At 70.9% G+C, this 57,451-nt stretch carries 52 protein-coding genes (1 of these 52 cut by a window edge); 25 read left to right on the plus strand and 27 right to left on the minus strand.

The annotated features are described in order from the left end of the window. On the plus strand, window positions 1-1,980 hold a 1,980-nt coding region (locus ACIRL2_RS46170; protein WP_402240966.1), incomplete at its 5' end, for an OmpL47-type beta-barrel domain-containing protein. A gap of 313 nt (window positions 1,981-2,293) precedes the next feature. Beyond that, on the plus strand, window positions 2,294-3,481 hold the full coding sequence (locus tag ACIRL2_RS46175; protein WP_395872431.1) for an ROK family protein: 1,188 nt from the start codon (window positions 2,294-2,296) through the stop codon (window positions 3,479-3,481). 412 nt (window positions 3,482-3,893) lie between these two features. Here ACIRL2_RS46175 and ACIRL2_RS46180 read toward each other — a convergent pair whose 3' ends face one another. Further along, window positions 3,894-4,580 carry a hypothetical protein gene (locus tag ACIRL2_RS46180; protein WP_395872433.1) on the minus strand — a complete coding sequence of 229 codons (687 nt, stop codon included), beginning with the start codon at window positions 4,578-4,580 and terminating at the stop codon, window positions 3,894-3,896. Window positions 4,581-4,665: 85 nt separating this feature from the next. Continuing rightward, a complete protein-coding gene (locus tag ACIRL2_RS46185; protein ID WP_402240968.1) occupies window positions 4,666-5,559 on the minus strand; it encodes an amidohydrolase family protein in 894 nt (297 codons plus the stop codon). 331 nt (window positions 5,560-5,890) lie between these two features. Here ACIRL2_RS46185 and ACIRL2_RS46190 point away from each other — a divergent pair, with 331 nt between their 5' ends. Next, window positions 5,891-6,202 (plus strand): L-rhamnose mutarotase, encoded by a 312-nt coding sequence (locus ACIRL2_RS46190; protein WP_395872436.1) that lies wholly within the window; start codon window positions 5,891-5,893, stop codon window positions 6,200-6,202. 192 nt (window positions 6,203-6,394) lie between these two features. Here the strand turns inward: ACIRL2_RS46190 and ACIRL2_RS46195 are convergent, their stop codons facing one another. The 3 genes from ACIRL2_RS46195 to ACIRL2_RS46205 form a co-directional block, all read right to left on the minus strand. Beyond that, entirely contained in the window at window positions 6,395-7,339 is a 945-nt protein-coding gene (locus ACIRL2_RS46195) for an aldo/keto reductase (protein ID WP_402240971.1), read from the minus strand. 102 nt (window positions 7,340-7,441) lie between these two features. Then, complete coding sequence (locus ACIRL2_RS46200; RefSeq protein ID WP_395872440.1) at window positions 7,442-8,230, minus strand: SDR family NAD(P)-dependent oxidoreductase; 789 nt, start codon at window positions 8,228-8,230, stop codon at window positions 7,442-7,444. Further along, a complete protein-coding gene (locus ACIRL2_RS46205; RefSeq protein ID WP_395872442.1) occupies window positions 8,227-9,621 on the minus strand; it encodes an L-fuconate dehydratase in 1,395 nt (464 codons plus the stop codon). The genes ACIRL2_RS46200 and ACIRL2_RS46205 overlap by 4 nt, the downstream gene beginning before the upstream one ends. A 322-nt stretch (window positions 9,622-9,943) precedes the next feature. Here ACIRL2_RS46205 and ACIRL2_RS46210 point away from each other — a divergent pair, with 322 nt between their 5' ends. Next, the gene (locus tag ACIRL2_RS46210; protein WP_395872444.1) at window positions 9,944-10,786 is read left to right on the plus strand and encodes a fumarylacetoacetate hydrolase family protein; all 843 of its coding nucleotides are present in this window, start codon (window positions 9,944-9,946) and stop codon (window positions 10,784-10,786) included. 154 nt (window positions 10,787-10,940) lie between these two features. Here ACIRL2_RS46210 and ACIRL2_RS46215 read toward each other — a convergent pair whose 3' ends face one another. After that, a complete protein-coding gene (locus ACIRL2_RS46215; protein ID WP_395872446.1) occupies window positions 10,941-11,612 on the minus strand; it encodes a FadR/GntR family transcriptional regulator in 672 nt (223 codons plus the stop codon). Window positions 11,613-12,396: 784 nt separating this feature from the next. Between ACIRL2_RS46215 and ACIRL2_RS46220 the strand changes: the two genes are divergently transcribed. Next, window positions 12,397-12,726, plus strand: coding sequence for a hypothetical protein (locus ACIRL2_RS46220; RefSeq protein WP_402240974.1), 330 nt, complete (start codon window positions 12,397-12,399; stop codon window positions 12,724-12,726). Then, entirely contained in the window at window positions 12,723-13,376 is a 654-nt protein-coding gene (locus ACIRL2_RS46225) for a response regulator (protein WP_402240977.1), read from the plus strand. The genes ACIRL2_RS46220 and ACIRL2_RS46225 overlap by 4 nt, the downstream gene beginning before the upstream one ends. A gap of 199 nt (window positions 13,377-13,575) precedes the next feature. Here the strand turns inward: ACIRL2_RS46225 and ACIRL2_RS46230 are convergent, their stop codons facing one another. Further along, the gene (locus ACIRL2_RS46230; RefSeq protein ID WP_402240979.1) at window positions 13,576-15,846 is read right to left on the minus strand and encodes an MMPL family transporter; all 2,271 of its coding nucleotides are present in this window, start codon (window positions 15,844-15,846) and stop codon (window positions 13,576-13,578) included. A 175-nt stretch (window positions 15,847-16,021) separates the two neighbouring features. On the opposite strand from ACIRL2_RS46230, the gene ACIRL2_RS46235 reads away from it, so the two are divergent. Both ACIRL2_RS46235 and ACIRL2_RS46240 read left to right on the plus strand, forming a co-directional pair. After that, a complete protein-coding gene (locus ACIRL2_RS46235) occupies window positions 16,022-17,194 on the plus strand; it encodes a sensor histidine kinase (protein ID WP_402240981.1) in 1,173 nt (390 codons plus the stop codon). Then, complete coding sequence (locus ACIRL2_RS46240) at window positions 17,169-17,831, plus strand: response regulator (protein ID WP_402240983.1); 663 nt, start codon at window positions 17,169-17,171, stop codon at window positions 17,829-17,831. Before ACIRL2_RS46235 ends, ACIRL2_RS46240 begins: the two co-directional genes overlap by 26 nt. A 269-nt stretch (window positions 17,832-18,100) precedes the next feature. On the opposite strand, the gene ACIRL2_RS46245 is transcribed toward ACIRL2_RS46240, so the two are convergent. The 4 genes from ACIRL2_RS46245 to ACIRL2_RS46260 form a co-directional block, all read right to left on the minus strand. Further along, the gene (locus tag ACIRL2_RS46245; protein WP_395872458.1) at window positions 18,101-18,520 is read right to left on the minus strand and encodes a MerR family transcriptional regulator; all 420 of its coding nucleotides are present in this window, start codon (window positions 18,518-18,520) and stop codon (window positions 18,101-18,103) included. A 41-nt stretch (window positions 18,521-18,561) separates the two neighbouring features. Next, on the minus strand, window positions 18,562-19,629 hold the full coding sequence (locus ACIRL2_RS46250) for an MDR family NADP-dependent oxidoreductase (RefSeq protein ID WP_402240985.1): 1,068 nt from the start codon (window positions 19,627-19,629) through the stop codon (window positions 18,562-18,564). A gap of 514 nt (window positions 19,630-20,143) precedes the next feature. Next, window positions 20,144-20,821: a class I SAM-dependent methyltransferase gene (locus ACIRL2_RS46255; protein WP_395872461.1), complete on the minus strand. Its 678-nt coding sequence runs from the start codon at window positions 20,819-20,821 to the stop codon at window positions 20,144-20,146. A 511-nt stretch (window positions 20,822-21,332) separates the two neighbouring features. Further along, window positions 21,333-22,574, minus strand: coding sequence for a methyltransferase domain-containing protein (locus tag ACIRL2_RS46260; RefSeq protein ID WP_402240987.1), 1,242 nt, complete (start codon window positions 22,572-22,574; stop codon window positions 21,333-21,335). Between the two features lie 378 nt (window positions 22,575-22,952). Here ACIRL2_RS46260 and ACIRL2_RS46265 point away from each other — a divergent pair, with 378 nt between their 5' ends. The 3 genes from ACIRL2_RS46265 (at window position 22,953) to ACIRL2_RS46275 (ending at window position 25,975) form a co-directional block, all read left to right on the plus strand. Further along, window positions 22,953-23,285: an SH3 domain-containing protein gene (locus ACIRL2_RS46265; protein WP_402240989.1), complete on the plus strand. Its 333-nt coding sequence runs from the start codon at window positions 22,953-22,955 to the stop codon at window positions 23,283-23,285. A gap of 504 nt (window positions 23,286-23,789) precedes the next feature. After that, window positions 23,790-24,866 (plus strand): hypothetical protein, encoded by a 1,077-nt coding sequence (locus tag ACIRL2_RS46270; protein ID WP_402240991.1) that lies wholly within the window; start codon window positions 23,790-23,792, stop codon window positions 24,864-24,866. Window positions 24,867-24,868: 2 nt separating this feature from the next. Continuing rightward, window positions 24,869-25,975 carry a hypothetical protein gene (locus ACIRL2_RS46275; protein WP_402240992.1) on the plus strand — a complete coding sequence of 369 codons (1,107 nt, stop codon included), beginning with the start codon at window positions 24,869-24,871 and terminating at the stop codon, window positions 25,973-25,975. 221 nt (window positions 25,976-26,196) lie between these two features. Here the strand turns inward: ACIRL2_RS46275 and ACIRL2_RS46280 are convergent, their stop codons facing one another. The 3 genes from ACIRL2_RS46280 to ACIRL2_RS46290 form a co-directional block, all read right to left on the minus strand. Further along, a complete protein-coding gene (locus ACIRL2_RS46280; RefSeq protein ID WP_402240993.1) occupies window positions 26,197-26,931 on the minus strand; it encodes a DUF1365 domain-containing protein in 735 nt (244 codons plus the stop codon). A gap of 65 nt (window positions 26,932-26,996) precedes the next feature. Then, window positions 26,997-28,361 (minus strand): NAD(P)/FAD-dependent oxidoreductase, encoded by a 1,365-nt coding sequence (locus tag ACIRL2_RS46285; protein WP_395872473.1) that lies wholly within the window; start codon window positions 28,359-28,361, stop codon window positions 26,997-26,999. A 261-nt stretch (window positions 28,362-28,622) separates the two neighbouring features. Further along, a complete protein-coding gene (locus ACIRL2_RS46290) occupies window positions 28,623-29,846 on the minus strand; it encodes a trans-sulfuration enzyme family protein (protein WP_395872475.1) in 1,224 nt (407 codons plus the stop codon). Here ACIRL2_RS46290 and ACIRL2_RS46295 point away from each other — a divergent pair. The 3 genes from ACIRL2_RS46295 (at window position 29,762) to ACIRL2_RS46305 (ending at window position 33,233) form a co-directional block, all read left to right on the plus strand. Next, complete coding sequence (locus ACIRL2_RS46295) at window positions 29,762-30,658, plus strand: PLP-dependent aminotransferase family protein (RefSeq protein ID WP_402240995.1); 897 nt, start codon at window positions 29,762-29,764, stop codon at window positions 30,656-30,658. The genes ACIRL2_RS46290 and ACIRL2_RS46295 overlap by 85 nt on opposite strands. A gap of 493 nt (window positions 30,659-31,151) precedes the next feature. Next, complete coding sequence (locus ACIRL2_RS46300; RefSeq protein WP_402240997.1) at window positions 31,152-32,627, plus strand: MFS transporter; 1,476 nt, start codon at window positions 31,152-31,154, stop codon at window positions 32,625-32,627. A 264-nt stretch (window positions 32,628-32,891) separates the two neighbouring features. Continuing rightward, window positions 32,892-33,233, plus strand: coding sequence for a hypothetical protein (locus tag ACIRL2_RS46305; RefSeq protein ID WP_402241003.1), 342 nt, complete (start codon window positions 32,892-32,894; stop codon window positions 33,231-33,233). A gap of 298 nt (window positions 33,234-33,531) precedes the next feature. Here the strand turns inward: ACIRL2_RS46305 and ACIRL2_RS46310 are convergent, their stop codons facing one another. Beyond that, on the minus strand, window positions 33,532-33,966 hold the full coding sequence (locus tag ACIRL2_RS46310; RefSeq protein WP_395872483.1) for a VOC family protein: 435 nt from the start codon (window positions 33,964-33,966) through the stop codon (window positions 33,532-33,534). Window positions 33,967-34,068: 102 nt separating this feature from the next. Here ACIRL2_RS46310 and ACIRL2_RS46315 point away from each other — a divergent pair, with 102 nt between their 5' ends. Next, window positions 34,069-34,671 (plus strand): TetR/AcrR family transcriptional regulator, encoded by a 603-nt coding sequence (locus tag ACIRL2_RS46315; RefSeq protein WP_402241005.1) that lies wholly within the window; start codon window positions 34,069-34,071, stop codon window positions 34,669-34,671. Between the two features lie 394 nt (window positions 34,672-35,065). On the opposite strand, the gene ACIRL2_RS46320 is transcribed toward ACIRL2_RS46315, so the two are convergent. Both ACIRL2_RS46320 and ACIRL2_RS46325 read right to left on the minus strand, forming a co-directional pair. Continuing rightward, window positions 35,066-35,596, minus strand: a complete 531-nt coding sequence (locus ACIRL2_RS46320) for a hypothetical protein (protein ID WP_402241008.1) — start codon at window positions 35,594-35,596, stop codon at window positions 35,066-35,068. 405 nt (window positions 35,597-36,001) lie between these two features. Then, window positions 36,002-36,883: a hypothetical protein gene (locus tag ACIRL2_RS46325; protein WP_402241011.1), complete on the minus strand. Its 882-nt coding sequence runs from the start codon at window positions 36,881-36,883 to the stop codon at window positions 36,002-36,004. Window positions 36,884-37,605: 722 nt separating this feature from the next. Between ACIRL2_RS46325 and ACIRL2_RS46330 the strand changes: the two genes are divergently transcribed. Continuing rightward, the gene (locus tag ACIRL2_RS46330; RefSeq protein WP_402241014.1) at window positions 37,606-37,950 is read left to right on the plus strand and encodes a hypothetical protein; all 345 of its coding nucleotides are present in this window, start codon (window positions 37,606-37,608) and stop codon (window positions 37,948-37,950) included. Between the two features lie 439 nt (window positions 37,951-38,389). Here ACIRL2_RS46330 and ACIRL2_RS46335 read toward each other — a convergent pair whose 3' ends face one another. From ACIRL2_RS46335 to ACIRL2_RS46350, 4 genes are all read right to left on the minus strand, one after another. Continuing rightward, window positions 38,390-38,785: a PPOX class F420-dependent oxidoreductase gene (locus tag ACIRL2_RS46335; protein ID WP_395872493.1), complete on the minus strand. Its 396-nt coding sequence runs from the start codon at window positions 38,783-38,785 to the stop codon at window positions 38,390-38,392. A gap of 364 nt (window positions 38,786-39,149) precedes the next feature. Next, on the minus strand, window positions 39,150-39,506 hold the full coding sequence (locus tag ACIRL2_RS46340) for a VOC family protein (RefSeq protein WP_402241015.1): 357 nt from the start codon (window positions 39,504-39,506) through the stop codon (window positions 39,150-39,152). A 197-nt stretch (window positions 39,507-39,703) separates the two neighbouring features. Next, a complete protein-coding gene (locus ACIRL2_RS46345; protein ID WP_395872497.1) occupies window positions 39,704-41,005 on the minus strand; it encodes a phosphatase PAP2 family protein in 1,302 nt (433 codons plus the stop codon). A gap of 767 nt (window positions 41,006-41,772) precedes the next feature. Continuing rightward, a complete protein-coding gene (locus tag ACIRL2_RS46350; RefSeq protein WP_402241017.1) occupies window positions 41,773-43,239 on the minus strand; it encodes a carotenoid oxygenase family protein in 1,467 nt (488 codons plus the stop codon). On the opposite strand from ACIRL2_RS46350, the gene ACIRL2_RS46355 reads away from it, so the two are divergent. Further along, window positions 43,238-43,645, plus strand: coding sequence for an Lrp/AsnC ligand binding domain-containing protein (locus ACIRL2_RS46355; RefSeq protein ID WP_402241019.1), 408 nt, complete (start codon window positions 43,238-43,240; stop codon window positions 43,643-43,645). The genes ACIRL2_RS46350 and ACIRL2_RS46355 overlap by 2 nt on opposite strands. 224 nt (window positions 43,646-43,869) lie before the next feature. Next, a complete protein-coding gene (locus ACIRL2_RS46360) occupies window positions 43,870-44,742 on the plus strand; it encodes an aldo/keto reductase (RefSeq protein WP_402241021.1) in 873 nt (290 codons plus the stop codon). Window positions 44,743-44,800: 58 nt separating this feature from the next. On the opposite strand, the gene ACIRL2_RS46365 is transcribed toward ACIRL2_RS46360, so the two are convergent. Further along, window positions 44,801-45,535: a helix-turn-helix domain-containing protein gene (locus ACIRL2_RS46365; RefSeq protein WP_395872501.1), complete on the minus strand. Its 735-nt coding sequence runs from the start codon at window positions 45,533-45,535 to the stop codon at window positions 44,801-44,803. 242 nt (window positions 45,536-45,777) lie between these two features. On the opposite strand from ACIRL2_RS46365, the gene ACIRL2_RS46370 reads away from it, so the two are divergent. Then, complete coding sequence (locus ACIRL2_RS46370) at window positions 45,778-46,449, plus strand: DUF4097 family beta strand repeat-containing protein (protein ID WP_395872502.1); 672 nt, start codon at window positions 45,778-45,780, stop codon at window positions 46,447-46,449. A gap of 379 nt (window positions 46,450-46,828) precedes the next feature. On the opposite strand, the gene ACIRL2_RS46375 is transcribed toward ACIRL2_RS46370, so the two are convergent. Next, entirely contained in the window at window positions 46,829-47,269 is a 441-nt protein-coding gene (locus tag ACIRL2_RS46375; protein WP_395872504.1) for a VOC family protein, read from the minus strand. Between the two features lie 315 nt (window positions 47,270-47,584). Here ACIRL2_RS46375 and ACIRL2_RS46380 point away from each other — a divergent pair, with 315 nt between their 5' ends. From ACIRL2_RS46380 to ACIRL2_RS46400, 5 genes are all read left to right on the plus strand, one after another. Then, a complete protein-coding gene (locus ACIRL2_RS46380; RefSeq protein ID WP_395872506.1) occupies window positions 47,585-47,848 on the plus strand; it encodes a hypothetical protein in 264 nt (87 codons plus the stop codon). After that, complete coding sequence (locus ACIRL2_RS46385; RefSeq protein WP_395872508.1) at window positions 47,845-48,120, plus strand: DUF4873 domain-containing protein; 276 nt, start codon at window positions 47,845-47,847, stop codon at window positions 48,118-48,120. The genes ACIRL2_RS46380 and ACIRL2_RS46385 overlap by 4 nt, the downstream gene beginning before the upstream one ends. Before the next feature lie 755 nt (window positions 48,121-48,875). Next, window positions 48,876-49,799: a hypothetical protein gene (locus ACIRL2_RS46390; protein ID WP_402241026.1), complete on the plus strand. Its 924-nt coding sequence runs from the start codon at window positions 48,876-48,878 to the stop codon at window positions 49,797-49,799. A 593-nt stretch (window positions 49,800-50,392) separates the two neighbouring features. Further along, window positions 50,393-51,307: an alpha/beta fold hydrolase gene (locus ACIRL2_RS46395; RefSeq protein WP_402241029.1), complete on the plus strand. Its 915-nt coding sequence runs from the start codon at window positions 50,393-50,395 to the stop codon at window positions 51,305-51,307. Window positions 51,308-51,613: 306 nt separating this feature from the next. Then, window positions 51,614-51,865, plus strand: a complete 252-nt coding sequence (locus ACIRL2_RS46400; protein ID WP_402241031.1) for a hypothetical protein — start codon at window positions 51,614-51,616, stop codon at window positions 51,863-51,865. Between the two features lie 15 nt (window positions 51,866-51,880). Here ACIRL2_RS46400 and ACIRL2_RS46405 read toward each other — a convergent pair whose 3' ends face one another. After that, window positions 51,881-52,213, minus strand: a complete 333-nt coding sequence (locus ACIRL2_RS46405; RefSeq protein WP_402241034.1) for an ArsR/SmtB family transcription factor — start codon at window positions 52,211-52,213, stop codon at window positions 51,881-51,883. 124 nt (window positions 52,214-52,337) lie between these two features. On the opposite strand from ACIRL2_RS46405, the gene ACIRL2_RS46410 reads away from it, so the two are divergent. Beyond that, window positions 52,338-53,555 carry an MFS transporter gene (locus ACIRL2_RS46410; protein ID WP_402241036.1) on the plus strand — a complete coding sequence of 406 codons (1,218 nt, stop codon included), beginning with the start codon at window positions 52,338-52,340 and terminating at the stop codon, window positions 53,553-53,555. Window positions 53,556-54,484: 929 nt separating this feature from the next. Here the strand turns inward: ACIRL2_RS46410 and ACIRL2_RS46415 are convergent. From ACIRL2_RS46415 to ACIRL2_RS46425, 3 genes are all read right to left on the minus strand, one after another. After that, complete coding sequence (locus ACIRL2_RS46415) at window positions 54,485-55,720, minus strand: NAD(P)/FAD-dependent oxidoreductase (protein WP_402241038.1); 1,236 nt, start codon at window positions 55,718-55,720, stop codon at window positions 54,485-54,487. A 444-nt stretch (window positions 55,721-56,164) separates the two neighbouring features. Then, complete coding sequence (locus ACIRL2_RS46420) at window positions 56,165-56,854, minus strand: glycosyltransferase (protein WP_395872522.1); 690 nt, start codon at window positions 56,852-56,854, stop codon at window positions 56,165-56,167. A 35-nt stretch (window positions 56,855-56,889) separates the two neighbouring features. Beyond that, on the minus strand, window positions 56,890-57,451 hold the 3' portion of the coding sequence (locus tag ACIRL2_RS46425; RefSeq protein WP_395872524.1) for a class I SAM-dependent methyltransferase. 80 nt of this gene lie beyond the right edge of the window; only the last 562 of its 642 coding nucleotides appear in the window; the start codon falls outside the window, past its right edge; the stop codon is at window positions 56,890-56,892.

Here is a 57,451-nt window from a genome sequence, read left to right on the forward strand (position 1 = left end):
GTCAGTGCCAAGTACACCGACAAGGGCGCCTCCGGCGCACCCCCGCTGACCTCGCACACCCGCGCCATGCTCCACCCCCGGCACAAGCAGGCCGAGTACTTCACCGCACAGTCCGGGACCCGGCTGATCAACGAGCCGGGCGCGGAGAACGGCAAACGCCTCGGCGACATCAGCGACAACGACTGGATCATGTTCGACCCGGCGAACCTGGCCGGCACCAAGTCGCTTCGCTACCGGCTGTCCTCGCCCACGGGCGGCGGGTCCATCGAGTTGCGCGCGGACTCTCCCACCGGAACGCTTCTGGGCAGCACACCCGTACCGGCCACCGGCGGCTGGAACGACTACCGGATCACCCCCGGCGTGCCACTCACCGCGCTCGCCGGAACGCACAAGCTCTACGTGGTGTTCAAGACGCCGACGAACCACGCCTACGACCTGGACGCGGTCCTGTTCGATCCCGAGGTGGTCACCGGCGAAATCCAGGCGGGCCTGTACACCCTGACGGCCGAGCACAGCGGCAAGAACATGGCCGTGCAGGGGGCCTCGTCGGCCGAGTCCGCGCCGATCGTGCAACAGGCATCGGGCGCCGGCAAGGAACAGAAGTGGCAGGTCGACCCGGTCGGTGACGGCTCGTACACGATCAAGTCGGCGATCGACGGCAAGTGCCTGGAGGTCCCCGGCTGGTCCACCCAACTCGACGTGCAACTCGTGCAGTACACGTGCAACAACGGCGGCAACCAACACTGGAAGCCCACGGTGAGCGCCAGTGCCGGCACATTCGCGCTGGCCAACGTCACGAGCAAGCTGTGTGCGGACGTCGCCGGCGTCGACACGCAGGACGGCGCCAAGGTCGTGCAGTGGACCTGCAACGGCGCGGCCAACCAGAACTGGAGGTTCACCAGGGTCGCCACGGACGCCCAGGCACCGGTGACCAACGCGACGCCCGATCCGGCGCAGCCCACCGGCAAGGACGGTTGGTACACGGCGGCTCCCGTCAACGTGACGCTCGCCGGCGTCGACGAGGCGGGTGGGTCCGGGGTCGCATCCACCGAGTACGACCTGGACGGCGCCGGGTGGGCCGCGTACGACGGAACCCCGGTGAGCGTCAGCGGCGACGGCGAACACAAGCTTCGGTACCGCTCGAAGGACAAGGCGGGCAACACCGAGGAGGGCCGGGAACTGGTGGTCAAGGTCGACGCCACGGCTCCGTTGACCACGGCGGGATTCGCGGCGCCGGGAGACAGCGGCTGGCACCGGGGAGCGATACCCGTCACGCTGAGCGCCGTCGACGCGTCCTCGAAGATCGCGGGAATCGAATTCGCGCTGGACGGCGGCGCCTGGACGCCCTACTCGGACAGCCCGGTGTCGGTGTCCGGCGACGGGGAGCACGTGCTGCGCTACCGCGGTGTCGACCGGGCCGGACTCGTCGAGCCGGAGAAGGCCGCGACGATCAAGATCGACGGGACCAAGCCCGTGCTGTTGGTCGCGGGGGTCGCCGACGGCGCGGTCTATGGCGACGCGCAGGACGTGCGGGTGAGTTGGGAGGCGATCGATCCGACCTCGGGTGTCAAGACGCTCGCGGGCACGCTCGACGCGAAGCCCTTCACCTCCGGCACCGTTCAACCGTTGTTCGCCCTGAGCCTGGGGCAGCACACGGTCGACGTCTCGGCGGCGGACAACGCGGGCAACACGACGACGACCGCGGTCCGCTTCACGGTGACCACGTCGATGCGCGACATGCAGAACCTCGTCGACCGTTTCCGCGGCACGGGATGGTTGTCCGCGACGGCCAGGACCAAGCTCACCCGACAGATCGAGAAGGCCCGGGTGGCCGAGGCGCAGGGCCGGGACGACCGGGCGATGGCCGAACTCGGCAAACTCAAGACCCTCGTCGCCGACCCGAAGGTGGTCCCGAACGTGGATGTGCGCACGGTGATCACCCGCGATGCGAATCGGGTGATCGCCGACATCGAAGGGTGATCGCCGCCTGAACAGGGCGTAATACCCTCAAAGCAGTAACGGTTCGCGATGACGCGCGCCGGCTCGCCCCGAAGTCGCGGCCCCGTTCCGACGGGGTCGCGGCCTTCGCGGTACCGTCGGCACAACTTTGTTATCGAAATGGAAAAAGTTGATGATGCGCCACGCGAACGACGGAAAACCAGGACAAAAGTCCAGTGCCGGTCACCACGTGCCCGTCACCCGTGACGACCCGGGGAAAGGCTCGGCTGCCTCGGCGGGATCGTCGCGGGACGTGGACGATGTGATCCCACCGGATCACGAGGGGGACGAGGCCATGGAAACGCAGTTCGGACCGGAGAACCGTCACCAGGCGCACCTGCTGGAGTTGTTGCGCGACCACGGGCCGCGGTCGCGGAGCGAACTCGGCGACGCCGTGCAGATCTCACGCTCCAAACTGGCCGTCGAGATCGATCGGCTCGTCGAATTGGGCCTGGTGGAGCCGGCCGGACTCGCGGCCTCGCGTGGCGGGCGACGCTCGGGCATCGTACGTATCGCATCCGCCACGCGGTTCGTCGGCGTCGACATCGGCGCGACGTCGATCGATGTCGCCGTCACCAACGGCGAATTGGAAGTGCTCGGCCATCTGACCGAGCCGTGCGACGTGCGCGGCGGCCCCGCGGCGGTGCTCGACCGGGTATTCGCGCTCGTCGACAAACTGCGCGAGGACGACCCGTTCCCACGAGTCCACGGAGTGGGCATCGGCGTCCCGGGACCGGTGAGCTTTCGTGAGGGCATGCCGGTGATCCCACCGATCATGCCCGGCTGGGACCGTTTCCCGATCCGGGATGTGGTCGGCCGACGACTGGACTGTCCCGTCCTGGTGGACAACGACGTGAACATCATGGCCCTGGGGGAACGCCACGCCGGCGTCGCCCGGTCGATCGACGATCTCCTGCTGGTCAAGATCGGTACGGGTATCGGGTGCGGCATCGTCGTCGGCGGCCGGATCTACCGAGGCGTCTCCGGCAGCGCCGGCGACATCGGCCACATCCGACTCGACGAGTCCGGACCGATGTGCGTGTGCGGCAACACCGGCTGCCTGGAGTCCTACTTCTCCGGCTGGGCCCTGGCCCGTGAGGCCGAAGCGGCGGCCGCGTCGGGCGCCTCTCCCTTCCTCGCCCGCAGGTCCGCCGAGAACGGGCCCCTCTCCGCCCGCGACGTCGGCGACGCGGTCACCGCCGGCGACCCCGGCGCGGTGACCATCGTGCGTGAGGGCGCCGCCCGACTCGGCCGGGTGATCGCCGCGCTCGTGAGCTTCTTCAACCCCGCGATGGTGATCATCGGGGGCGGTGTGGCCGGACTCGGCCACCCGCTGCTCGCCGAGATCCGCAGCGTCGTGTATCGCCAGTCGTTGCCCCTGGCGACGGAGAACCTGCCCATCGTGCTGTCCGAACTGGGCGGCGCCGCGGGCGTCGTCGGAGCGACACACCTGATCAGCGACCACGTCCTGACCATCGCGTGAGAACCCCGATCGCCGGACCGGCGCGGGCGGCGGGCCCGATCTCGGTACCCCGCCCCCGGCCCGGCCCGTCGCCGACGACAAGGAGCTCGCGCCGTTACGAGTCCAGCGCGCTGGGAGGCGCTTCGGGCAGCCGGAGGTGCAGGAGGCGTTGTACTCGAAGTGCCACGCCTCGTTGTCGTACATCCGGCACCAGCCGTACTTGCTGCCCTTGGCCTGGAGCCAGGCCTGGGCTCCTCGTAGGGAGCCCGGAACCTTTCCTGGATCACCTCCCGCATTCGCCCCACCCGGTCGAAGCCGACGTGGGACAAGCCATTGCAACCGGATCGGTCCGACCGGCGTTCCCCTCGACCGTGCCCCGCCGACCGGCCGCATCCGCTTCGCCGAACGGCCGCTTCGGCGCGAACCGGTGGGGTCAGCCGATCCCGTCTCCGGTGGTCGTCGAGCCGTCCCCGCCGACACCGAGTTTCCCGGCCCAGGCCAACGCTCCCGCGTGCAGCGCGTCGTGGTCGTCGGTGCCCGCTCCCGGATCGGAGTTCATCAGCTCCGCGAGCACCGCGCCGTCCAGGTCGCGCGCGAGTACGCGGCCGAGGAAGCGCGCGTTGACCTCCCGGTCCCGGTAACCGCACTCGTCGAAGACCCCGGGCAACTCCTCGGCGTCGAGCACGCCGGGCGTGGCGTCGAAGGAGGCCGCCAGTCCGTCGTCCTGGACGAAGTCCGGATAGGACGCGCGTCCCCACGCGAGCGAGCCGGGTTCCCACCAGTAGAGGTAGCCCAGTTCGTAGCCGTCGATCAATGGCCGCAACATCTCGACCGGCAGCCAGGAAGGCGCGCCCGCCAACAGATCCACGGGCTCGTCCCCCGCATAGGTCGTATCGCTGCAGTCGACGTCCTGGCCGTACAGCAGGGCCCGCCCATCCGGTCGCAGCACCAGTGTCCACGCGCCGTTGGAGTGCCAGAACCCGAGTTCGCCCTCCTCGTGCGCATAGTTGGAGGGAAATCGGGGGCTCTTGGTGAGTGCGAGCAACACCGAGGCGGCGGCGCGCGTCCACAACTGCTCGGGAGCGTCGAGGTCTTCCGGAAGTCCGGGTCGATTCGCCATGTCCGCTCCCATCGTCGCGCGCTTGGCCGCCCACCGTATCCTCCGCACTCGGCGACCGGGGACGAGGTCCGATACGGCGCGCGCTTCACCGCCCTCCCCCACCGCCTCGGTCGAACCCTCGGAAGCCGTACACGGCCCGGGCGGTGGCGCCGAAGACGCGATCCCGCTCGGCGGCCGACAGGCCGACGCAGGTGCGCTCCGCGAGCGAGAGGACGTCGTCGTACGACGCCGCGAGTGTGCACACCGGCCAGTCCGAGCCGAACATGGTGCGTTCGGGGCCGAACATCTCCAACGCGTGGCGTGCGTAGGGAAGCACCTGTTCGACCGTCCACGCCCGCCAGTCGGCCTCGGTCACGATGCCGGACAGCTTGACCGCGACGTTGGGCAACGCGGCGATCTCGTGCAGCGCGGCGGCCCAGGGCTCCCAGGCAGCGGCGCCCGCGCCGATATCGGGCTTGCCGATGTGGTCCAGCACGAAGGACTGTTCCGGATGCTCGCGGACGACTCGGCACGCGGCGGCCAACTGGGCCGGCTTGACGAGCAGGTCGTACACGATGCCGGCGCGCGTCAACGCGGCCAGTGCGCGGCCCACATCCGGTCGCAGCAGCCATCGGGGGTCCGGCTCGTCCTGTACCAGGTGCCGGATCCCGACCAGGCGCTCGCCACCCGGTCCGGCACGCAGCTCGGCCACCCGATCGGCGACGTCGGGTGCGGTCAGGTCCACCCAGCCGACCACCGCGACGACCGGCGTGGTCGGATCGGCCGCCACGGCCAGGAGTTCGGCGCTCTCCGCGGTGTCCGTGACCGCCTGGACCGCGATGGTCGCGATCTCACCCGGGTTCGGTACGGCTGCCGCGAGTTCGGCCGACCCGAATCGACCGCGCAGCGGATCGGCCCAGGGGCCGTCCATCCAGCCGTACTCGCGTTCGTCGGTATCCCACAGGTGGTGGTGCGCGTCGACTCGGACGGGAACCTTCACACCGCCTCCACACGAACGCGCGGCACGACGCCGCGCTCGGGGCGCGCGACACCGGGAGCTCCTGCACGCGGATCTTTCACGAAAACGCCCCTCCCGATCTCGTAAATCTCCCACACCCGACCGTCATTCATCGGGTCACTCAAGACATTAAGCCCGAATTGCCGGAATTTCTGTGAACATTCCCTCGAATTGATAGGACCACTGAAACGTCATGATCGGTACGGTGTCAAGACTTGACGCCGCGCCGCCCTCACGGGATACCTGTGATCCGACCACGTCGGACCCAGCGACGCGCCGTCGAATCACCACCGACACCAAGGAGTTCGAAGCCATGCGCGTAGCCCTGCACACCCGACTCGCAGCGGGCCGCGAGAGCGAGTACGAGCAAGCCCACCGCGAGGTACCGGAGCCCTTGATCGCGGCGATCAAGGCGGGCGGCGCCCACGAGTGGAACATCTGGCGCAGCGGCCGGGACCTGTTCCACCTGATCGAGTGCGACGACTACGCCGCACTGCTCGCGTCCCTTGCCGACTTGCCGGTCAACATCGAATGGCAGGCCCGGATGGGCGAGTTGACCGAGGTCGCGCACGACTACTCGGCCGAAGGGGCCGACGCGAGCCTGCCGCTGATCTGGAGCCTGTGACCTCACGACCGCGCCCCCGGTGGTGATTCCGGAGCCGGAGTCGCCACCGGGGGCGCGGTCGCGCACGAGCGACGCGCCCTGGGCGTTCGACGCGGCATACCTGAGCACGTGGCACCGTGCGGCGGGGCCCGTTTCCCCGGTGGGGAAACGGGCCCGTCGGCTCGCCCTGCCCCGGTGCGGGGCGAGTCGGTCTCAGGTCGCGGCGGCGAGTTCGGCCCACAGGGCCGCCGGGACGTCCCACTCTCCCATCGCGACCGTGTCGGCCGCCTCCTCCGGGCTGCGGGCACCGACCAGGACGGTGGCGACCGCGGGGTGTGCCGCGGCGAAGCCGATCGCCGCGGCGCGCAGTGGCACGTCGTAGCCCGCGCAGATCGCCTTCAGCCGCAGCGCGCGGGCGAGCACGTCGGCGTCGGCCGGTGCGTAGTCGAAGTGGGCGCCGGGACGCGGGTCGGCGAGCAGACCGCTGTTGAACACCCCGCCCGCCAGTACCGAGACGCCGCGCTTCGCACAGTGGTCGAGCAACGGGCCGCCGCTGCGGTCGAGCAGGGTGTACCGGCCGGCGAGCAGTACGCAGTCCACGTCGGTTTCGGCGACGAATCGATCGAGCATCGCGGACTGGTTCATCCCGACCCCGATCGCGCCCACGACGCCCTGCTCGCGCAGTGCCACCAGGGCGGGCACGGCCTCGTGCGCGGCCTGCTCCCAGTGGTCGTCGGGGTCGTGCACGAGGGCGATGTCGATCCGGTCCAACCCCAGGCGTTCCAGGCTGGATTCGAGGCTGCGCCGCACGCCGTCGGCGGAGTAGTCGCGTACGCGGCGCCGGTGCGGCGTGTCGACGAACCCCTCCGCGGCGGTGGGCGCGGCCGGGTCGTCGACCAGGAGGCGGCCGACCTTGGTGGAGAGCGTGTACGCGTCGCGCGGGTATCCGCGCAGGGCGGCGCCGAGCCGCGTCTCGGACAGGCCCACGCCGTAGTGCGGGGCGGTGTCGAAGCAGCGGATCCCGGCCGCCCACGCGGCCTCGACGCTCGCGCGCGCCTGGGCGTCGGTGCCGGCCGTGTACAGGTTGCCGAACGCCGCCGCGCCCAGGCCGATCGAGGTCGCGACGACGCGCGTGTCGCCGATGCGATTGCTTTCCACGAACGATGCTCCTTGTCCGGTGGACGGGCGTGCGGCCGGGCAGGCGAAGTGGACGCTTCGCCTGCCCGGACTCCACGATCCCGGCGTCTTCGCGATGGGGCGTTACTCCGGCCGCAGCCGCAGGCCCTGCATGCCGCCGTCGACGGCGAGCGAGGTGCCGGTGGTGGAGGCGGCCAGGGGACTCGCCAGCGAGCAGATCGCGAACGCGACCTCGTCGGCGCCGACGAGCCGACCCATCGGCTGGCGCGCGGCCAGGGCCGCCCGCTCGCGTGCGGGGTCGTCGGCCGCGTCCAGCAGTCGGCCGACCCAGGGCGTGTCGGCGGTACCGGGATTGACGCAGTTCACCCGGATGCCTTCCCGCACGTGGTCGGCCGCCATCGCGAGGGTGAGCGCCAGCACCGCACCCTTGGAGGCGGAGTACAGCGCGCGTTGCGGCAGACCCGCGGTCGCGGCGATCGAGCAGGTGTTGACGACGGCCGCGTGTGCGGAAACGCGCAGGTACGGCAGCGCGGCGCGGGTGACCCGGACCAGGCCGACGACGTTGACGTCCAGCACCCGGTGCCACTCGGCGTCGTCGTTGTCGGCGACGGTGCCGGCCGCGCCGATGCCGGCGTTGTTGACCACGATGTCCAGGCCGCCGAGGAGTTCGGCGGCGGCCCGGACGGCCGCGGTGACCGAGGCGTCGTCGGTGACGTCGGCGGTGAACGCGGGCAGTTCCCGGTCACCGGCGAGGGCGGCGGGGTCGCGGTCGAGTATCGCCACGCGCGCGCCGCGGGCGGTCAGCATCCGGGCGGTGGCCAGGCCGATCCCGGACGCGCCGCCGGTGACCAGGGCGGTGCGGCCGGCGAAGTCCCCGGACGGGGTGGAAACCGGTGCGGGCGGGTTGCTCACGCGGACACCTCCACGGGAAGCGCCTGTGCGGCGCGGTCGGCGACCCAGAACTCGCCGTCGGGGTGGCGGAATCGGGCGATCGAGGCGGGTTTCATGGTCGCGGAGAAGCCGGGCCCGGTAGGCGCCCGGTAGTTCCCGTCGACGATCACGACCGGGTCGACGAAATGCTCGTGCAGGTGGTCGACGTACTCGATGACCCGGTCGTCGATCCGACCGCTGACCGCGACGTAGTCGAACATCGACAGGTGCTGGACGAGTTCGCACAGGCCCACGCCGCCGGCGTGCGGGCACACCGGGACGTCGAATTTGGCGGCGAGCAGCAGGATCGCGATGTTCTCGTTGACGCCGCCGACCCGGCAGGCGTCGATCTGCACGAAGTCGATCGCCTGCGCCTGGAGCAGTTGCTTGAAGACGATCCGGTTCTGCACGTGCTCGCCGGTGGCGACCTTGACCGGGGCGATCGCCTTGCGGATCGCCGCGTGCCCCAACACCTCGTCCGGGCTGGTCGGTTCCTCGATCCAGTGTGGGTCGAACTCGGCGAGCGAGCGCATCCGATCGATCGCCTCGTCGACCTCCCAGCGCTGGTTGGCGTCCACCGCGATGCGGATGTCCGGGCCGACGCTCTCCCGGGCGATCCGGCAGCGGCGGATGTCGTCGGCCGGGTCGGCGCCGACCTTGAGCTTGATCTGGGTGAAGCCTTCGGCGACGGCCTCGCGGCACAACCGGGCGAGTTTGTCGTCGTCGTAGCCCAGCCATCCGGGCGAGGTCGTGTACGCGGGATACCCGTCGCGGCGCAGCGCCCGGGCGCGTTCGGCGCGGGTGGGTTCGGCGCGGCGCAGGATCTCCAGCGCGTCCTCGCGGGTGAGCGCGTCGCCGAGGTAGCGGAAGTCGACGAGGTCGACGATCTGTTCCGGCGTCAGGTCGGCGAGCAGCTGCCACAGGGGTTTGCCGGCACGCTTGGCCTTGAGGTCCCACGCGGCGTTGACGACGGCGGAGATGGCCATGTGCATGATGCCCTTCTCCGGGCCCAGCCAGCGGAACTGGCTGTCGCCGACCAGGGACCGGGAGAACGCGCCGAGGTCGTCGAGCAGGTCGTCGAGCGGGCGGCCGACCACGTGGGGGCGCAGCGCGTCGATCGCGGCGACCTGTACGTCGTTGCCGCGGCCGATCGTGAAGGAGAAGCCGTGGCCCTCGTGGCCGTCGCCGGCGTCGGTGCGGAGCACGACGTAGGCCGCCGAGTAGTCGGGGTCCGGGTTCATCGCGTCGGACCCGTCGAGTTCCCGGGAGGTCGGGAAGCGGATGTCGGCCGTCGCGAGCTCGGTGACGACGTGTGGGGTCCGTGGCGTGGGCCGGGTGGGCCGGCTCACGCCGTTCGGGTGCTGCGGGGTCACGTGTGGCTCCTCGGTTCTCGGCCGTGCGGCCCGGCCGCCGCGAACGGGATGGGTTCCCTGGAACGGGTTCCCGGTGGTGGGCTCCCGGTGGCGGGTGTCCGGGGCGGGCGTGGCTCTGACGCTCCAGACATCCGATGTATATCGCGACTGGCGTCCGCCCGTCCAGCATTCCTCCGATCAATACTTGACTTCTGTTCGGCCATTGACCGTAATCGACTTGTTTTGTCGCCTCATCTGACATATACATCGGATGACTAGTCGGTCGACTGCTGGTCGGCCGCCCCAGACGAACGACACGTTCGAGATGCCAGAGGAGATCGCTGTGAAGCTAGTCCGCGTGGGCGCGCCCGGTTGTGAACGCCCGGCCGTGCTGGACCGGGGTGGGGTCCTGCGCGACCTGTCGGGCGTGGTCGGCGACATCGACGCGGCGTTGCTCGCGGATCTCTCGGTACTGCCGGATCCGGCGTCGTTGCCGGTGCTCGACGCGCCCGCCGGCGTACGGTTCGGGCCGCCGCTCGCCCGCCCCGGCAAGATCGTGTGCGTCGGGTTGAACTACCACGACCACGCGCGCGAGACCGGCGCGGAGACACCCGCCGAACCGATCGTGTTCATGAAGGCTCCCGACACGGTGGTCGGTCCCGACGACACGGTGCTGGTGCCGCGCGCGTCGAGGGCCACCGACTGGGAGGTCGAGCTCGCGGTGGTGATCGGCCGTACCGCCGCGTATCTGACCGCGGATCAGGATCCGTTGGGGTATGTGGCCGGCTACGCGATCAGCCACGACGTCTCCGAGCGCGACTTCCAACTCCTGCGCGGCGGCCAGTGGGACAAGGGCAAGAACTGCGCGACGTTCAATCCGCTGGGCCCATGGCTGGTCACCGCCGACGAGGTGCCCGACCCCCAGGCCCTCGCGCTGACCCTGAGCGTGAACGGCACGCTCCGGCAGAACGGGTCGACGGCCGACATGATCTTCCCTGTCGCGTTCCTGGTCGCGTACCTGTCGCAGTTCATGACGCTGTACCCGGGCGATGTGATCAACACCGGGACTCCCGCGGGTGTCGCCCTGGGGCAGCCCGACCCCAAGCCGTACCTGCGCGCCGGCGACACCGTCGAGTTGGCCGTCACCGGGCTGGGCACGCAGCGACAGACCTTCGCCGACGCCTGATCCCTCGGAGGTGTCGCGCCCGCCGGGTCCGTCCGGCGGGCCGTGCGGCCCGCGGGGTGTGCGGGTTGTCCCGTGCGTGTGCGGCGGGTCCGGCGCGTCGGCGGGTGTGCGCGGCCGCCCGGCCCGTCGAACGCCCGCGCGGCCCGTCGACGCGTCATGCCATCTTGCGCAGCCACTGCTCGACACCCGCGATGTGCGCCGTCGACCACGCACGTGCCGCCTCCGCGTCGCCGCTCTCCAACGCGTCCACGATCGCCTGGTGTTCGCGCACCGTCTGCGCCCACGAATCGCCCTGGGTCAGCCCGCGCCAGACCCGGGCGCGCATGGTGGGGCTGGAGAGCGAGTCCAGCAGCGAGCACAGCACCACGTTGCCGCTGAAGCCGGCGATCGCCTGGTGGAAGCGCAGATCCTGGTCGATCAGCTGCTCGGGCGTCGGGTGCGGATCGTCCACCTGTGCCAGGGCGCGCAACTCGGCGATCCCGGCGTCGTCGACGCGTTCCGCCGCCAGCGCGGTGGCGGCCGGCTCCAGGATCCGACGGACCTGGAGGAAGTCGAGCACGCTCTTGTCGTGGTGGAAGTCCACGACGAACGCGATCGCGCCCATGAGCAGCCCCGGTTCCAGGCTGGTCACGTAGGTACCGTCGCCCTGCCGCACGTCCAGGATCTGGATCAGCGACAGCGCCTTGACCGCCTCGCGCAACGAGTTGCGCGAGAGCCCCAGCTTCGTGGCCAGGTCGGCTTCCTTGGGAAGCTTGTCGCCGGGCTTGAGTTCCCCGGAGACGATCATCTCCTTGATCCTGTCGATGGCTTCGTCCGTCACAGCCACGCCGATGATCCTTCCAGAGGTCCGATGACTACCAGTATGACGGGCCCGGGATCAAGAAGACAGCGCGTCCGGATCTCAGCGCGCCGAGTACTCCCCCGCGCACCCGCGCCCCGGGTCACGCCGGGTTCGGCGCTGGGCTGATCCGCCGCACCATCGGTGCGGGCACAGCGGCTCGAACATGCGGTAGCGGCAGGCTCGACAGGTCCTCGACGGCGCACGCGTCACCGTCCCCGCCGAGCCGGGCACACGTGCCGTCCGCGGCGACCACGAGCGGCGGCAACACGGGCATCCCGCTCCGGGACGATCCGGCAAGGTCACGTAAAGGTCACCGTCGCGCGCGCCACGGCGCCCCCGCAGGCCCTCAGCCGTCCGATCTTCCGCGACGCGCCAGGAACGAATCCCGTACACGGCGTGACCGTTGCCCGCCGGCCATACCCCATCTCGCGCGACCGCGTCCTGATTCCGGCGAGACCCGACCGGTCGGGCGAGGCCGATGCCAGGTCGTCTCGCCGGCGACGGTGGGTACCACCGAGCGGCGCGCGTCGTTCGCGAGCGGCACGGCACGGAGGCGTTCGCGGCCTCTCCCTCCCCCTTGTCGCGCGGCTCCCGGATGGGGCGCGACGGTGGGAATGGCCGGCGGAACGCGCCTTGTCCTGCAGGGCGTCGCGCTCGACGTCGCCGAGGGCGAGGTCCTCGGTGTAGTTGATCGATGCGCCCGTCATGTACGAGAACTCCGCGGCGGCCAGGGACAATACCGCGGCGGCGATCTCGGTGGCAGGAGGGGTTGGCCAACGTCGCCCGGCACGGCGGGTCGGATCCGACCGTCCGGGTCGTCGTCGGGCCCGACCCCTCGGGCGCCACCCGGGTGGAGATCGCGAACCACGGTGGGAAGGCACCGAGCGGGGCCCGGGACGGCGGGTCCCGGCCGGATCAGGGACTGGGTCTCGTCGGGCTGCGCGAGCGGATGACCCTGCTCGGCGGTACGTTGCACGCCGGCCCCGACCCCGGGTCCGACCCGACGGCCGAGGTGGGCCGGCTGCTCGTGGCCACGTTGCCGGCCGGTCCCGCCGACCGCTTCCTGGCCGCCTCGGTCGAAGCGGGGGCGGCCCGATGATCCGGCTCCTGATCGTCAACGATCAACGACTCGTCCGCGCGGGCCTGCGCATGCTGTGCGCGCCGGCCGACGACCTGGAGGTGGTCGCGGAGGCCGGAAACGGCCAGGAGGCCACCCGGCTCGCCGCGCGCCTGCGTCCCGACGTCGTCCTGATGGACCTGCACATGCCCGGCATGGACGGCGCCGAGGCCACCCGCCGGATCCTGGCCGAGCGGCCGACGACCAAGGTGGTGGTGCTCACCACGTTCGACGACGACGATCACCTCTACCCCGCGCCGACCGCCGGCGCCTGCGGCTTCCTGGCCAAGGACGTCGCCCCGGAGGAGCTCCTGGACGCGATCCGCCGCGCGGCCGCCGGGAATTCGCCCTTCAGCCCGGCGACGCTGCGCCGCGTGGTCGCCCGAGCCGTCGCGGCCGAGACCACGCCGGACCCGCAGGCGCCGACCGAGGGGACGCGGCTGACCAGGCGCGAGATCGAGGTGCTCACCCTGGTGGGCCACGGTCTCTCCAACCCGGAGATCGCCGACCGCCTCCACGTGGGCGTGACGACGGTCAAGTCCCACTTGGCCACCATGATGGGCAAGACCGGGACGAACAACCGTGTACGCCTGGCCGTCCTGGCCGCACGCATGGGCCTACTCACGGAGTGACGCCCGCCGACCGGCAGGCGGCGCGGGCCCGTTGCCAACGACGCGGGACACGCGACGGGCCAGGCGCAGGCGTCCGGTCACGGAGACCGCGCCTGCCCCAACCCCCATCGATCACGTGCCCCAACCCCCCGGCCACAGCCGCGACGGGTACTGGGTGACGCGCTGAGGTGCCGGATGCCCAGGGCGGGCAGGAGTTGAGTCAACGGTCGACCAGCCGTGGACGCGGGGCCTCACCCGTGGATTCCAAGTCGGTGTCGTCGGTGCCGACCGGGCCGCGGGGAAGCATCCGGTCCAGCCACTTCGGCAGCCACCAGTTGGCCCGGCCGAGGAGTGTCATGGTCGCCGGTACCAGCACCATGCGTACGACCGTGGCGTCGATGAAGATCGCGGTGGCCAGGCCGAGCCCGAACATTTTGATGGAGGGGTCGTCGGCGACGGCGAAGGACGTGAAGACCGCCACCATGATGAGGGCGGCCGAGGTGATGATCCGGGCGGTGCCCGAGACGCCCTCGACGATCGCCGTGCCGTTGTCGCCGGTGCGCAGGTACTCCTCGCGTACGCGGGAGAGGAGGAACACCTCGTAGTCCATCGACAGGCCGAACAGGATGGCGAAGAGGAACATCGGGATGAACGACACGATCGGAACCGTCGCTTCCAGCCCGATGAGTGCGCCTCCCCAGCCCCACTGGAAGACCGCGACCATGATGCCGTAGGCCGCGCCGATGCTCAGCAGATTCAGCAGTACCGCCTTGAGCGGTACGAGTATCGAGCGGAAGACCAGCATCAGCAGCAGGAACGACATCGCCAGCACGGCGGCGACGAACATCGGCAGGCGTTGGCTGGTGCGTTGGCCCACATCGGACAGGCTCGCGGTGGCGCCGCCGATGTGGGCCCTGGCCGGGCCGTGCCCGATCGCCGTGGGCAGCACGTCGGTGCGCAGCCGGGCGATGGTGTCGGCCGTGGCCTTGTCCTGAGGGCTGGTGGTCGGGAACACCACGAGGGTCGCGATGCCGGTGGCCCGATCGATGTGCGTCGGCGCGACGGCTGCGATGCCCGGATCCGCCGCGACCGTTGCGACGAGTCGGTCCAGCACTCCCGGATCACCGGTGGGGTCCGCGGCGATGACGAGAGGACCGTTGGTGCCCGGGCCGAACCCCTCGGCGACGAGGTCGTAGGCCCGGCGCTCGGTACGGCTGTGCGGCAGTGAGCCGTCGTCGGGCAGGCCGACGCGCAGGCCGAGCACGGGCAGCGTCGCGGTCAGCAGCAGCCCCGCCGCGCCGACCGCGTACGGCATCGGGTGCCGGCTGACGTGCCCGATCCAGCGACGCCACCCGGCGGCGTGGGCGGCGCCTGTCGCCGGGCCCCGCCGCCGTGCGAGTCGGCCGGGCTTCCAGGTCTGCAGAGCCCGGCCGATCCGGCCGGCCCGGGCCAGGCGTGGGCCGGCGGCGCCGAGGAAGGCCGGCAGCAGCGTCACCGACGCGAGCACCATGGTCAGGACGACGATCGAGACGGCGAGCCCGCCCACCGTCATGAACGGTACGTTCGCGACCGCCATGCCGAGGATCGATACGACGACGGTGCCGCCGGCGAAGACCACGGGCCTCCCCGCCGTGGCCACCGCTCGCCCCGCCGCCTCGCGGGGATCGAGCCCGCGCGCGAGGTACTCCCGGTGCCTGGCGAGCACGAACAGCGCGTAGTCGATGCCCACTCCGAGCCCGACCATGCTGCCCAGGACAGGGGCGAAGGTCGGGACGTCCGTCACCCCCGCCAGTACCGTCATCGCGGCAACCCCGACGGTCAGCCCGAAGACCGCCATGCCGATCGGCAGCGCGGCGGCGACGAGCGAACCGAACGCCAGGAACAGGATCGCGGCCGCGGCGAGGATGCCGATCAGCTCGCTTGTGCCGCCGTTGGGGTCGGAGAAGGCGTAGAAGAGGTTCCCGCCCATCTCGATGCGCAGGGGCAGTTCGGCGCGCAGCCGGTCGCCGAGATCGACGAGGGCGTCGAGGTCTTCGGCCGACAGCCGGCTCTGGTCGGGGTACTGCACCCGGACGACCGCGATCCGCCCGTCGGCCGAGACAAGGCCGTCGCGCACGGTGGTGTCCCCGCCTGCGTCGAGTGCCCCCGCCGGGTCGCTCGTGCCGAGCACGTGCGGCAGCCGCCGCACCTCGGTCTGCAGCCGAGTGAGAGCGGTGCGCGCGCTGCCGTGGTCGAAGAACGTCGCACCGCCGTCGAGGGGGGTGACGACCACTTGGGCGGTCATCCCCTCCTGGCCGGTGCCGGCCCGCTCGATCAGTTGCGCGGCCCGTTGGGAGTCCAGGCCCGGAGCGGTCATCGAATCCGCGGTCCGCCCGCCGATGGCGATCGCGGCGAGGACGGCAAGCGTGGCGGCAATCAGCCACGCCGCGATCACCCGCCACGGATGGCGGGCGGCGCTTGCGCCCAGGCGCAACAGGGCTTTCGAGAGCATCGGTTCCTCCAACCACCGCGGCGGCCGTCCGTGTACGGCCGCCGATGCCGAGGTTCGTCGCCACGGCGCTCCGCGGCATCGGCTCGCGGGCCGCGGATCGGTCGGCCCCAGGGCGGAGCGACGCCCCGTCCTTTCGGCCGATGCGCGACACGGCGCAGTCCCTAGGCTGAGAACCGTGCTGCGAGACGACCTGCGAACCCTGTGGAACGAACCCCGACCGCCCGACGCGCCCGCCCGGGTGTGGCGGGACTGGGCGCTGCTCGCCGCGGGCCTGGGCGGTGTGATGCTGGAGGCCACCCTGCGCGAGAACGTCGTGTGGCGGCCGGTGGCGGTGGTGTTCGCCCTGTGGCTGTGCCTGCTGCCCCTGTGGCGCCGGCCCCGCCCACTGGCGATGGTCACGCTGGCGTTCGGCTCGGTGATCCTGCTCCAGCTGGCCTCACTGCTCGCCGCACCGCGCGAGCCCGTCGGCCTGGACACCGGCGCGGTCGTGCTCGTGCTGGTGTATGCGCTGCCCCGGTGGGGATCGGGACGGGAGATCGTGCTGGGCAGCGCGGTGATCCTCACGACCTTCGCGCTGTGTACCGTCACGTACGAAACCCCGGCCGCCGAACAGGTCGGGGGCTTTGTCTTCCTGTTGCTGCCCGGCTTGATCGGGGCTGCCGTGCGGTTCCGGGTGACCGCTCGCGAGCGGCAGTTGGAGCAGGTACGTTCCCGCGAGCGTGAACAGCTCGCCCGGGAACTGCACGACACGGTGGCCCACCACGTTTCGGCCATGGTGATCAGCGCCCAGGCGGGCCGGGTGCTCGCGGGCACCGACCCGTCCGCCGCCGTCGAGGCGCTGGAGGGGGTCGAGGAGGAAGGGGCGCGCACGCTGGAGGAAATGCGAGCCATGGTCACCGCGCTGCGCAACCGCGGGGCCGGCGCCGAGCTGGCGCCGCCTGCCGGTGTCGCGGATCTGGAGCGCCTGGCGCGCACCCCGGGTGGTCGCCTCAGGGTCGACCTGGGGCTCGACGGCGAACTGGACACGTTGCCCCCGGCCGTGGACGCGGCCGTCTACCGCATTGTGCAGGAGTCGGTGACCAACGCCATGCGCCATGCGGTCAACGCGACCGAGGTCGTCGTCCGGGTCACCGCGGAACGGCACACGGTACGGGTGAGCGTGCGCGACAACGGCCACCGCACCGGCCGAGGCCGTGCCGGATACGGACTTGCCGGCCTGCGCGAGCGCGCTGCCCTGCTCGGCGGCAAACTACAAGCCGGCCCCGGCCCCGACCAGGGCTGGCATGTCGAAGCCGAGCTGCCGAGAGGGAGGACCGAGAGCGGTGCCCATCCGCGTCCTCGTCGCTGACGACCAGACCATCATCCGCACCGGGCTGCGGATCATGCTGAACGCCCAGCCCGACATCGAGGTGGTCGGCGAGGCCGCCGACGGACGGGAAGCGGTACGTCTGGCCCGCGAACTGCGCCCCGACGTCTGCCTGTTCGACATCCGCATGCCCGTGATCGACGGGCTTGAGGCCACCCGGTTGGTCACCGGCCCGGGCGTCGCCGACCCGCTGGCCGTGGTCGTCATCACCACTTTCGACCTCGACGAGTACGTCTACGGCGCGCTGCGTGCCGGCGCCCGCGGATTCCTCCTCAAGGACACGGGACCAGACCTTCTGGCCCAGGCCGTACGGTCGGCGTCCGGCGGTGAGGCGCTCATTGCGCCCAGCGTCACCGTCCGTCTGCTCCAGGCATTCGCGGACCTGCCCGCCGGCCGGCCCGCGGCCCAGCCGGTCTCCCCCGTCACCGCCCGCGAGGAGCAGGTGCTCCTCGCCGTCGCTCGCGGGCTGACCAACACCGAGATCGCCGATGCACTGCACATCAGCCTCAGCACGGTGAAGACACATCTGGCCAGCCTGATGGCCAAACTCGGCGCCCGCAACCGGGTCGAGATCGCGATGTGGGCCTACGAAACGCGCCGTATCCTCCCCGGAACCTGAGCCGGATGCCGGGCCATGTCCCATGAGTCCCCGCCCGGACATCAGTGCACCCGTCGGCTCACGTCGACTCCACGTGCCTCACCGCCCCAGAGCGTGACGTACCAGGAGGCCGGAACCGAAACGGTGAGACACCCGATTCGACAAGACTCCCGACAGCCACCTCGCCAGCCGCCACCTGCACGCCCGGAATCAACGTCTCGATGCTCGGCATCCGTGGATGGTACTTCCCGGGCAGGCCCGATCCCGCCGCGGTCCGGTGCCTCGGCCGGTCAGGCCGCCCGGTTCGGGCTGCCGGCGGGGAACATGTCACCGAAGCGGTGGGCGAGGGCGTCGGCCAGACGGGTCCTGGCCTCGGTCAGGCGGGCGATGCGGGCGTCCAGCTCCGCCAGGCGGCGCACGGCGACCTCGGCGACGGGGCAGTCGCCCGCACGGACCCGGGGACCCGGGCCCGGGGGCTCGCCGTGGAGCGGGAAGACCATGTCGAGGACGTCGATGAAGTCCTTCAGGTCGCCGATGGTCAGACCGGCTTCGAGAAGTCGGCGTACGGCCGACAACCGATGCACGTCCTCCGCTTCGTACTCGCGGTGGCCGGACGCCGAACGCCCGGCCCTGAGCAGGCCCTCCTGCTCGTAGTAGCGCAGGGCCCGAGGGGTCAGGCCGGCGGCTGCCGCCGCATCACCGATACGCACGCGTGATCCTTTCGGGGCGGGTGCCCGGGCACGGTCACGCATCACAATTCCACGAGCACCGCACCGATGTGTCGTCCCTCCAGCAGTTCACACAACGCCCGGGGCGCCTGATCGATGCCGGAGAGCCGGACGTGCGGGAAGGCGAGGGTGCCCGCGCGCAGACCGCGCCCGAACGCGCGCATGCCCTCGGGGATCGCGTCCAGGTGATCGATGCCCGCCATGCCGCGCAGGGTGATCCCGCGCAGGATGAGCGCGCCGGTGTCCACTTCGACGGGAGCGGAGAACCCGCCGCCGAGTTGACCGGAGAGCGCACCGACCAGGCCGACGCGGGCACCGCGATTGGCCACCGCCAGGGCCGCCGTCAGTTGCTCGCCGCCCACGTTGTCGAAGACCGCGTCCAACCCCTCGGGAGCCGCTTCGCGCAACTGCTCCTCGATCGGGGCGCCGCCCCGGAGCACCACGGCGTCGTATCCCAACTCCTTGATCAGGTAGTCCGCCTTGCTCCGCGAGCCGGTACTGCCGATCACCCGTCGCGCGCCGCGCAGCCGCGCGAACTGCCCGGCCATCGTCCCGACCCCACCCGCCGCGCCGGTCACGAACACCGTGTCCCCGTGCCGCACTTCGGCACCGCGGACGACGCCGAGCCAGCCGGTCATCGCCTGCGACAAATGCGCGGCCGCGTCGGGCAGCACCGCGGTGTCGACGGGCCGGGCCTCGCCGACGTCGACGGCCGCGTACTCGCGCCAGCCCCGCATGTGCGTCACGAGATCTCCGGGCACCAACTCGCCGCCGGGTGCCGCGACCACCTCCCCGAGCGCGGGCCCCCACATCGGCTCGCCCAACTCGGCCGCCGGGACGGGCAGATCGTCGCCACCCTCCACCAACGTCCGCATCACCGCGACCACGCTCATCAGCCGATTGCGCACGAGCACCTGCCCGGCCCTCACCTCGGGGACCGGAACCCGGACCAGCTCGAAGTCGTCGACCTTGAGCGCCCCGTCCGGCCTGGCTCGCAACCACACCTCGCGCTGCTCGGCGGGGACGGCGGGGACGGCGGGGACGGCGGGGACGGCGGGGACGGCGGGCACAGCGGAAACGTCGCCAGTCATCACAACTCCTGGGATCCGAGGATTGGGTCGCAACGACGGTAGAACTTGACGCTTACGTCAAGTTCAAGCCCTGCGTCGGAATTCGTCTCCGGTGCCGCCCACTTCGGCCTCCCGGCCGCGACCCGCCTCGTGGTGCCGGCCCGGCGCCCTTCGATCGGCCGGTCCGCGCACAGCGTCCGGCCGCCGACAGGTGCCTCGACGGCGATCGCCGGGTCGACGAAACCCAGTCGGTTCCCGGCCGGTCGTCGGCGCGGCGACGGTACAGGACGTCCACCACTGGACAACCCCGAGGACGAGGACTCCCTGACGGATGTCGCAGGCCGTCAGCGTCGGCAGGCCGCGACCTCGCGCAGGATTGCGCCCGATGTCACCAGCCGGGTACCCGGGTCGAAGGGCATCGTCGCGTGCGCACGGCGGCGCACCCGAACTTCCGCTGCGGTGGCTCCGGTTCTCGGTCGTCGAACGTCGGTCGTGCGGGGTGTTCCGGTTGATCGGGTTCGGGCCCGGCCCCTGGTCAGGTGTGTCGGCCGGTGTGCTTGTGCGTTACGAAGGTGTCGGTCACGTACGGGATGTCCATCGGGTCGGGGCGTGTGGCCAGGTGTTCGTGCAGTCGCGCGAAGAATGCCTCGTGCTCGGCCTCGGGCATCGCGTTGACGTAGCTGAGTGTCGCGATGCGGTCGGCGAGTTGCGCGTGGGTGAGCGTCTCGGTCCAGTGGAAGCTGCGGCGCACCGCCGGTACGTAGTGGCCCGAGGCGTCGAGGTCGGTGCGGAAGTCGCGGCCCACCTCGTACGGCTGGAACTCCTTCCACTCGGTGACCTCGCTCAGCGCGAGCGCCTCCGCGTCCGACTCGTCGCGCTCGTTCCACACCAAAGCAAGGCCGCCGCCCGGGCGCAGTACGCGGGCGATCTCGCGCAACGCGGCGGGGCCGTCGAACCAGTGGAACGCCTGCGCGACCACAACCGCGTCGAACGAGGCGTCGGGGAAGGGAATTTCCTCGGCGGTGCCGCTGTGCAGCGAGACCCCGGGCAGTGCCGCGGCGAAGGCGGCCCGCATCGCCTCGGACGGTTCGACCGCGGTGACTCCGACGCCCAGCGCGGCCAGTTCGGCGGTCATCCGGCCGGTCCCGGCCGCGAGATCGAGCACGTCGCGACCGGGATCGAGGCCGACCGCGTCGCGGAGATAGGGGATCACCTCGGGACGGTACGCGGGCCGCGCCCGGTGGTAGCGATCGGCGCCGGACCCGAATCCCCGGCGAGCAAGCTCACGCATGTCCATGGCACCGCATGGTCCCCGCAACGGCGGCCGTTTACCAGGGAAATCCACCCCGCCCGCGTGCGAACGCCACCGGGTACGGGCGTCGGGCCTGCCCTTTGGCCACGAGGCCGCCCGGGGCCCGGCACGGCGGCGCGGCGCGGTACGGCACGGCACGAGCGGGGAGCGGCGCCGCGCCGCCCGCCGTGCCAGGGTCCGGGAGACACGGCCCCTCGCCTGGTCGAGTCCTCACCACGAGCGGGCGCAGGACGGCGCGGCGAGAACGCGACGACACCACCCAAGGCCCTGGGCCGCGGAGCGAACCGGCTTGGAGACACCGGAATCGGCGTGTTCCGGCATGGCCCGCTCGGCCGGCAGTCCGCTCGCGCGGTCCAGGGGGTGAACGACGACGCTCCGGACGACGGTTCGAGTCCCGCCGGCCGGCGGGGAGTCAAGGGCGCGTGTCCGGGCGGGACTTGCCGGCGGGGAGGGGGTTCGAGGGATCGTCCAGCCACGGGGTCTGTCCGTTGGAGGTGGCGGTGAGACCGAAGCGGGTGCGTTCGGGGCGTCCGTGGTCGATCCACCAGGTGAGCGCGGCCTCGACCTCGGCGAGGATCGGGCGGGGGCCGTGTGCCGCCGTCACGGACACGTCCGTGCCCGGGGTGTGGTCGACGCAGGCCCAGGAGCGGGTGTCCGCGTCGACCAGCCACAGGGTGAACTCGTCGTCGCCCGGCGCCGCGCCCGGGGGGCGGCCGACCGAGCGGCGCACTCCGGGGACGAACACGCCGACGCAGAAGGCGGCGTCGCGGTCGTCGATCACAAGCCGGGGGTCGAGGGTGGTGCTACCGGGTACGCCGGGGTCCTGTTCGCTGACGGTGTCCATGACGGCGCCGCGCACGCCCTGGCCGCGTTCCCACATGAACGCAGCGTCGCCCACCACCCGTCCCGACGCACGCGGCCCGGAGTCGGCGTCCGCGTCGACGTCCAGAACGAGCAGCACGCCGTTGTACAGGGCGCTCCCCCACGGGGTGACGATCCGACCCCCGGGGCGTGTCTGGGTGATCCACGCGTGCGGGATCGTGTGAACGGAGAAGGTCGACAACAGCCGATCGTACGGGGCGCGTTCGGCGCTGCCGTGGGTACCGTCGCCGACGGTCAGGTGGGGGTGGTGTCCCGCGCGGTGCAGTGCGGCGCGGGCGTCGGCGGCGACGACGGGGTCGAGTTCGATCGACGCGACCGCGTCGTCCCCGAGTCGGGTGGCGAGCAGCGCGGCGCTGATGCCGACGCCGGTACCGATCTCAAGGACGCGGTGTCCCTCGTGCGCGTCGAGGAGGGCGAGCATGGAGGCGACCATGCGCGGCATGCTCGCGCTGCTGGTCGGGCGTAGCGAGAACTCCGGTGCGCGGGTGCCGTCCTCGACCTGGGTGATCAACGCGGTGTCGGTGTGGACGAGGGTGCGCCAGCGTGCGGGGTCGGTGGTGCGATCCAGGCGGTGGTACCCGTCGTGTGCCGGAACCCACACCCGCTCGGGCAGGAACGCCTCGCGGTCGACCCGGTCCCACGCATCGGCCCAGTCCGGCGTGAGCCAACCACCCGCGGCCAACTCGGCCGCCAGGGCGGCGGCGGCGCGCACGATCGCGGCGCCGGTCGAGGGGGTGGTGCCGGGGGCATCGACCCCGGGGGCTGTGCTCATTTCTCCGGCGGGGCGGGCGGGTTCGGCTCCGGCTGCGGGATCGGCCGCCCGGGTTGCTGACCGTCGCCCTCGATCGGATCGTCCCCGCCACGATGACGTCCGGGCATCGTCGCCTCCACGGCTTTGGATCGAAAGCGTCACCCAATGTAGGCGAACGCACACCATAACGAAACGAATTCGGTGAACTCATCCCACGTGGAAGGCCGCGCTCGGCCTCCCCGACACGGTCGCGGTCAAGGTCGACTCCCCGCTGGCGCATGATGGCCATTTCGCGCGGACGGTATGACGATCACGGCAGATGACCATGAAACCTCAACGGGAAGCGGATCCCCCGGTGTTGGATTCGGGCAACAGTGCTCAAGACGAGGGGTGGCGCACATGGTGAAGAAGACGCTGGTGGGTGCGGGTCTGGTCGCCCTGATGGCCTTCGGTCTCGCGGCGCCCGCGCAGGCGGCGGGTACGTCCACCGCGGCCGCGTCCTGTTCGAGCGGCATGTACGTCAAGGCCAAGACGAACCTCAAGATTCGCGCCACCCCGACGACCCAGAGCACTGCGCTCGGCGTCTTCCCCGGGGGGAGCAGGGCCTGCAACGTCGCCCAGGGGTGGGGGCAGAATCTGGACGTCTGCGGCGAGAAGAGCAACGTGTGGCAGAAGATCCGCTACGGGAGCACCACCGGCTGGATCCCTCGCGCCTGCGCGATCTACCCCTGACCGAGCCAGGGCCGCCCGCCCGTTGATGGTGCGCGTCGACCACGACGCGCCGCCGGGAGCCGCTCGCTCGCACACGATCCGTTCCCGAAGCACCCCGATGCCTCCGGTGACCCTTCGCCGGAGGCATCGCGGCGTGCGAGCACCGTTCCGCCCGGAGGTCACCTCACCCGGCACCACACCACCCGCGTACCGGATCCCGGCATCCTTCCAGGTAAGCCGGCAGGTCAGGCCCGAACCGGAGGGCATCGTCAACGGTGACGCCGCACGTGCGGCCGGCTCCCGTAGGGGTCGGACGGTCGCGATGTGGACCCGCGTCCCATCAAGGGATGCCGCCCGCCGTTCCGCCGCCCCACCCGTTCGCGCCGAAACCGTGCACTCGCGCGTCGATGGACGATGTCCCCTGCCGACGCGCCCGCTTGGTCATGAAGATTGGCTGTTTGCCCTCTATTCACAAGTGGACGAGCGCCCATAGGCTGAGCGACCTTCGCGTTCTCGGGAGGTGTCGTGAACGGTCTCCGTGCGCTCCTCGTCTGCCTTGTGATCGCGTGTGCCGCGGTGGTGTCGCCGGTTGCGGCGGTGTCCCCGGCCGCGGCCGTGACGCCGGGTTGGTCGGCCCTGCCGGTGCCGGCGGCCGCCCCGCAGGTGATCGTGTCCGATCTCGCCGCGCGCGGACCGGGCGAGGCGTGGGCAACCGGGTACGAGCAGGCCGCCGATGGACCGCGGCCGATGTTGTACCGGTGGGACGGCACGGCGTGGAGCCGGGACACAACCTTCCCCGGCGCCGGCGAACCGGGTTGGCTCGGCAAGGTGCAGTTCGTCGGCGACGAGGTGTGGATCCTGCGCAACCGCGCGGGAGCGGTCGAGATCCTGCGCCGATCGATGGGCGGGTCGGGAGGATGGAGTGCCGTCTCGCTGCCGCAAACCCTGTGGACCTACCAGGACTTCACCGCGGTGCCGGGTGCCGCGTGGGTGGTCGGTGAAGACGAAACCGGGCTGAAGGTGTTGTACTACGACGGTTCCGGCTGGGCCACGCAAACCACTCCGGACGGTGTGTTGTTCCTGATGGGGATCACCGCGCGTACCGCCACCGACGTCTGGGCCTGGGCGGACACCGACACCGGGACCACCATCCTGCGCTGGAACGGCAGGGTGTGGCGGGACGCGAAGGTGTCGCTGCCGCCGAACAGCAACGTACACACGATCCTGCTCGAACCGTCCGGCCGGATCACGATCGGCGGCAGCCGGTACACCGACGGCGTGGCCCGCACCTACCTGATGACCGGGAACGGGCGCGCCTGGCACACCACTTACCCGCCGTTGGGCGATACCTACACCGAGGCCATGGTGCGCGGCCCCGACGGTGCGCTGTGGCTGCCGGTGCGCAGCGACCGCGCGTTCCAGTCGAAGTACGCGCGGGTGGGCGGCTCCCGCACCACCTTCTCCTACGGCCCGGTGCGCGCCAACGCGATCGACGTCAAACCGCGTGCGCTGGCGACCGCCGGGTTCTCGCTGCTGTCCTTCGGGACCGTCGAGATCTACGGCTCGAAACCGAACCTGATGAGTGAGCGGCTGGGAGGCTGACCATGGCACGCCGACTGCTCGTCGCGGCCCTCGCCGTCGCCATGACCATGACCATGACGGCCTCGGTCGCGGCGGAAAACCTGTCCTGGCAACACGTTCCGGTCCCGGCGCAGGTACGCCCGCAGGCCGGGCTGAACGAGGCCGTGGCGTTCGGGCCGGACCGCGCGTGGGCGGTGGGTACCGACGCCGTCGGTCGCCAGGCGCCGGGCTTCCCGCTGGTGCTGCGCTGGGACGGAACCGCGTGGCAGCGCCAGAGTCTGCCCGGGATCGGCTGGCAGGGGGAACTGCTGTCCATCGCCGCGACCTCACCGACCGCGATCTGGGCGGTCGGCCGCGACTCGGCGGGCGGCGCCCGCCTGCTCCGCTCCGATGGCATCGCCTGGTACGAGAGCCGACCGCCGCGCGGTGTCCTGCTCACCGAAGTCGTCGCCGGCGGCGGTGAGACCTGGCTGATCGGTTCGCGGGGCGGCGCGCAGGTCCTACTGCGCTGGGACGGCCGCGGCTGGCGGGACGTGCCGGTGCCGCCGGGTTTCGTGTACGGCCTGCACATCCTGGCGGCCGACGACGTCTGGGCCGCGGGCGCCGGCAACTCGGGTGCGGCCGTGTCGCATTGGAACGGGCAGGCGTGGCAGCAGACGATCGTGGACGGGTTCCCGCGGTCGGCCGTCGGCAGCGTGCTGGCGGTCTCACCGACGGAGGTGTGGGCGGGTGGCACGGCCGGGTTCGTCGGCGGCCCACCGGGCAAGCCGATTCCGCCACTGCTGGTGCGCTGGGACGGGCAGGCGTGGAGCCGGGTGGCCGTGCCCACCGACTTCGGCTCGATCGACTCACTGGCGCCCGGCACATCCGGCGGACTTGCCTGGGTCTCGGTGGCCCGCTCGCAGAAGTGGGGCCCGCCGGGCAGTTATCCGCCGTTGGTCCCCGGGCCGGATCTGCTTGCCTGGAACGGACAGTCGTTCACCGAGTACAGCGAACCGGCGGTGGCTGGGGAAGGTGACTCGTGGGTGCTGCGACTGGCGCCGGTGCCGGGCGCGGCGACGGTGTGGTCGGTCGGCCGTGCCGCCGGTCCCGAAGGCACCTTCGCCCCACGCATCCTGCGGTTCGGCTGACCTGGGGACCAGGGGTCCGTCCGAAGCGGACGACAATCGCCTCGGCCCGTGGCACCTCAACCACGCGCGGCACGCACTCCGTGGCACCTCAACCACGCGCGGCACCCAATCCGTGGTGCCGCCGTGTGACGCGGGACGTACGAACGCCGCGTGCTCGCGGGCGGCCGGCGGATCGGGCCGACGCGTCGGGTGGAGCCGAGTCGGGGCGGCCTCGATCACGGTCAACGCAGGTTGCCTTCGGTCCCGTGTCGCACCACGGGCACGCCGCGCAGCCACAAACCCAGGCCGCGCCGGCGGATCCGGGCCGCACCGAGAAGCGGTGCCACCGGGTGCCGCAGGGTCAGACCGAGCAGGGATCGCACCGTGTACGGGCGTCGCTCCCCTCGCACCCGAGCCACAAACGGCCGCCGCGCACCCGGATGGTGCAACGTGACCGTCAGCGCCAGATCACCGTCCGGCGCGGGCAGGCTCAGCCGATAGCTGCCCGAGACGGGGAGGAACGGCGAAACGTAGAACTCCTTTTCGGCCGCCGCTCTTCCCCGGCCGTCGGTGCGAAGTACGTACGCGTGCCTGCCGCCGTAGGTGTTGTGCACCTCGGCCACCACGCACGCAGGCGTGCCGTCGCGGTGGTGGCACCAGTAGACCGAGAGCGGGTTGAACACATGGCCGAGCACCCGCGCCTGAGTGAGTATCAGCACCCGCCCACCCCGGATGTCGATGCCGTGCGCCGCCGTTGCCCGCTCCAGGGCCGGGCGGACCGGCCCGGTGCCGGCGAAGTGGTCGCGTGCGTCGAATCGGGCCAACGGGCGTAGCGGCCACGGCAGACGCGGCGGCGCGTCGAGATCGATCAGCCACATGAAGGATGGGTACGTGAACACCGAACGCACCGGCTCAGCGCGCACGTGCGTAATGGCGCACTCGAACAACGCCGGTGCGAACGAAGCGGCGGCGGACACCGCCCCGCTCGCGGGGGAGCCGGATCGGGACCCGCGCCCGGGCCCACGCGCGGTCGGGTGCACGGTCACCACCGCCCGCCCAACGACTGTGCCGCCGCCAGGCCCGCGCGGCAGCCGTCCTCGTGGAAGCCCCACCCGTGGTACGCGCCGGCGAACGCGATCCGGTCCCGGTTCAGTTCGGGCAATCGACGCTGCGCGGCGACCGCTTCCGGGGTGAACACGGGGTGTTCGTAGGCCATCCTCGCGAGCACCCGTTCCGGCGCGATCGCCCGGTCGTCGTTGAGCGTGACCACGTACCTCTCGCCGGTCGGCAGCCCTTGCAGCCGGTTCATGTCGTAGCTGACCCGCACGCCCGCCGTGCCGGCCCCGCAGGCCGGGAGGCGGCAGTTCCAGGACGCGTGCGCGCGGCGCGGCAGAAGCGTGGTATCGGTGTGCAACACGGCGCTGCTGCGCTCGTAGGCGAACGCACCGAGCACGTCGCGCTCGTGTCGGGTCGGCCGGTCGAGCAGCGCGAGTGCCTGGGCGGGATGGGTGGCCACGACCGCGCCGGTGTAAGTGCGTACGCCGCCCGCCCGATCGTGCACGGCGACTCCGTCCGGGTGCCGGACCACCGCGTGTACCTCGGTGCACCGGCGGATCCGGGTGATCTGCTTGCCGATCCGCTCCACGTATTCACGCGATCCACCCAGCACGGTGCGCCACCTCGGCGAGCCGGAAACGGCGAGCATGCCGTGGTTGGCGAGGAAGCGGAACAGGTGCCGCGCGGGGTAGTGGGTGGCCAGTACGCCCGGGCAGGACCAGACCGTGGACACCAGCGGCAGCACGAAGTGTTGCGCGAAGTAGGGCGAGAATTCGCGTTCTCGGAGAAACCGGCCGAGGGTGATGTCCGAGTCGCCCGCGAGCAGTTCGTGCGCGGCGCGATGAAACCGGGGCACCGCGCCGAGCATCCGCAGGTACGCCGGTCGGGCCGCGGTCCCCGGGGCGGCGAACAGCCCGCCCGGGCCGCGCCCGCCCGCGTACTCCAGTGTGCAGCCGTCGCAGCGCACGGACATGCTCATCTCGGTTTCGCGGGTGCTCACCCCCAGTTCTCCGAACAGGCGGGTGAGCAGCGGATAGGTGCGTTCGTTGTAGACGATGAAGCCCGAGTCCACCGCGAGCGGCCGGCCGCCCGAGCCGGTCACCTCGTGGGTGTGCGCGTGCCCACCGAGCCGGTGGTCGGCCTCGTACAGGGTCACCTCGCCGGCGGCGCGCAGCACGTATGCGGCGGTCAGACCTGCGATGCCCGACCCGATCACCGCAAAGCGCCGTGGCGGCTCCGGCCCGGAGCCCGAGAGCGCTCCGGACGCATCGGCCCCGCCGTAGGGCCCGCCGCGCTCGTGGGCGTGGCCGTCGCCGCCGAGCCGATCGCCGTCGCCGTAGTGGTTCGCCATCCTCATATCAAGAATTCGTCGCGGCGCCACCGGCGGATGGGTGCGAATCCGAACGGTGTGCGACCACCCGGCACAACGCTGACAGGCCGCAGAAGCCCGAACCGTCCGAACGCGATCCGCACCCCACTCCGCGACTCGACCCCTCGACCTCTCGGCCTCTCGGCCCGCTCAGGGCAGGGCATCACCCTCCCCCGCCGCACACCGCCCGCGTCCGCTTCCGTGGCCGGGGCCTCGAAGCAGGCGGGAGTCTGCGTGTGGAGGTCAGCCCGTGGCGCCGAGGGCCTGGTCGAAGTCGGCCCACACGTCCTCGGGGTCCTCGATGCCCACCGAGACCCGGATGGTGCCCTCGCCGATGCCGACCGCGCGCAACTGTCCGGCGTCGAGTTGACGGTGTGAGGTGCCGGCGGGGTGGACGACCAGCGTCTCCAGCCCGCCGAGCGAGGCCGCGAGCCGGGCCAGGCGTACGCGGTGGACGAAGTCGTGTGCCGCGTCGCGCCCTCCGATCATGTCGAAGGCGAGCATCCCGCCGGGGCCGTCGAGGACCCGGCCGGCGATCTCGTGCCCGGGGTGGCCGGCCAGGCCGGGCCAGTGCACGGCGGCGACGGCCGGATGTCCGACGAGACGCCCGGCCAGGACCTCGGCGACCTCACAGTGCCGCCGCATCCGCAACGGCAGCGTGCGCAGGCCGCGCAGGGTGAGCCAGGCCGCGAACGGGTCGGGATTGACGCCGGTTTCGACGGCGCGTTCCCAGACCCGGTGGTGTGCGCCGGTGTCCGCGAAGACGGCGATGCCGCCGACGACGTCGGAGTGGCCGCCGACGTACTTGGTGGTGGAGTGCACGACGATGTCCGCGCCGTGTTCCAGGGGGCGACACAGCACGGGGGTGGCGAAGGTGTTGTCGACGACGGTGGGCACGTCGTGGGCGCGGGCGACGGCGGCCATCACGGGGATGTCGCACACCTGCGTCATCGGATTGGCGATCGTCTCCAGGTACAGCAGGCGCGTGTTCGGGCGCACGGCGGCCGCCACCTCGGCCGGGTCCTCGCCCGAGACGTAGGTGACCTGCACACCGTAGCGCCGTTCCAGGTCACACAGCGTCGCGAACGTCCCCCCGTACAGGCGGCGTTGTGCGATCACGTGGTCCCCGGACGCGAGGTGGGCACCGAGAACGGCGTTGATCGCACCCATGCCGGAGCCGGTGGCCAGCGCGGCGACCCCGCCCTCCAGGGCGGTCATCGCGGTTTCCAGGGCGTGTGTCGTCGGGTTCCCGTAGCGGCTGTACACACAGGGACCGTCCGACCGGGACATCGCGTCGGCCAACGCGTCGGCGTCGTCGAACGCGAACGTCGACGCCTGGTGGAGCGGAACCGCGATCGGTCGGGAGGGGGGCGCAGCAGGCGTTGGCCCTGCTCGTCCGGCACTGGGTCTCCCCCGGGGACGCGGTCCTGGTGGAGGGGCCGACGTATCCGGGCATGCTCGAGCCATTGCGCGAGGCCGCGGCGGATCCGCTCTGGGCAGAGCGAGACTGGGACGGGCTGGATGTCGAGGCGTGGTGTCGGACGCTGGTCGATCGCCGGCCCGCGTTCGCCTACCTGGTGCCGACCTTCCACAACCCGACTGGGACGGTGATCCCGTCGCTGGTGCGCCGGCGCCTGGTGGAGACGGCGGTCGCGCACGATGTACCGATCGTCGACGACGAGGTGCTCTCGGGCCTGTCCTTCGTCGGCGACCCGCCACCGGGACTCGCGGCGTTCGCCTCCGCCGGACGGATCGTCAGCGTCGGGTCGCTGAGCAAGATCGTGTGGGGCGGCCTGCGAATCGGTTGGATCCGCGCCGACCGCGACCTGATCGCCCGCCTGGCCAGACTCAAGGCCACCCAGGACCTCGGCGGCGACGTACCGGCACAACTGGCCGCCGCCGAACTCGTCCCGAACATCCCCGCCCTCTCCCGCCACCGCGCGCGGTTGCTGCGCGCGCGACACGACCACCTGTGCGCACGACTGACCACGGACCTGCCCGACTGGCATTTTCGCCCGGTGGAGGGCGGCCAGACGTTGTGGATCCGACTGCCGCACGGCGACGGAGGATCCTTCGCACAGACGGCCATGCGGCACGGAGTGGCGGTGCTGCCGGGTTCGTCGCTGCATCCGGCGGGCGGAAACGCCGATTGTGTACGGATCTCCTTCCTCGCCGACGTAGGGGTCCTCGACGAGGCCGTGGACCGCCTGGTCCGCGCATGGAACGCCTATCCGGGAGAGCCGAGGTCGAACACCGTGCCCTCCGGCGTTGCGGTATAGACCACGGGACATCCACGACCCCACCGGATCGCGGTCACAGTCGCAGAAGCCGGGGGCGCAGTCCGACACCGGCAGCGCCTCGTCGCCGCGCTGCGCACCGACATCCCGCCCGGCGTGATCCGGACCAAGCCCGGCCGGACGCCCCGGCCGACTGGTTCCCGGAGGACATGAGCCTCCACGTCGACGACGGGGCCTGTGTGGCTCGGCGAACCGACGTTGCGCTGCCCGCACTCCGGTCGCCACCACGACCGAGCCGGCCGGACGCCTTCCCGGCAACCCTCGACAACGACATCACCCACGATGTTGCCCCGCTGACCGGCGCGGCTTCGGTGCGGCCCGGTGCGGCCCGGTGCGAGATTGACCCATGAAATGACGTTATGAATGAACCATTCCATGGGTCTTTCGCAGACATAGATTTGCTCATGTCAGCAACGAAAGCCCCGGCCCCAGGCCGGGAGAACGCCCCGGTGTCCTCACGAAAGCAGGCTTCGCCATGTCCTCGACCACGTCCCCGACCGTGTCCGCGGCCCCGCCGCGCCGCCGCCTCGGGCCGACCCTGGCACTGCTGGCATTCGCCCAGCTCATCATCTCCGTCGACTACAACATCGTGTACGTCGCGCTGCCCGAGATCGGCGCCGGCCTCGGGTTCTCGGCGCAGAGCCTGCAATGGGTGATCAGCGCGTACGCCGTCGCGTTCGGCGGGTTCCTGCTGCTCGGGGGTCGGGCGAGCGACCTGTTCGGGCCGCGCCGGATGTTCGCCCTGGGCCTGAGCCTGTACGCCGTCTCATCGCTGCTCGGCGGCCTCGCCGGCGGCCCGGGCCTGCTCATCGCCGCCCGGGCGATCCAGGGGGTGGGCGGTGCGTTCCTGTTCCCCGCGACGCTGACGTTGGTATCCACGAGCTTTGCCGAAGGACGGGAGCGGAACCGGGCGTTCGCGGTGTGGGGCACGGCCGGCGGCAGCGGCATGATCCTGGGTTCGCTCCTCGGCGGGGTCCTCACGGACGCCTTCGGCTGGGCGTCGGTCTTCTTCGTCAACGTGCCGCCGGCCGGCGCCGCCGCGCTGCTCGCGTTCGTGCTGATCGCCCCGGACTCGCCGCGCGCCAAGGGGCGTTCGTTCGACCTGGCCGGTGCGCTCACCTCCACCATCGGAGTCACCGCTGTCGTCTTCGCGCTCGTGCAGGGTCCGGAATCGGGCTGGACGTCCCCGGCCGTCCTGACCGCGTGCATCGCGGGCGCCCTGCTGCTCGCCGCCTTCGTCGCCGTGGAGCGCCGCAGCGCCGATCCGCTGCTGCCGCTTCGGCTGTTCGCGAACCGCAACCTGAGTGTGGGCACCGTCGTCACGTTCCTCTACATGGGTACCTTCGGCACGCTGCTGTACTTCCTCACTGTCTACTTCCAGGGCGTGCACGGCTACGACGCGTTGACCACCGGGCTGGCCTTCCTGGTCCCGATGGTGGCGATCGCGGTCGGCTCGCAGACCGCCGGGCGCCTGGCCACCCGGTACGGCATCCGCCCGACCATGATCGCGGCGCTGCTGGTCGGCGCGGGCGGCGCGGTGATCGTCGGCTCCACCATGGCCGTCGGGGCGTCGTACGCCGCGCTCGTCCCCGGGCTCGTCGTGCTCGGCATCGGGCAGGGTGCCGGCTACACCCTGATGTTCGGCGCCGCCGCGCTCGGCGTGCCCGCCGAGGAGCAGGGCATCGCGTCCGGCGTCGCGTCTACCAGCCAGCAGACCGGCGGCGCGGTCGGCCTCGCGCTGCTGGTCGCGGTCGCCAACTCCGGCCTGGACGGCCTCACCGGCGAAGCCCTCCGCGGCGCGACCACCGACGGACTGCGCACCGCGGTGTTCATCGCGGCGGCCGGGATCGCGGTGACCGCCCTGGTGGCCCTGGGCCTGCGCAAGCCGGAGACGAAGCGGATCGCCGAACACACGTCGGCAACCGAGGGACGACCCGTCGTCCACATCTGACGAGACGCCGATGCGCGAACACCGCCCTGCCGGGGCGGTGTTCGCGCATCGGCATGTCGTCGGCATCTCGTCGGCGCGTCATCGGCGTGCGGTCTGCCCAGAAGTCCGTCACGTCGGCGTCACTCCGCCCCCGGAGGCTGACGAAACGCCCGCTTTCCCAGACCCGTTCGGCGAAACGCAGACAGCCGTAGCTTGACCCGGCCGCTACGGAACGGGAGACCGCACCCGGTGAGGCGGATGCCTTTCCGCCGAGACGCGACAGACGTGCCGCCACCCGCATCCCGGCGCAGCGGAAGGGGCGTTGACGGCACCGCTGTTGCCGACGCCTTCCAGACCGCCGCCGTCGTCACCACGACCGCCGTACGGAAGACCGCAGGCGGAACACCCACAGGCGGCCTGCCGCTGGGCCTGCGTATCGCCGCGGCCCGTCTGCGCGAACGCCCGGGATGGGCGGTCGACGACCTGGTCGACCGGCCGGCCGACGAGCGGCACCGTCTGGCGGAGCCGGCGACGGGTGACCTCCCGGTGCGCGGCAGCCTGGAGCTCAGCCGTGCCGCCCGGCGTGGCAGCGCCGACCCGGTCGCTCGGACGGCGGCCCGCGGGTGATGCCTGCTGGGGCTGATGCCGGCGGGCGATGTGGAGAAGCCGGCCTCGCCCACGCCCGCCGAACCACATACTCGGCGAGAACCCCGGCCAGCGCGCGTGGGACGGACCCTCCCCGGCACTCGGATCGGACGCACTGATCACACGGCTCCGGCCCGCCCCGACCAGGGGCGGCACGCGGCCGAGAGGGGAGCGCGGCGCGGAACGGCATCTGCCCGGGGGCCGCGTGTGCCCGGGGGCGGCTGTCCTCGACGCGCCTGTCGACGAGTGGCCGTGACCGTCGGGCTCACGCGCCCTGGGTTCACGGCGTGTGGCCCGGGGCGTACTGCTCGGCGTACTCCCCGGTGGCCGGGACAACGGTGATGACGTCGATCATGACGCCGTCCGGCGCCGCGACGATGAAGTGGCGCTGCCCGAACTCCTCCGTGCGCAGGGAGAGGAGTTCGGGCAGGCCGGCCAGTGTGACCAGCCTGTGGTGTTCGGCGTCGACGTCGTCGACCTCGAAGTTGAGCAGCAGGCCGCCCTGGAGAGGTGTGCGATACCCGTCGGGGATGGTCGGATGGGCGTGGTCGAGCAGGGCGAGTTCGTACTGCGGGGCGTCCGGGCGGTGGAGGCTCACGTACCAGTCGGCCTCGAAGGACACCTCGAACCCGAAGTGTCGGGCGTAGAAGTGGCGTGATGCGGCGACATCGCGGGTGGCGATCACCGGGTAGAAGCTGCCGAGCTTGACCTTCATGACACGTCTCCATCCGCCTGCGGGCCAACTTTCACATACCTTGAGTATGTGAAATGCACGGTAGCATACCCGGGGTATGCGAAAGGAAGGGTGAACCGAGGGATGACTGTCACGAGGGCCGAGCAGCGGGCGGCGACACGGCGGGCACTGCTGGCCGAGGGGCGCCGGAGGTTCGCCGCCGACGGCTATCACGACGTGGTTCTTACCGATGTGGCGCAGGCGGTGGGGGTCACCAAGGGGGCCGCCTATCACCACTTCGACAGCAAGGCCGGACTCTTCCGGGCCGTGGTCGCCGAGGTGCAGCGCGAACTCGGTGACCGGGTCGCGCACGCCGCCGAACCGTACGACGACCCATGGGAGCAACTGCGGGCCGGCTGCCGGGCCTTCCTCGCCGCCGGACGCGATCCGACGGTGCGCCGAATCGTGCTGATCGACGCGCCGGCCGTACTCGGCTGGGACGAATGGCGGGCCATGGACGAAGACTCCTCCGCCCGGCATCTGACCGAGGCTCTCGATGCCCTGGTGGAGGCCGGAGCCATCGCCGACCAACCGGTGGAGCCGCTCGCGCGATTGTTGTCGGGGGCCATGAACGAGGCCGCGCTGTGGCTGGCCCGGTCGGCAAGCACGGAAGCACTGGCACAGACGGAGCAAGCGTTGGACCGACTGCTGAACGGGTTGCGATCCCGGAACAACGAGCAGCCGTGAAAGCGCTGCTCACCACCACTCGTCGAGCCCGAAATCAACACCTTCGACCCCCGCGACGTCGCCGCCACGGCTCACAACCACGTGCACACCGGCAACCTCCTCCATGCCGGGAAGACAATGCGCCGGCGACACACCAGTCCGGTGTCGGGGCCGAGGCCGGGGCCGACTGGTCGGCGCTACCCCGCCTGCTGCCCTACCGATGGGCCTGGTCCGCGCGGTCGGCTCGCTGGAGGGTACTGACCGTGATCCGCCCCCGCCAGCGGATCACCAACCGACGCACACGGCGCGGTTCGCCTGCCGAGAAACGGGTGGGACTCCTCGCCCAAACCCGGCACGAGGCACTGAGCTGGGCGGGGGGTGCGCAGATGTGGGATCCGGGGCGGGTTTGCCGGTGTCACGCGTCGAACCACACGACCAGGCGCACGCCGTCGTCTCCGCAGGATTTCGCGGCCCGTGCCATCTCCGCCCACACCCGCCCCCATCGCCCGTCGGGCGGCACCGCCTCTCGTCGCCGCATGCGTTCGACGCGGAACACGCGCTCGTCGACGGCCCATTCGGTACCCGGTGGGTAATCCGCTCCCCTGACAAGCCCGCCGATTCCGAGGACACGGGCCAGGCGGGGGCTCTGGGTGGACTTGCCGACATATGCGAGCCCGTCGCGGGTCCGGCGGTACTCATGGACCCGATCGTCCAGGCCCTCGGCGGGCTCGTCCCAGTCCACAGCCCTCAGTTGCGCCCAGTCGATCCACGTCGCCCGATCACCGTCGCATTCCGCGTGCCGCGCACGGGCGAGGGCGCAGGCATCGGACGGAAGCCCCCGATCGGCCGCCAGAGGACGGAAGTTCGCCAGATTGCGGACACCGAACAGGCAACCGAACGCGTCGTAGTTCCGATCAATGCCGAACTCCGCGAGATCGACCGCCACCCGCCACTGCCCCCGGCCCCTGCCCAACGCCCGCGTCTCGACGCACCCGTCGATGTCCGTACCCATGAGCCCATTCTCCCGGTGTCGCCGGCGGACCCCGGCAAGCGATCCGACCACACCTCCGCGCCGGGCCTCGGACCGCCTTGCCGCCGGGCAGGGTCAGTATCGGCACGCCGAGCATTGACGCCCATCCGCCGCGAAGCGTTCCATCACCGGCCGGAGACCATTGCCGAAGCTCGCCGGATCCGCGACGCGTCATCGCAACCATCGATCGCCCGGCCTCGGTTCACCCGCCCACGCGACACCGCCGGAGGAACATCCGACGGCGGAACCGGAGAAGCACCCGATACCGAGGACGACCGGCTTGCCCGGGAATCGGCCACGCCGCGCTCACCATGCTCGGGATCAGACTTCGTTGCCGCGGACGTGACGCTTCGTCGGGGGTGGTTGGGCGGGGCCGGACGGTGTGGCGCCGGGGTTGCCTCGCGCCAGACCCTGGCCGGTGCCGCGCTCTTGGGGTTGCGGGTCGGAGGAGCCCGCCGTCGCCGCGTCGCCGCGTGCGGCGCCCAGGCCCAGGCGCGCTTTGTTCGCCGCCTCGATGCCCCCGGCGCCGGTTTCCGTGTCACGGGCCGGCTGCGATGCCGTGGGGGACGGCGCAGGGGTGTCGTTCGGTGTGCGTGCGGCGGATGTCGTCTCGCGTTGGGTGCGGAATTCGCCCAGTTTCGCCAATGCCGCCGCGGAATAGTACGAGTTGTCGCTGTCGAGCAGGGTACGCAGCGGGGCCAGTCTCGCGTCCAGAAGCCGAAGGGTGGACTTGGCCTGTGGGCCGCTCGGCTGGGTTCGGGCATCCTGCCGGTCCGCCGCGGCATCGGCGTCGCGAAAGGTGTCGAGAATCAGCTTTCGCACCGCGGGGAAGCCCTGGGAGGGTCCGGTCGACCAGTTCTCGCCAACCTCGACCTGGGCGGCGGTCACTCCCGGGCGCGCCAAGGCCGCCCGAGTGCGATGTGGGAAGCGGCCGCGGGCGGCTGCCCAGGCGGTGACTTGTGCGAGCGTCTTGCTGTCACGCTCGAGGATCGCGGTGGTCCGCAACGTTTGCAGTTCGCGCAGCCCCTGGTCGAGAGACCGCCAGTAGTCCGGCTGTTCGAGGTCGTCCAGTTGTCGACGAAACAGCCGCTTATCCTTCAGAACGTTGTCCGAAGGAGCGGCCACGGGTTGGCCGACGATCTCCCGGGCACGCGAGGCCGCCTCCCTCAGTCGCTCCCAGCGGGTGTTCTCCTGGTTGACCACCGCAGGTCTCCTCCTCGGGACAGGTCAGGTCGTGGATGCGATCCGCGCCGACAGGATCAATCATCGCGCCCGGTCGTCGCAATTTCGGACTCGACCGCGATGGCCACGTGGGTCGTTCCCCGTACCCGTGTCGAAGGCACGCTCACGGCAAGGACTTTCCAAGCCACCGGGCGTCTCGGGAAACGGTTCACCGACGTGCGGAACGGCTCGACCGCACCGCTCTCCGGTCGGCGGACTACCATGATCCACTGGAGAGAAGGTCGCGCCCGGTGCCCACGCTCCTGGTGGGCCGGGCGTCTACGCACGAAGGCCGGGGGAACGGCATGGCTTGGTGGAACCCGGCGACATGGCGATCGCGCGGACGAGGCGCCGAGGTGCCGGCGGGCGGATCCGGAAGCGGTTCCGAACGCGGATCCGGATCCGAAGCAGCCGCCATCCAGCGGATCAGGCGCGAGTTGTCGACGCGTACCGGCGGCCCCGGCGCCCCTCAAGTGCGGCGCAGAGCGGTCTCACGCACGCGGATGACGGTCGGCGTCCCTTCCAGCCCCGTCGTCCGGCACTCCTCCGGCCGCGATTCGTCGCAGGATCGACCATCGCGAACTCGCCTGTACACACGGACGCGTTCGTATCGGCTGCGAACGGCGGTCGGCGATGGCGTGGGAACGAAGTCGCCGTCCCGACTGCGGCCCAGGACGCCGGGACAACCGGCCCGGGAACACCGCGTGCGCTCCGACGCGGTACAGGCGGCGAGCCGCCTGCGGGGCGCGAGCAGCTTGCGTCGTGCCGACAAGGGCATGGTCCGCCATCAACTCGCCTCCGCCAAGCACACGTCGGGGCGCGTCCACGTGGCCACGAACCGGCGGGAAGGCGCGGCCACCCCCGGAATCGCCGCCTCCGGCTTCGGCGCCGCGGTACGGATAGCCCCCGCCCGGGACGAACTGAGAAGCGGTGCGTTCCGCAAGCCGAAAGCACAGGAACAGGGCCGTTCACAAGCGGACCAAGTGCGGCAATACCTGGACGCCTGGTGGCGCACCCGCTCCACGCGCGGCTCCGAACGCAGCGGGTGACAGCCGCCCGCGACTCACCGCCGCCACCCGTGGCCCCGATCACCCGGCCCCCGAACCCTCAGCGGCCCGCCCCCATCACCGACCACCCGCTCAGGCCGCCCGGCCCATCCGGTCCGGCACAATCACGCGGCAGCCGACATCACTCGCCAGTCGGTCGCGCCCGACCGCATCCGCGCGGTGGTCGCACCACGTTTCGCGTCCCGATGTGGCCGAGGTCGCCGACAGGAGCCGAGGATCGGAACCGGGGCACCGGACGATCGGAGAAGTCCTCGTCCATGACTTCGCCCTCCGCCCGTAGACGATCTCGGTGCGAGGCACGGGGAACCGCAGCGTGTCGCCTCCGCCCGCGACGTGTGGCTGATCGAACCGGGCGGCCGTCCCGGACCGGCTCCGCGCCGCCGACGACACATCGACAGGGCAGAGCGATCCGGGCACCTCACTAGACCGAGAAGCTGTTCACCCTGGTCGGTGTCACGCGGACGATCACCCGGGCGATCTCGTCGGGCTCCGGCGGCGGGGCCTCGCCGAGGTACCTGAGCGAGAGCGCGAGTGGAAGCTCCTTAGCCGGGTCCGGCACGATCTCGGCGGTGCCTCGCAGCTCGACCGAGTGGTAGGGGTTGTCCAGGTCGAAGACCGTGACGCTGACCCGGGGGTCACGACGGAGGTTGCGTACCTTCGCCCGACCCTCGGTCGCGGAGAACACCACGGTGTCGCCGTCCCGCTGATACCAGACCACCGAGGCCTGGGGCCCTCCGTCGGCGTTGAGCGTCGACACGGTGGCGAAGTTCCTGCCGTCGAGCAGCTTGCGCGTCGACTCGTCGAGCGTCGTGGACATGGGGTGCTCCCGGTTCTGTGCATCCGACCCGCGCGCCCCTTGGGGCACTTCGTGTTACGGACCCATCCTCTGCGCCCCCGGACAGCGACGGAAGAAGGCACTTTCATGTCACAGCGGAACATCCAGGTAACGGAACCACCGACCCGATGAGCCGCCCGTGCCCGTCCGGCCTTCCGCTCTGTCGATGACGCCACCGCCGCTCCCGGCGCACGCAGGTCACCGGTGCCACCCGTGGGCGTGCCGATCGTGCTCGCCTTCGAAGTACCGTACGGCGTGCCCCCGTCCGCGCCTCTTTCCCGTCCCGGTTTCGACGCGGCGTTTGCCGGGCGTACATCCCGGTCGACGTCCGTGTTCGGCGCGCCGACTAGGCGGACTGCCATAGTTCGATGCGGTTGCCCTCGGGGTCGGTGACCCAGCCGAAGCGTCCGACGCCCTCCATATCCTGGGTCTCGTCGGCTACATCCGCGCCCTTGGCGCGGAGTTGCGCGAGCATGGCGTCCAGGTCGCGGACCCGGAAGTTCAGCATGGTCTGCTGGGTACGGGAGCCGAAGTAGTCCGTCCCGATCTCGAACGGCGCGAAGACGGTGGGGCCCGCCTCCTGGTGCCACAGACCGTTTTCGTCCGCGTCCAAGCCGAGGCGAGGGCGCGTCGCGCGCGGATGAGCCACCGCAGGCTCTGCTGCCGACCTGCGGCAGCCTGCGCGGCCGCCGGCCCACGGCACGCTCCCGCAACATCACAAACAGGTATGGCCCCCTGCCTGGGGGCCATACCTGTGGTGAGGGGCCATACCTGCCGCTCGAACGGTGCACCTGGCGGGCTCGTGCGACGACCGGCAGTGACGTGGGTGGGCTCATCCGGCGGGAAGAGCGTCGTGGGACCGGGGTCGGACGCGTTCGAACGACTGCGGGCGTGCGACGATCACGCCGGCAGGAGTTGCGGTTCCAATTGCTCCGCCGGCGCAGCCTTCGGCTCCCACAGCCTGGTTGTCCGCACGTAGCAGTAGATGACCGAGGTCATCGCCAGAATGAGCAGTGGTCCGAACACCCACGGATGTCTGGCCATCTCCATCGGCAGATAGCGATATGACACCAAGAGCACCGCGAAAACCGTCGCGCCGTAGCTGACCAACCGAATTCCGGACCGGTTCCAGCCATGGTCGAGCGAGCGCAGCGCCCCCTCTATCGTGAGCACGAACACCACGCCGGCCACGAGGTCCGCGCCGTAGTGGTAGCCGAATCCCAGCGTGGCCGCGAGCGTGCCGATCAACCAGAACGATCCGGCGAATCGGATGAACCGCGATCCCTTGCGGGAATGAATGAAGATCGTGGTGGCCCACGCCGTGTGCAGGCTGGGCATGCAGTTGCGAGGGGTGATCTCGTCGAACCGGAACGGGTGCGGGGTACCGATCGACGGCGGCGTATCCGGCCATAGGTTGGCCACCGCCCACTGCCCGCCTTCGGCGCTGTAGGCGAAGACCGGTCCGACCACCGGGAAGATCATGTAGATGCCGGGCCCGAGCAAACCGATGACCAGAAAGGTCCGCACCAGGTGGTGGCCCGGGAAGCGGCGCTCGACCGCCACATGACGCAGTTGGTACAGCGCGACGATGGCCGCTGCCAGTGGCAGCTGCCCATAGACGCCGCCGAGAACATGGGAGCCGATCGGGTCGGTGGCCTCGAGCATCCGGCCTACCAGCCACGACGGGTCACCCAGTGCGTGATCGGCGGTTGCCACGTACTCGTCGAGCACGTTCGGGCGCGTCACCGACGTGATGAGCAGCCAGGTATCGCCGGTCTTGTGGCCCGCCACCAACAGCAGTCCCAGCCCCGCGCCCTTCAGCAGCAGGACACGTTCCCGGCCGGTACGGCGCGTGAGGGCAATGACCGCGCAGCCCAGAATCACCCACAGCGCGCCGTTGCCGAAGTTCATCCTGGCGTCGACCACCCACCGCACCAACCAGAAGGCGAGGTCGATACCGATTGCCGCACCGGCCGCGATAAACCGCTCCCGCCAGGTGAGCACCACCATCGTCAGCGCCAGGCCCGCGTACAGCAGCGGCCCCGAGTCGGGAGGGAATATCACCTCCCGCGCCTGAGCGGTAATCGGCCCCCCGGAGCCGTAGTGCCGTGCGATGATCTCCAAGGTTATGAGAAATCCGAGGGCTGCCACACTCACCGCGGCCCACAGAATCGCCCGCGACCGACGCTGCACGGCGACCATGCCTTCGCGACTTATTCGCGAAAACTTTCGCAATATTATGAATATCAATTACTCGGCCAATTTTGTTGGATTCCAGTAAATAGATCACCCTTCGTGCCGGATTGCGTGGTTCTTTGGTGAAGGACGGCGCTTGGGGTGATCGTCGTGAGATCGATCATGTTATCGGAGCGCCACGGGCGAGTCCGAAGGCGTTCTTCTCGTGTTTCCACGCCGGTGGCCACCATGGATGCCTACACGCCCGCAGCCGCCTCACCGCTCGGCTCCGTCGAGCATGTCCCGCACTCGCGCAACCTCCCACGGCGCGTCCTCCACGGGCCGGTTCGCGCTCGGTTTCCGAAGCATGGCGCGATGGTCCTCGATGACCGCCTCCCGCATCAACCCCCACGCCGCAGCGGCTTGCACCTCCCGGATGCGATCCAGCACGAGTGCCCTCGCCGGCTCACGTGCTTCCTCGCCGCCCCGCTTCACGGCCCCGTCGGGACTGCACCAGTGGTCGAGGGCGATACCCACGGCCGCCCGGTCGTCGCTTTCGAGCAGCGTGCGAAGCTTCGTCGAGCACGCCGTAGACCGTCCGGGCGGCCTTGCCGCGCACCACGTCCGAGTCCGTGCGCGTGAGAGCGTCCAGCAAGAGGTCGGTGTCGCCGGCCTCGACGTGGCGCGCCCCGATCGCGTTCAGGGCGCCGATCTCGGCGGAAGGCATCGGCCGCCGGAGCACCTCCCGCGCGGGCCGGAACCTCGGCCGGTACGCAAGCGTGCGCCTTCGTGCGTCACGTCTCCGGCGGTCCGGCCGGTGTCCAGTTCCCGTGGAGTCCGAGAGGAACACGCGTCGGGATTCGAATGCGCGCCACCGGCCCGGATCCGGGGTCCTCATCCGGAATGACCAGGAGCCAACTCGTGTCTTGGGTAAGGTCGATGGCAAAGGTCAGCCAGTGGCCGTACGCAGCCGTCTCGGAGCCGTTGTCGTCCATTCCGTTGTCGCGCCCGGCAGGCGCGTAGACCGGTTCGCCGACCGAAAGGTCGCTGTCCGACCACGTCGTGGCGGTGATGGGGCCATCGGATCGGTCGGTGTCGTACCAGCGCAACGCGTCGTGCTCGCCGTGGGGCAGATCGATGCGGCCACTCCTCGAGGCGAGTGCGACCCGGCGGTGGCGACGGCCGATGAGACGGTCGTCCACTCGGGGGAATTCGACGGAGACGTCGTCGAGTCGGGTGCGCCGCATGGTGCCTGCGGCGGGATTCAGTATCGCGCGGGTCAGCCCTCCATGGTTGGGCGTGCGTGGGGCGTTCGGGTCCTCGATCAGCGATAGGCGATCCCATTGCACGTAGTCGAGCACGACGTCCCCGTGCGGGTCGACGTCGTGGGCGTTGACGGTGTGCCACACCCAGAACGCGTCGTCCTCGGCCCATCGCACCGGTCCGCCGTCGCGCGGGATCAGGGCGACCCGGGTGCCCCGCTCCGGACGCCAGGCGATCATCGAGCCGCCGCTCATGGCGGCGTCCATGTCGAAGAACACCGGGGCGAGCACGAGTACCAAAAATCTTGCGGTCAGCGCCATGTCGTGGATCATCACCGGTTCGTCGACCCCCGGGACGGGAGTCGGGCCGCGAGCGACGGTTCCGTCGCGGGCCACGATGGACCAGGTCAGGAACGGCGGCTCCAGCGCGTAGCAGAAAACCGCCATCTCCCCCGTCGTCGGGTCGATCTTGGGATGCGCGGTGATCCCGGCCGGCAACGCCCCCTCGAACGTCTCCCGACCGATGGTCTCCAGGTCCGGCGTCATCCGGAACGGGCACGCGGACTCGGCGAGCGCGAGCAGGCGTCCCGCATGGCGGACGACATTGATGTCCGGCAGGTCGCGGAAAGTACCCACGAGCGGTGCCGGGACGTCGGGCTCCCGGGGCAGGATCATCGATTCGATACCACCCCACAGGGCGCGGCCCGCGCGTTCCTCCGCCAGGAGCGCCAGCGTACGCACGAACCGATTGCGGTAGCGGGCCTTTCCGCCCGACAGCCACACGCCGTGCAGCATGCCGTCGCCGTCGATGGGATACAGGTACGAGCCGATGGGGGTGAACCGGGGATTGGGCCCGTTGCGCAGGAACATTCCGTCCAGACCGCTCGGAAGTTCACCCCGGATCTCCAGGTCCGGCGCGTCGATCTCCTCGATCACCGGTGCGAATCGTCCCGACAGATACGGATTGCGCGTCGGATCAAAGTCCGGGCCGGGTCGCATGACCAAATCACCTCCAGAGGGCCCCGCTCAACTCCCTCCCCACAGAAAGCACGCACCGTCGCGCGCGGCATCCCGCTTGTTACAGTTTGCCCCGATCGGCGTCCGCAAATCGACGAGCGCGAGGCGTCTCTGCGACCCCGATGCCCCGGTACGGCGATCCGTCCCGACGTCGACGCCGAAACGAAGCACGAGTGCGCATCGGCCTCCACCCTCGGATGCACACGTCCGGGGACGCAGCCGACGGCGCGGCTTCGAGCAGGCCCTGGTCGCCGTCCCGCACGTCATCCAAACCCAGCGCCCGTTCGGTGAACCCGCTTACCTCCTGCGCGTGGCGACCACCGACCCGGGCGCCTTCCAGCGGCTCTACGACCGGCAACTCGCCAAGTTGCCGGGGGTCCAGCGCTGACCTCCACCATCGTCATGAAGAAGGTCGAAGAACGTCGAAGAACGTCGTCGACGCCCGCCCGCTGCCGCGCTAAGGGAACACCGGCGGGAACGCCGACGGGCGGCGACGCCTCCGCCGTGCCCACCGTGCGTCGCGGAAGCCGGCGGCGTCTCACTTTCCGATGACTGTCGTACGCCCCTCGAATGGGGTTGTCCCCCGGTGCCCCATCGGGAAGGCTGTGGCCAATGACCTCCCATCCGCCCGGCACGGCCGGCACGGCAACCACCACCTTCTCCGTCGGAGGCGAATTCCCGGTATCCCGGGTCGGGTTCGGCGCCATGCGCCTGTCGACCGACCCCGGCCCCGAACGCGACGCCGCCATCGCGGTGGCCCGACATGCCGTGGAGGCGGGTGTCACTCTGATCGACACCGCCCACCTCTACGGCTGGGGAGCCAACGAGGAACTCCTCGCCGAGGCCCTCCATCCGTACCCGGACGACCTGCTGATCACCACCAAGGTCGGCGTCACCCGGACCGGCCCCGAGGGGTGGGCGTACGACGCACGGCCCGAGAGCCTGCGCGAGCAGGTCGAGCAGGGCCTGCGCCGACTCCGGATCGAACGCGTCGGCCTGCTCCAACTACACCGGATCGACCCGGATGTTCCCTTGGCCGAGCAGATCGGTGCGCTCCACGAGCTCCGCCAAGAGGGCAAGATCGGCCATATCGGCCTGTCCGAGGTCACCGCCGCACAACTCGCCGAGGCCCGACAGACCACCGAGATCGCAAGCGTGCAGAACCGCTACAACCTCCTCGAGCGGGAGTACGAACCCGTTCTGGACGCCTGCGAAGCCGCCGGGATCGCCTTTCTCCCCTGGCGCCCCGTGGCCGCAGCGACGCCCGGGCCGGCAGCCGCGCTCGATGCCGTCGCCGCCGAACTCGACGCCACCACGCCCCAGGTCCTGCTCGCCTGGCTGCTCGCCCGCTCCCCCGTCGTTCTGCCGATCCCCGGAACGAGTTCGACCGCCCATCTCGACGAGAATCTCGCCGCGGCGGACTTCCGCTTGACCGAGTCCCAGCGCAAGCGCCTCGACGAAACGGCTTCCCGCCCGGTGACCTGAACGGACGCCGCCGGTCGCGAGCGTCGAGACCAGTGTCCTTCCGCGATCGGAACGTGGCTCAGGCAGTGCCGTCCGGGGCCGATTCGGGTTTCGTGTGGAGGACCTCGCGGGCCTGCTCCGCGGCGCGGGCGATGCTCTCGGAGACGAAGTCGACGAAGCGGCCGATGTTTTCGAGGCGCGTGGCGGCGGGGGTTCCGGCACCGAGAACGTCGACACCCTGGCGTGCGACGTCGCCGAGGTGGGCGGTGGAGCGGGCACTGGCCATCATCGACTGGTACCAGACGTCGTCGTCGACGAAGTAGCGCTCGCGCCGGCGTTCGTCGCGCTCGCGGCGGACGAGGCCCTGGCTCTCCAGGAACGCGATCGCCTTGGACACGGACGCCGGACTGACCTGGAGGCGCCGGACGAGGTCGGACGCGGTGAGGCTGCCCGCGTCGGTGGTGTAGAGACACACCAGGACCCGGGACATCATCCTGGCCAGGCCCGACTGCACGAGCACGGTGGTGAACACCTCCTCGTACTCGCGCACGGCCTCGGCATCGCGCCCGTGCGCCTGCGGGGGCGCCTCCGACCCCGGATGAGCGGCCTGCCCGCGCCGGCGGGCGCGCCGTTCGGTGGCGCGGTGGGCCACGTCGGCGCGATAGGCGGTGGGGCCGCCGTTGCGCATCACCTCGCGGGTGATCGTCGAGGTCGGACGGTCCAGCCCCCTGGCGATCTCGGCATAGGCGAGGCCGTCGGCCAGGCCCAGCGCGATCTGCCGACGTTCCTGCTGGGTGAGCCTGCCTCCCGGCATCGCGGTCTCCTTCATGCTCGGTGGGGCCTCACGCTAGCGTTCACTCTCAATTTATTGCAACGAGCAAAGCAGAGGTCGTTGCATTATCCACACAACCATTGCAACGATTAGCCCGCCTTGACCTGCATATATGTCGATTTTATGCAACGACCGGATTGCCGATCCAATGAACGCAACGTAGCTTTTCCCTCATCGGAAACAGCGGGCCGCAAGGGGCCACGCTGCACCGGAAGGAGAGCACGATGCAGAAGTTCGACACCCCCACCCCCGTCACCGCCGTCCTGGACATCCCCGCGGGACGCATCCGCTTCATCGCCGCCGACCGGACCGACACCACGGTCGAGATCCTGCCCGCGGACGCCTCGAAGGCCCGCGACCTGAAGGCGGTCGAGCAGACCACCGTCGAATACGACGGCGGCGTCCTGCGGATCGAGGCCGCATCGGCGACGAACCGGATCCTCGGCGCCTCCGGCTCCGTCGAGGTCACCGTCCGGCTGCCCACCGGCTCCCGCATCGACGCGAAGGCCGCCGCCGCCGACCTCCGCGGCGTCGGTCGCCTCGGGGACGTCACCTTCGAGGGCGCTCAGGGCACCGTCAAACTCGACGAAACCGCGACCGCCCGCCTCACCCTCCAGGCCGGCGACGTCTCGGTCGGCCGTCTCGGCGGCCCCGCCGAGATCGACACCCGCAAGGGCGACATCCACATCACCGAGGCCGTCCACGGCGCACTCGCGCTGCGCACCGAGTACGGCGAGGTCTCCGTCGGCGCCGCCCGCGGAGTCTCCGCCACCCTGGACGCCGGCACCACTCACGGTCGCATCCACAACACCCTCAAGAACCCCGACGGCGCCACCGCCGGCCTCGACATCCACGCCACCACCGCCTACGGCAACATCACCGCGCGCAGCCTGTGACAAGCACCCACCACGACCGACCCGACCGTCGCCGCGCGGGGGCTGCGCAAGCCCCCGCGGCGACAGCGTCGTCCTCGACCTCGCCGCGTCCGCAGCGGTACCCGAAAACGAAGAAGGGCGCCCCTCCCGATGCGGGAACGGCGCCACGAAACGTCGAAGGTCGGTGAGGGTGGCCGCCTCACGGCGGAAGGCACACCGTGGCTCCAGCCGAACGGTAGTCCACGGAGGCAATGGTTGGGCCCGGGGGCACACCCTCACCGACCTCCACCACAACCGACACCACCCCGGGATCATTCCCAGTGCCGAGTCGCACCCGCAGGGCCCGACGCGGCGCGGGTGCCGGGACGGTCTTTTGGGCGCAAGGTCCCTCCGGCACCCTTCAGCCGAGTTCCTCGGCCAGTCCGACGATGATGCCCTCGGGACCGCGGACGTAGCAGAGCAGATAGCTGTCCTCGAACCGCGACACCTCGCCGACGAGTTCGGCACCGTGAGTGCGCAGTCGGGCGACGACGTCCTCGATGTCGTCGACGGCGAACATGATGCGACGAATGCCCAGCGTGTTCACCGGCGGCTGCTTCGGCTCGGCGCCGATCGCCTTCGGCGTGTGGAACATCGCCAACTCCACGCGGCCATGGCCGTCCGGTGTCCGCAACATCGCGATCTCCTGTCGGGCGCCCTCGAGCCCGATGATGCGGTCCACCCAACTTCCCTCGTGTGGCGCCCTGCCCTCCAGTTCCATGCCGAGTTCGACGAAGAACGCAATGACAGCGTCGAGGTCCTCGACAACGATGAGAACGTTGTCCATCCGCTTGATCGTCATGCCGAGTCTCCTTGGCGTGGTGGGGGCCGGATTGGCCCTCCACCCTGAGACGGGGCCGCCGGCCCTTTCTCGACATCCTCTGCCGCATCTTCTTCGAGAACCTCGCGGCGCGGGGACGCTCGTCACGCGCCGACCGTCCCAACTCGGGCGAAAGCAGCGCAGATCAAGATGGACGATCTGCACACGCGAATTCCGACGACACGCCGCCACGTCCAGCCCGCGACATCACGGGACAACCGTATGGTTGTAAATGGCCTTCCCTGAAGCCCGCCCGGTTCGCCGGCGGTATTCGGCGGGCCGACGCAGACTCGAAGGATGGAGATCCACCAGGCCCACGGATACGTCACGATCCCCGGTCGCGGGGACGCCGAGGTGACGCTCGACCTGTTCGACTGGCCGGTCGACGGCGATACCCTCCCCCGCACCTGGAGCGCGATCATCGACGACGGCCCGATCATGGACGCCGGTACCCACGGCGTCCTGCACCTGGACACCGAACCCACCACCCTCGGCCACCCCTTCGTCGTCGCCGCCGGCGGGGACCACGTCTCGCAGATCATCGGACACGGGGCATCGTGACCGGGAGTTCACGAGCCCAGGACCACTACGACGGGCCCGCCATCGTCGCCGCCGACGGCGCGAGCATCCCGGTCGAGGCCCACCTGCGCCTGGGCGCGGACGGTGCCTGGCACGGACGGGTGTGGACCGACGACCCCTCCGTCGACCTCGACCGGATCACCTCGGCCCGCATCCGCCTCCTGCGTGTGGACCAACGCGCGGCGAGTTTCACCGTCGACCGCGTCCTGGACCACCACGCCCACATCACCGGCACCGGCGTCCCGCCCTTCTGACCACACATGTGCGACCACCGACCCCGGTCGGCGCGGGCAGCGTGCCATGCGGCTCGTCGATCACGGGGAGTCCCGGTCGGATCACCGAGTGGATCCACCTTTTGCGCTCCCGTCCACCCGACCCGGCCGACCCATCGCCCGAGACCCGGGCAAAATGATCACGATCGGCTGCGGCACAACCCCGCCACCGGCGTCGGGCACCTGAGCGGGGTAGTGCGACTTGGCGTCGCGCGAGACGATCAGGTCGCCGACGTGGACGGTACAGCCGACTTCGCCGCCGGCCGCAGCGACCCGTCGGCAACACTTCGTCCGGTGTCTTCCTGAGACTGGGGTGTGCACTCGACTGCCGGCGCCGCTTCTCACGGCCGGCCGGCGACGCTCCTGCCCGGTAGCACCCAGTGCCGACCCATCGAAAGCCGGCTCGCCCGCGGTCACACGAAACGCCAAAAGATCATCATCTTCTATGATCGTCCGACTCATAATTGAAGGCAGGCTACTCTCCGGGGGGAGAAATGACGGAAGAGCCTGGTTTGGGCAAGCGATTGCGACGCAGATTCCGCCCGTCGCCGGAGCGCACGTCGCAACCGCAGTCGCAGTCTCCCGCTCCACAGCCGAACGTCCGGAACCCGTGGATCACCCGGGACACGGCAGCGACGAAGGCGTCGAGTGCGCCTGTCGGCCCACCGGTTTCGTACAGCGACCGAGCCGCTCCCATCCCTTACAACCACGGGTCCGACGGGATCACTCCGGAGAGCGTGCACTTCCAGAAGGTTCTGCATGCCTACGACACCAAGTGGCTGTCCTTCGACGTCACCAGATCCATGGGCGAGTTGGGGACGCCGCTCGGCAAGCCGACGGCCAACTTCAAGCAAATGGACCTGTTGACCGCCAAGGAGGCCGCAATCGTCATGTTGCACTCCCGAATGGTCTTGCCGAAGTACGGCTTCCGGCGCATGGGCGTGATGCACATGGGCCCCAACGACGGCTATGCCTTCGCCGATGACCATGGCGGCGTGCAGTTCAACGCCAAATACTTTGGGCCGGGGCAGCGGAACACGCTGCTGAACCAGTTGCAAACGACCCACACCAAAGGGGTGGTGCTCGGCGGCGGGGAGTTCGGGGGCGCCATGGTGGTCTACCACGAGGGCCAACATACCGGCGCGCGCGAGGCGGCGTTTCTTCACGACAAGAACGAGAAGGGCGCTCTCGCCGGGTTGTTCAAGGGTCTCACGCGAGATCCCGAAATCATCGGCAGCTTGGGCAGCCATGCGGGAAGGAACTACGGGGAACGCTGGGCAATGGGCTCGACGATGGTTGCGTTCCACGGCACCCAGGCCCCTCGGGTGGCTCAGGAGATATGGGCTCAAGGAGTGGCGATGAACGCCGACAACTGGGGCGACATCGACCGCCAGGCAGCTAATCTGCGGCGCAGTCTCGATACTCTCTACGCCCACACGGACCCCGCGACCGGTCTGGCATTGAAACCGGAGGAGGCCGAGCTCCGCAAGACCAGAATCGCGGCGTCCCTGGGCTTCGGCCGACCGTGGACTCCGGGGCAACCGCTTCCGGACCTCAATCCGGCCGTGCACGGCATCAACGCGCGGCCCCAGCAGGAGCGTGCGCACATCGCCCCGGTGATATTTGGGCGGGAGAGCACCCCCGGCAACGGCGGTTTCTAGGAGTCGAGCGGCCCTGGTGGCCGTGACTCCCCGGACGGGAACGGGGCCGACACTCTCACCGAGTCCCCGCGTACTTGGCCAGGCGGCAGGCCACCCTGGAGGTCGCCCTCCGGCCGGTGGTCGAAGGCCGCGGACTCACCCCTCCCGAGCCCTTGGCTGAAATCCCTGTACTCAGGGCGGCGTCGAGCGCGTCCTCCGGTTGGCTTCCCACGAGATCACCTTGCCAGAACCGCAAGTTCTCGTGCCGTATCCGATGGTCCTGACAAGACTGAGCGTGTCCCGACGCAAGGAACCTCAGTGAACCGCACCGGCATCCCGACCCCGATGATCGACCCCGCGGGAAGTCCTCCGCGGGTATCGATCCGCCCCCGGCGACGCGGGCGTTCGTCGAGCGCTCGGCATTCATCGGGGCGAAGTCACCGACTGCCAGGCGATGTTCCCGAACCGACCGGCTCCCACACCGGCCGGCCGGACATCCGCCACGGATCGATCAACGCGACCGGACGCCGACTGCACCGCCCCCTCCAGGACAGGAACAGATGATTCCCGCATCACGATCACCAGCGCAGCACGCCCTCCGATCGGCGCGGACGATGGCGACCGTCATCCTCGCCTTCCTCCTGACGATCGGTGCCGCCGCCTGCAGCGCACAGACCGACGACGACATCCCGTCCTACGCCGCCGCCACCCGAAACGACCCGAAGTTCACGAGCAGGTTCCAACACAAGTTCGCCGACGTCGACAACGTCCGGATGCACTACGTGACCGGCGGAAGTGGCCCGCCGGTGGTACTGATACACGGCTGGCCACAGACCTGGTTCGGTTGGTGGCCGGTCATGCCGGCGCTCGCCGAGCACCACACCGTCTACGCGGTCGACCTTCCGGGACTGGGCGACAGCACCGGCTCCCCGACCGGCTACGACAAAGCCACCCTGGCGCGCTACGTCCACACCCTTGTCACCGATCGGCTCGGCGTACGCGACGCCCGGGTCGTCGGACACGACTTCGGCGCCGCGGTGGCATTCCAGTACGCCGCCCAATTCCCCGCCGACACCGCACGCCTCGGATACCTCGACCTACCGCTCCCCGGCCCCGCGGTCGACGCGCCCACATACCGCTCACTGAGCTGGCACATCGCCTTCCACTCCCAACGCCGGGTCCCCGAAACCGTGGTCGGCGACGACGTCCGCGCATACCTCGCGCTGTTCTACCCCCAAGTCTCCTTCGGCGGAACGGCGTTCGGCGGCACCTCGGATCGCTCCCCGTTCACCGACGCCGAAATCGACGAGTACGCGCGGACCTACCGCCGGCCCGAGGCCCTGTCCGGCGGCTTCGAGCTCTACCGCGCCCTCGACAAGGACGTCCGCGACACCACGGCCGCGGCACCGGTACACATTCCGACCCTGCTGATGACCGCCCAGGGTCAACTCGACCCGATCCGAGCCACCGCGGCCCCACGCATCACCAACATCGTGCAAGCGGTGGACGTACCGAACGCGGGCCACTGACTCGTCGAGGAGAACCCACAGTTCGTCACCACGGAACTGCTCCGCTTCCTCGACGGATGACCTCCCACCCCAATCCCGGCGCGGGGTGCCACACCCAACCCCGCGCCGCGGTCGGGTTGGTCCGGGCGGATGACATCGGTGCCGGAATCGCGTCGGGGGGTTCGCCCGTGGAGGGGCGGAGTTCGCCGAGGTTCGGCGGAATGCCGGCCATGCGGCGCATCACCCGGCGGGATCGCGACTGATGCGCACCCTGCCGTTCGGCGTCGGCCAATCGCCGCCGGCCGCCCCGCTGCCCCGCTGCCCCGGATGGACGCCCCGGCCACAAGGACCGCCGCCACCGCGCCCAAGGCCACCCCGCCGTACTTCGTCAACGAGGAGGAGGTGCCGCAGACCGGCACCGGGATCACCGTGGCCTACAACCGCACGCACTGTCAGGACGGTCGGGTCGCGCTCCGGCTCGCCACCCGCCGCAGCCCCGGCCGCACCGAGGCTTCCAGCGGCCCGTCCTTCGACGTCCTCACCGACACGGACCCGCCTGCGGGCTCGACGACCGGGTAGGCACGATCGCGCCGGTCAGCCCTCCCCGGCCGGCTGCGTGCGGCAGGATCCTTCGAGAACCGCGTCGAGCAGGCCGGGGAACAGTGCGTCGAGGTCGTCGCGGCGCAGTCGCACCAGCCGGGATCGGCCCACGACGGTTGTCCAGGTGACGCCCGCCTCGCGCAGCACCCGGTAGTGGTGGGACAGCGTCGTCTGGTGCACATCCAGGTCGCTGCCGATGGCATTGCAGCTCTCCTCGCCGGTCACGGCGAGCCGTTGCACGATCTCCAGCCGCACCGGATCGGCCAGCGCTCGCAGCACCTCCACCATCCGGATCGCGCCGGTCGCAGGTTGGGACACCTCACGCATCGCTTCACTCCGTCCGTGGCGAGCTCTCAGCCTACCCACTCATTGATATATGGACAAGCATCCATGTATTGCATACAGTGCCGATCACCCACCTCCGTGATGCTCCGGAAAGGCGGCACGATCCATGCTGAGACGACTGTTTCCCCTTGCCCTGGCGACGTTCGCCGTCGGCACCGACGGTTACGTCATCGCCGGCCTGCTCCCCTCCATCGCCGCCGATCTGGGCGTGTCCACCCCGGCAGCCGGCCAACTGGTGACGGTGTTCGCGCTGGTACTGGCCCTGTCGGCACCGGTCATGGGCGCCCTCATCAGCGGCCTGAGTCGGCGGTCGGCGCTGCTGATCGCCCTGGGCGTGTTCGTGGTCGGCAACGCCGTCACCGCGCTGGCGACCAGCTACGAGGTGGTGATGGCCGCCCGCGTCGTCACCGCCGTGGGCGCGGGCATCATCACCGCCGCGGCCTCGAGCACCGCGGCCGCCATCGCCCCACCGGAACACCGGGGCCGGGCACTGGCCCTCGTACTGGGCGGCCTGACGTCGGCAACCGCGCTGGGACTGCCGCTCGGCACGCTGATCGGCCGCGCCGACTGGCACCTCACCCTGTGGGCCGTCGCCGGGATCGGCCTGCTGGCCGCCGTCGGCATCGCCCTCGGTCTGCCCGACGTGACGCTCCCCGCCGCCTCCCTGCCCGACCGCGTGCGCCCCCTCGCGCAGGGCCGCGTCCTGGCCCTGTTGGCGGTCACCACACTGGCCTTCCTCGCCACTTACACGCTCTACACCTACATCGGCCCCACCCTGCGCGACGCCACCGACGGCGACGAATCGCTGCCGACCCTGATTCTGTTGGCCTGGGGCGTCGGTACGCTCGCCGGGAACATCACCGCCGGACGCCTGGTCGACCGCCACGACCCCGCCCGTGTCCTCACCGCCGCCCTCGCTCTCGCCGCCCTCGTCCTGGCGTTGACCCCGCTCGCCACCCGCGCCCTCGCACCCACCCTGCTCTGGGCGGCCCTGTGGGGCGCGAGCGTCGGCGTCGTCGTCGTCCCACAACAGCACCGACTCATCGCCCTCGGCCCCGCCGCCGCCCCGATCCTGCTGGGCCTCAACTCCTCCGCCCTCTATCTCGGCGTCGCCCTCGGCGGCGGCCTCGGCGGGCTGGCCCAGGAGTGGCTGGACCTCACCCCGGCCCAACTGGGGCCGGTGGCCGCGGGCGTCACCGCCGTGACGCTCCTCTGCCACCTGGGAACCGCACGCCACCCCGCGGGGGTTGGCCCCCGCGACACCCGCGCCGACCACGGCCGAGCCGAAACCGTCGAAGGCGTGACATCGAAGACAGCCCCGTAGGAACCCCCGGAAACGGCCTCGGGAACACCCCGTCGTCGGCATTCGAGACGCCACGAGCTCGCGGTCGGAGACAGGTTGCGACTGCGACCGTCACCGTACGAGGGACCCGCCCGGTCGGCCGGGCGGGTCCCTCGTACGGATCGACGTCGGGACTCAGGCCCTTCGACCGCTGAGGTAGGCGTCGATCGCCTGCCTCGGTTCCTCGCGGGTACACACCCAGTGGCCCACGGTGTCCACCGTGACCAGGTTCGTCTTCGGGAAGGCGCGGCCATGCGGCGGGCACCCGGCAGCGGGGGAGCCGGGTCGTGGGTGGCGTTGACCACCAGGACGGGCGGCAGGGCGCCCGGAACGCCGTGCGCTCGGCCCGGGCGGGCAACCGACCGGAGTGGTCTGGTACTGGCGCAGTGTGCCGTCCTGGATCGTCACGAGCATGCCGCATCCGTCGACGCGCCACACGCCGTCCAAGGCGGGCGGTCGAGCCGCGCCGGTGCCGGCGGACGCGGTAGCGCCTGCGGTCGACACCAGCACCGAGGAGGCCGCCGCGACCGCCGAACACGCACTGCGAAATCTGGTCATTCCGTTCCCTTTCATGGAGCGCGGGGCGTGCCCATCGAATCCGGAACGGAGGTGCACCGGAACGGAGTTCGGCGCCGAAGCGGAACTCGGCGCCCGGCCGATCCGCACCCGCGATCTCGCGTCGTCCGCGAACGTGACCACGATCGTGCCCCCATGCGGTCACGCGGCAACCGGGCACCACCAGAGTCGAGGGTGGGCCTGGACCCACGTTCGAGGGTGTGCCAAGGGAATTCGGATCGACCGATGCGACCCCGGCGGGATTAGGCGACGGGATCCTCTGCCACGCGAGTGCCCGAGCCACCGGGGCGGTGCTGCCGCCCGTGGGGACGGAGTCGGCGAGGGCTGCCCGGCGGTCAGTTCGGGAGCAGGGACTCCAGCGGGACCCGGGGGTCGGTCAGGCGGTCCGGGTCGACGGCCGCACCGGAGCGGATGAGGGCCTGGACGGGTTCGACCACGTCCCAGACGTTGACGTTCATGCCGGCCAGGACCCGGCCACCGGACAGCCAGAAGGCGACGAACTCGCGGGCGGCAAGGTCGCCGCGGAAGACGACCCGGTCGTAGCCGTCGGGTTCGACGTAGCCGGTGTACTCCATGCCCAGGTCGTACTGGTCGGTGAAGAAGTACGGCAGCCGGTCGTAGACCGCGTCCTGGCCGAGCATCGCCCGGGCCGCGGTCTGCGGCTGGTTCAGCGCGTTGGCCCAGTGTTCGACTCGGATGTGCCGCCCCAGCAGCGGATGGCGGGCGTTGGCGACGTCGCCCGCGGCGTAGACGTCGGGGGCGGACGTACGCAGGTGCTCGTCGGTGACGATGCCGTTGTCGACCGCGAGCCCCGCTGCTTCGGCCAGGCCGGTGTTGGGGGTGACGCCGATCCCGACCACCACCGCGTCCGCCTCGATCCGGGTGCCGTCCGTGAGCAGGACACCGTCCACCGCGCCGGCGTCGCCGCTGATCTCGGCGACCTCGACGCCGAGGCGAAGGTCGACTCGGTGATCGCGGTGCAGCTCGGCGAAGACCCGGGCCGCCTCCGGGCCGAGTGCCCGCAGCAGCGGCAAGGCCGCGCTTTCGAGCACCGTCACGTCGGCGCCCGCGGCGCGCGCGGCCGCAGCCGCCTCCAGGCCGATCCAGCCGGCACCGATGACGACGATCGCGGCCCCGGGCCGGAACACGGCCTTGAGCCGGTCGCTGTCCGACAACCTGCGCAGGTACGACACCCCGTCCAGGTCCGCGCCGGGAACCCGCAGCCGGCGCGGCGAGGCACCGGTGGCCAGGAGCAGCGCGGCGTAGTCGAGCCGGCTGCCGTCGCCGAGGGTCAGCCGGTGCGCGGCGGGATCGAGCGCGGTCGCCGTCGTGTCCAGACGCAGGTCCACCCCGTGGTCGGCGTACCACCGCTCCGGATGGACGTACGCCTTCTCGCGCTCCTCCTTCCCGAGCAGGTAGCCCTTGGACAGGGGCGGGCGCTCGTACGGGCGCTCCCGCTCGTCGCCGATCAGCACCAGCGGGCCGTCGAAGCCCTGTTCCCGCAGAGTCTGCGCGGCCTTCGCCCCGCCCAGACCCGCTCCGACGATCACATGGGCACGGTTCGCGGTCATGTTCTCTTCCTCCTTTGTCGGGTTTCCGCACCGGTCCGGTCACCGGGACGGGGGCGGAGGCGGGATCGAACGCACGGCTCCCACGACGGCGACCGACACAGTCCGCGGCACCACGCCGCGAAGGCGGGACCGACACAGCGAGTGGACCTCCCGCCGGGGAAATCCGGGAACCGGCCCCGCCATCCTGACCGCCCCGGGCACCCGCCGACGGGTCCGGACGCCCCCGCCGCCCCCCAACCACCCGAACGGCCCAGCACAGCATCCGCGTGGTGGCGGACGACGACATCGAACCGCTTCCCGGGTAAGTCACCGGCGCCGAAGCTCCGATGGGTTTCGGCCGACGATCCGGTCCGCCGTTCGCGTTCGGGTGTGGACGGGCGCCACTCGAGGCGTGGGGTTGGGCGGCGATGGTCGCCGACGGCGGTGGCACGCCCGTCGCAAGGGTCACCGGGGCACCGGGCGGGCGCCGTCGAGATCGAGCAGGTCGTGGCCGAAACCGCGCGGCGCGCGTGGGTCGGTGCGCGCCGAGGTGAGGACGCGCAGGGCGTCGGTGTGCAGTACACGACGGCCCGCCGCCTTCAGTGCTTCGACCAGCGCGCCGTCCTCGCCCACCGCCATCGCCGCGAATCCGCCGACTTCCAGGTACGCGGCGCCGGAGAACCCCAGGTTCGCCCCGTGCACGTGCCGCTTCCTGTCGGCACGGCGGTCGTACCGGGCCTCGAATGCCTCCCGCACGCCCGGTGGGTGCCCGGACCAGTCGCGCACGCGAACGGTTCCGGCGACGGCGTCCCAGCCGTCGCCGGCCCACGCGATCTGTCGGGTCAACCACCGGGCGGGCACCCGGCTGTCGGCGTCGGTGGTCGCCAGCCACATGTCCCGTACGTCGCACCTGTCGCCCAACATCGCCGCGAATCCCGCGGCGCGCGCGACCCCGGCCGCCCCGGCGTCGGTTTCCACCACGTGCGCACCGAACGCGCGGGCGACGTCCGCCGTACGATCACGGCAACGGTCCGCGGTGACCACCGTGGTGACGGGTACGCCCGAGGCGGCGGCGCGCGCGTTGGCGCGAGCGAGCGCCCGCAGGCAGCCCGGGAGTTCGTCCTCCTCGTCGCGTGCGGGCACCACCACGAGCACGCGCCGCACCCGAGGCGGGCGACTGCCGTGGACCCTCAACGCAGTCCCTCGACCGCGGCCGGGGACACGTGCGCGGCGGAGACCGTACCGGGCCGGTCCCGGGTGTCGATCAGCACATCGAGAAGGAAGTCGGGCTCACGATGTTCGACCACGCGTACCAGGTCGGGCAGCGCCCGCACGGCGGCATGCACGTGCTCGGCCGAGTCCACGTGTCCGGGCGCGGGCGGGCGCCAGTGCACCGCGACCACGGTTCCGCCCGGGGCCAGGGACGCGCGGGCCCGGGCCAGGACCAGGTCCCGTTCCGAAGGTTCGAAGTAGTACAGGAACTCGGACAGCACGATCAGATCGAATCCGCCGGGGCGGTCCGGCCATTCCCGGGGCAGGACGAGGCATTCCACCCGGACGTGCGGGAGGTCGGCCGTGCGCGTGCGGGCCTGCGTGACGGCGACCTCGGAGAGATCGCAGGCCAGCAGCCGATCACAACGGTCGGCGAGCAGCCGGGTGAGCACACCGACCGAGCACGCCGGTTCGAACGCGTCGCGGTATCGCGTTCTCGGCAGCGACGCAACCGTGAGCGCGTACTTGCGCCGGTCGTAG

This window comes from Embleya sp. NPDC127516, assembly GCF_044765325.1.
Taxonomy (GTDB): domain Bacteria; phylum Actinomycetota; class Actinomycetes; order Streptomycetales; family Streptomycetaceae; genus Embleya.

Excerpts from the sequence above, each read along its gene's own strand:
- ACIRL2_RS46375 (WP_395872504.1), bottom strand. The coding sequence starts at position 47,269 with ATGACGATCAAGCGGATGGACAACGTTCTCATCGTTGTCGAGGACCTC.
- ACIRL2_RS46225 (WP_402240977.1), top strand. The coding sequence starts at position 12,723 with ATGATCCGGCTCCTGATCGTCAACGATCAACGACTCGTCCGCGCGGGC.
- ACIRL2_RS46265 (WP_402240989.1), top strand. The coding sequence starts at position 22,953 with ATGGTGAAGAAGACGCTGGTGGGTGCGGGTCTGGTCGCCCTGATGGCC.
- ACIRL2_RS46335 (WP_395872493.1), bottom strand. The coding sequence starts at position 38,785 with ATGTCCACGACGCTCGACGAGTCGACGCGCAAGCTGCTCGACGGCAGG.
- ACIRL2_RS46360 (WP_402241021.1), top strand. The coding sequence starts at position 43,870 with ATGACCTCCCATCCGCCCGGCACGGCCGGCACGGCAACCACCACCTTC.
- ACIRL2_RS46300 (WP_402240997.1), top strand. The coding sequence starts at position 31,152 with ATGTCCTCGACCACGTCCCCGACCGTGTCCGCGGCCCCGCCGCGCCGC.
- ACIRL2_RS46370 (WP_395872502.1), top strand. The coding sequence starts at position 45,778 with ATGCAGAAGTTCGACACCCCCACCCCCGTCACCGCCGTCCTGGACATC.
- ACIRL2_RS46180 (WP_395872433.1), bottom strand. The coding sequence starts at position 4,580 with ATGGCGAATCGACCCGGACTTCCGGAAGACCTCGACGCTCCCGAGCAG.
- ACIRL2_RS46250 (WP_402240985.1), bottom strand. The coding sequence starts at position 19,629 with ATGACTGGCGACGTTTCCGCTGTGCCCGCCGTCCCCGCCGTCCCCGCC.
- ACIRL2_RS46405 (WP_402241034.1), bottom strand. The coding sequence starts at position 52,213 with ATGCGTGAGGTGTCCCAACCTGCGACCGGCGCGATCCGGATGGTGGAG.
- ACIRL2_RS46365 (WP_395872501.1), bottom strand. The coding sequence starts at position 45,535 with ATGCCGGGAGGCAGGCTCACCCAGCAGGAACGTCGGCAGATCGCGCTG.
- ACIRL2_RS46380 (WP_395872506.1), top strand. The coding sequence starts at position 47,585 with ATGGAGATCCACCAGGCCCACGGATACGTCACGATCCCCGGTCGCGGG.
- ACIRL2_RS46260 (WP_402240987.1), bottom strand. The coding sequence starts at position 22,574 with ATGAGCACAGCCCCCGGGGTCGATGCCCCCGGCACCACCCCCTCGACC.
- ACIRL2_RS46400 (WP_402241031.1), top strand. The coding sequence starts at position 51,614 with ATGGACGCCCCGGCCACAAGGACCGCCGCCACCGCGCCCAAGGCCACC.
- ACIRL2_RS46395 (WP_402241029.1), top strand. The coding sequence starts at position 50,393 with ATGGCGACCGTCATCCTCGCCTTCCTCCTGACGATCGGTGCCGCCGCC.
- ACIRL2_RS46350 (WP_402241017.1), bottom strand. The coding sequence starts at position 43,239 with ATGCGACCCGGCCCGGACTTTGATCCGACGCGCAATCCGTATCTGTCG.
- ACIRL2_RS46410 (WP_402241036.1), top strand. The coding sequence starts at position 52,338 with ATGCTGAGACGACTGTTTCCCCTTGCCCTGGCGACGTTCGCCGTCGGC.
- ACIRL2_RS46175 (WP_395872431.1), top strand. The coding sequence starts at position 2,294 with ATGGAAACGCAGTTCGGACCGGAGAACCGTCACCAGGCGCACCTGCTG.
- ACIRL2_RS46315 (WP_402241005.1), top strand. The coding sequence starts at position 34,069 with ATGACTGTCACGAGGGCCGAGCAGCGGGCGGCGACACGGCGGGCACTG.
- ACIRL2_RS46275 (WP_402240992.1), top strand. The coding sequence starts at position 24,869 with ATGGCACGCCGACTGCTCGTCGCGGCCCTCGCCGTCGCCATGACCATG.
- ACIRL2_RS46230 (WP_402240979.1), bottom strand. The coding sequence starts at position 15,846 with ATGCTCTCGAAAGCCCTGTTGCGCCTGGGCGCAAGCGCCGCCCGCCAT.
- ACIRL2_RS46190 (WP_395872436.1), top strand. The coding sequence starts at position 5,891 with ATGCGCGTAGCCCTGCACACCCGACTCGCAGCGGGCCGCGAGAGCGAG.
- ACIRL2_RS46290 (WP_395872475.1), bottom strand. The coding sequence starts at position 29,846 with ATGGCTCGAGCATGCCCGGATACGTCGGCCCCTCCACCAGGACCGCGT.
- ACIRL2_RS46345 (WP_395872497.1), bottom strand. The coding sequence starts at position 41,005 with ATGGTCGCCGTGCAGCGTCGGTCGCGGGCGATTCTGTGGGCCGCGGTG.
- ACIRL2_RS46310 (WP_395872483.1), bottom strand. The coding sequence starts at position 33,966 with ATGAAGGTCAAGCTCGGCAGCTTCTACCCGGTGATCGCCACCCGCGAT.
- ACIRL2_RS46285 (WP_395872473.1), bottom strand. The coding sequence starts at position 28,361 with ATGGCGAACCACTACGGCGACGGCGATCGGCTCGGCGGCGACGGCCAC.
- ACIRL2_RS46355 (WP_402241019.1), top strand. The coding sequence starts at position 43,238 with ATGACCAAATCACCTCCAGAGGGCCCCGCTCAACTCCCTCCCCACAGA.
- ACIRL2_RS46415 (WP_402241038.1), bottom strand. The coding sequence starts at position 55,720 with ATGACCGCGAACCGTGCCCATGTGATCGTCGGAGCGGGTCTGGGCGGG.